Raw genomic sequence first — 57,671 nt, 5'->3', positions numbered from 1 at the left:
TCTCAGGAAAGTCTGAGCCGTACGAAACTGCCATTGGGGTATCTGCATAAAAGCGAAATCAGGGAAATGGCTAAGGAAAGGGGGTTCATTGACCTGGTGAATAAATCAGAGAGCTATGAAATCTGCTTTGTACCTGATAATGATTACCGCGGATTCCTTAAAAGACGAATTCCTGGATTGGAAGCCGAGGTTGCAGGAGGGAATTTTGTGCATCAGGATGGCACGGTTCTGGGTCAGCACGAGGGTTATCCATTCTATACAGTAGGCCAGCGCAAAGGGTTAGGTATTGCTCTGGGTCGCCCGGTGTTTGTGACCGAGATACGCAAGGACACAAATGAAGTGGTACTTGGGGACCTGCCAGACCTCTACCGCGACGGAATGGTAGTAGGCAAACTCAATCTTCAAAAGTACCCTAATCTCGACAATCCACTCGAGACTGTGACCAAAGTACGCTACAAGCACGAAGGCACCCCGGCCACTGTGGCACAGGAAGCTCCTGACCGAATCCGTGTGAACTTTCATGATGGAGTAAACGGCATTGCGCCCGGCCAGGCAGCAGTATTTTATGAGGGTGACGATGTGATAGGCGGAGGTTGGATCATGAAAAGCTTCAGGCAGTAGTACAGCGCATCTGTATTACAAGAAAAGCGAAGTTTTAGCGCCCTCCACCACTTCAAATATCAAGATCAATGTCAAATACCACCCTGACTATAGAATATTGCCCAAAGTGTGGTTGGCTGTTCCGCGCCACCTGGATGGCCCAGGAGCTTTTAACCACCTTTTCAGAAGAGAGGTTAGGCGTCCTTATCAGACCCGCTGAGCTGGCGGGTCGCTTTTCAGTTACTTTGGGTGAAGAAGTATTGTGGGATCGAAAACGTGAAGGTCGTTTCCCGGAACCGAAGGAAATCAAACAACTCGTAAGGGATAAGGTTGCTCCTTCAAAATCACTTGGACACAGCGACCGAAGGCATTGATTCACATCTTGTGGGCAATTTGTCCCTGGTACTGTGGATTGTTCGCCACTTGCTTTATACTTTACCGATTGACCTTAAAAATTGCCCAATGTTTTCTAAATACTTGTACATTAGACATTTGAATTAAAGAAAGTATACAAGTGCCACTATTGCTGAGTGATATATTTGAATCGGACTAATTATTTAAACAGTTAGAGCAACAGTATCAATTTGGTACTTAACTGAATCTTTAACTTAAAAATCACTAATTATGTCTGATAAGCTGAAAAACCTACAAGACCTGCTGGAACATCAAATAAAAGATCTGTACAGTGCGGAATCTCAAATCATAGCGGCGCTGCCTAAAATGGTCAATAAAGCCACTAATCAGAAACTAAAAGATGCCTTCAACACGCACCTTAAAGAAACTGAGGAGCAAAAGTCGCGACTCGAAGAAATATGCAGTAAGTTGGGAATTAAGCCCGGCGGAGAAAAATGCAAAGCAATGGAGGGGATTATAAAAGAAGCCGCTTCATTCATGGACGAAAAAGCTGAGGAGGCGGTTATGGATGCCGGCCTCATCGCCGAAGCTCAACGCGTTGAGCATTATGAGATAACGGGTTATGGTACAGCACACCGTTATGCTGATCAACTCGGACACAAGGAAGTTGCTGATCTTCTGGCCAAAACATTGGAAGAGGAAAAGGACACCGATGAGATACTGAATGATCTGGCAATCGAGACCATCAATGTGCAAGCCGAAAAAGCTTGATTTAAGAAATTAAGAAAAATAAAAATGGCCGGAACCGATTTGGTTCTGGCCATTTTTATTTTTCAAACAATGGCAGATATCTACTCGTCATAATATTCTGATGATGAATTGCATGACCTACAATTACAAAACCGAGGGCACCTGCTGAGATGTTTATGTTGGAAGCCGTACCCATCCTCTTCAAAGTGTCCTCGTCCCAATGGTAAAATTGGGCCAGAGTTGAAGCACGAACTAGGTCAAACTCATCCAGCAAATCTTCCAAAGTCCGTTCGCTTACATCCGCAACATCCGCATAGGCATCCTGTTCAAATCCCGCTAGTTCAGTTTGATCATTTCGGGCAAATCGCAATGCCCGATAACCCATGATTCGTTCCGTATCAATGCAATGCTGAATGATTTGTTTAATGGTCCACTTTCCAGGTTCATAAACTTGATCACCCAATGCTTCAAGTTCAACCTGATTAGAAAAGAGATTTTCGGGAGAAAATTTTTCAAGGGCATCGATCAAATCGATGTCTTCCACCAGTTTGATGTACCGGTCGAAGAACGGTGGTTTGGGATTGATTTTGCTTGCTTTCATAGTTTTTAAATCAGAATGCCGAAATTAGCGATTTTTCCGGCAGATTGCCGGACGAATCCCGCCAATTCACTTCATGAAACTCCTACTTTTCGATACCGTCCTGGACGGTCACCATACCGATTACTTAACCTATCTGATCGAGTATTGGCATGAGCACAAAATCGAAGGCGAGCTATTGGTGGTAACTCCCCGAGGGCTGTCGGGGCAGTTCCCTAACGAAATTAGCTGTTCCACTCAAATACAATTCATTGAAATAGCTGAACGGGAAATTGCTGAATTCAAAGAATCCTCAATCGTTGGCCGCTCTTTCGCAGGTTGGAATCTGTTCACCAGGTATGCCAAACAATACCGGCCCGACCACGCAATTCTGATGTACTTTGATCTTTTTCAATTAGGCCTGGGGTTGGGTAAGAAATCGCCTTGCCCGGTTTCAGGCATTTACTTCCGGCCCAATTTTCATCAACACGTCAGCCGTTCCGGGAAAGAAAAATGGATGACGAAGATCAAGAAACTGATCCTAAGCCGGGCATTGGCCAATCCGGCTTTCGTTAACCTCTATTGCCTTGATAAGACAGCTGTGCCTACTATCCAGGCTATTACTGGAAAAGACCGAGTATTACCGCTAAGTGATCCAGTTAGGGAGTATGCAGTAACAAATGAACAGACCGAAAACCTGAGAATGACTCTCGGCATTGAGGAATCACGAAAAGTTTTTCTGCTTTTCGGATATCTGGACGACCGTAAAGGAATTGAGCCCATTCTGGATTCAATTGCCTTGCTGAATCCAATTGAATCCAAACAGATGGCCTTAATTCTGGCAGGACCTATCAGTGATCAATACCGCACTGTTATTGAGGAAAAGATTGAATCACTAAATACTGACATTCAGATACTCTGTCATTTTCAGACACTAAAAGGGGCAGCAATTCAGACGCTTTTTTCGCTGTCCGACTTTGTTTTAACCCTGTATCAAAAGCACGTGGGAATGAGCTCAATTGTGGTAAGGGCAGCCTTATCGCAAAAGCCACTCATTTCTTCCGATTTTGGCTACCTGGGCAACCTTGTCAGTTCGCAGCAATTAGGAACTACTGTGGACTCATCTTCGCCTGCCGCTATCTGCGCAGCGTTTCAGCGGGCTTTGCGAGGAACAACTCAATTTGATCGAGCTGCTGCCGAGAAGTTAGCGAAGGAAAACACGGCTCAAGCTTTTGCTGAACAAATCTTATCAGAGATTCTGGAAAAGAACTAGTGCAGCAGAAGTACCTCTTTACTCCTCCACATAGTCAAGATCCTTGGTGAAAGTTTCTTCGATGAAAGCCAATGATAACAAAGCTATAACTGCGACGGCGATGCCAAGTACCAGGCCGGCTTGAATTACACCCATCGAACCCTTCAACCAAACAAACAGCGAGGCAAAAGGAATTGTCGCCCCCCGCACAAAGTTGGGAATGGTAGTAGCTACCGTCGCGCGAATGTTGGTTCCAAATAGCTCGGCGGCAATGGTGATGAAGAGAGTCCAATAGCCATTGCAAAAACCCAGGAAAGCGCAAAGCATATAGAAAGAAAAGGCTTCGGAAACAGGCAGCAATAAATAGAGTGTCATCATTACTACCGACAGAACAATAAATAAGCCGATAACCTGTTTTCGACTTTTGAGGTACTGGCTAAGCAGGCCACTGAATATATCGCCAAACACTTGCCCGGTGAAGGCCAGCATGACCGCCTTTCCCGCATTGATTCCCTCGATCCCCTTGGCAGCACCAAATTCTGGAGAAAAAGTAATCAGAATCCCTACCACAAACCAGATGGGAAGGCCAACCACGATGGCCATAAAGTACTTCCTGAGACGAGTAGGGTCGGTAAAAATGCTCAATATATCACCTCTGTTTACAGCTTTCTCCTTCAAGTGCTGGAACATCCCGGATTCAAAAACATTGAACCTGAGAATCAACAGCGTCAATCCTAATCCACCACCAACGAAATAAGAAACACGCCATTGGAACAAATCGGCGACAAAATAAGCCAGTATGGCTCCCAGAACTCCCAGCGTTGCCACAAGTGTGGTTCCGTAGCCACGGATCTCCTTCGGAAGCACCTCTGTTACCAGAGTTATACCGGCTCCCAATTCTCCTGCCAATCCAACTCCGGCGATAAACCGTAAAACGGCGTACATTTCCAGACTATTAACGAACCCGTTACCGATGTTGGCTAGGGAATACATCACGATTGAGCCAAACAACACTGAAAGTCGCCCCCGCTTATCACCTAAAACTCCCCAAAGAACGCCTCCAATTAATAGCCCGGCCATTTGCCAGTTGAGCAGGATTATGCCTTCTGGCAGCAGTTGATCACCGCTTACGCCCAATTCCTGTAGGCTTGGCACCCGCACGACGCTAAAAAGAAACAGATCGTACATATCCACCATGTATCCCAGTGCCGCTACCAGCACGGGGATTCTGAGCAGTTGGGAAATGACGGAGGGATTTTCGGTTTGTTGGGCAGACATGGATTTTTGAAATTAATGAGTTAATGGGTGCATGAGTTCAGGAATTCGATAGTCGTAGAGTTTTCAAAAATGAAGACTCATAAACGCACTAGCTCCTGCACCCAAAAACTCCCTTACAATCGATCGATCAGCATACCGCCATCGACGTGAATAACTTGGCCGGTTGAATAGGGAAAATCGCCGCGCACGAGGGAAGCAACGGCTTTGCCAACGTCCTCAGGTGTGCCCCACCTCGGTTGCAGGGCCATCCCTCCTTCAAACAACTGGTCATATTTGCCCTGCACTTTTGAGGTCATGTCGGTGGCAATCACCCCGGGCCGCACCTCATACACCGGGATACCGACTTCGGCCATTTTCACTGCGAAAAGTGAGGCAGTCATAGCCAGTCCGGCTTTGGAGATGCAATACTCGCCACGGTTGACAGAGGCAACTGTGGCGGAAATGGATGTCACGAATACGATGGTACCTTCAAAATCAGGATTACTTTCCCTGGCTTCAATCATACGGTTCGAGATGGCCTGGGTCAGAAAGAACGGGCCTTCCAGATTTGTATCCAGAAGATCCCGAAAACTTTCAGGGGTAGTGTTCAGCAGGTCGAGTCGCTGCTTGGGCGCAATTCCTGCGTTGTTTACCAAGACATTGAGTCCACCCAATTTTTCGTAGGCTTCCTCCACAATGCGCGCCCGATCATCGGCTGAGGCAATGCTTCCCTGGCAGTATTCCACTTTCACACCCAATTCGCGTAGGTCGTTCAGCGTTTCCATGACCAGTTCCTCGGCTCGCACTCCGTTGATGGCGATGTCATATCCTTCCCGGGCTAAGCTCTGGGCGATTCCAAGGCCGATCCCGCGGCTTCCACCCGTAATTAATGCTGTTTTCATAATTCTTCTACGTCAACCCAGCATCGTTTTTCCCAACTCTCTATGCCTTTCTCGGCCAACTGGACGCCTTTGGCTCCTTCCTTCAAATCCCAGGGAAACGGCGTGTCGATGACAATATGTTTCAGGAACAGCTCCCACTGCGCTTTAAAAGCATTGTCGAACAACTCCTGCTCGGGTACTTTAGCCCAGCCATCAAAGAAATCGATCGGTTGCGCAATATCGGGGTTCCAAACAGGCTTGGGCGTGTTGCCATAGTGTTGGGTGACACACTCCCGGAGTCCTGCCACGGCAGACCCTTTGGTACCGTCCACGTGCAGGGTAAGGAGGTCGTCACGTCGAACACGGGTAGTCCAGGAAGAATTGAACTGAGCGATTATACCTCCTTCCAGCTCAAAAGTAGCGTAGCACGCATCGTCTGCGGTAGCTTTGTAGGGTTTGCCCTGCTCATCAATCCGCTCCTCGATATGGGTTGCGCCCAGGCAGGATACGGCTTTTACCTTACCAAAAAGATGATCAAGTACGTAGCGCCAATGGCAAAGCATATCGACGATTATACCTCCGTCATCCTCTTTACGGTAGTTCCAGGAAGGACGCTGGGCCGGAACGCTATGGCCTTCAAACACCCAGTAACCAAATTCTCCGCGCACTGAAAGTATTTCCCCGAAGAAATCGTTTTCCATCAGGCGTTTCAGTTTTAGCATTCCTGGTAGCCATAACTTATCCTGCACCACTCCGTTTTTAAGTCCGGCTTTTGTACAGATTTCATACAACTCCAATGCCTCCTCAGTGGAGGTTCCGGTAGGCTTTTCACAGTAAATGTTTTTTCCGGCCTCTATGGCTTTTTTCACTGCGGCCGCACGGCGGCCCGTAACCTGGGAGTCAAAATAGATTTGGTAGTGCGGATCGTTGATGACCGAATCGAGGTCGGTTGTATATTTTTCAACACCTGAACGCTCGCACAGATCCTTTAATTTGGCCTCATTACGACCTACCAGAATCGGGTCGGGCATGATAACCTCGTCCGCAGAAAGCTTTACCCCCCCCTGCTCACGAATCGCTTTGATCGACCGAAGCAAATGCTGGTTGGTTCCCATGCGCCCTGTGACGCCATTCATTATAATTCCTATGGTATGCGTTTTCATTCAATTGAAAGTTGACGGTTAATTTTTCTTTGGTTGTAATTATACCTTTTCTTGAAAAGCCTGGGTGATTTTATTTAAAAAATGCTGCTGATCCTCCTGCCAGTAAATGTTGGAGAAAATTTCAACTTCTACGTACCCATCGAAGCCTGTGTCATCCACCCACCGGCTGATTTTCTTGATATCGATGCAGCCCTCTCCCATCAGTCCGCGGTCGTTGAGCATATCTATCGTATTGACCTTCCAATCGCAAACATGATAAGCCAACAGGTGCCCGTTTTTACCGCAACGCTTAATCTCTGCCTCCAGATTAGGCTCCCACCAGAGATGATACACGTCAACCGCCACGCCTACTGAGGGCGAACCGATGGATTCAGATAAGTCATTGGCCTGAGCCAGTGTATTGATCGCCGAGCGGTCGGCTGCGTACATTGGGTGCAGCGGTTCGATAGCCAGTTTGACATTCATCTGCTGGGCCAAAGGCAGTATCGCCTCAATGCCAGCCTGAATTTGTTCACGCGAAGTTTCCAGTGGCTGGTCCGGCGACGCGCCGCAGACAAGCACGATGAGCGGTGCCCCCAGCGCAGCAGCTTCTTCGATCAGTTTTTTGTTATGATCGATGGCTTTCTCTCGCTCCTGCTGACTGGTATGCGGAAAAAATCCGCCCCGGACGTAGGACACTACATCCAGCCCACTTCTGCGTATTAACTCACCCGCCTGAGCGTGGGACATGCCTTCGACAGCGTTCTGCCACACGCTTATACCCTTTACACCAGCGGCCGCGTAGCGTTCTACTGATTCGGACAATGACCAGGGTTTGGTAGTTATTGTGTGAATGCAGCAACGGTCAAGATTCATATTCGGAAATTCAGATTTTTAATGATGCTTATTTATAAGCCAATCCTCGATATTCACTGATTATCCCCGATAATCAGAGTAGCCAGCTTTGGTGCAACAGAAATGATAGGCAAAACGCCAGACAATCATCTGCCCCGTAAAACCAAACTATTTCACAGCTCCCAAATATTGATAGTAGCGGTCGCCTCTGATTACACGCTGCAGGTAGAGTGCAACTTCGCGGGCGTGGTAATCGCCCCACATGCTCGACTCGCCACAGGGTACTTTTTGGCCTTCGGGAATGTGGTCCCAGCCATTCGGCTGGTGATATACCGAATGCAGTATCAGACCTTCGTGTTCAGGGTCGGTGGACAAATATGGCTCGTCAAAAAGCGTGTCGAGCGTAGTGAGACCGGCTTGCCAGTACCGATTGCCGTCCTCGGTTTGGCCCTTATCCTGCAAGTATTTCCCCAATCGCAGTAAGCCCTGTGCACCAATGGCAGCGGCCGAGCTATCGATAGGCTCAAAGGCATTGAAGGGATCGGACTTTTCTTGGGTATAATCGCCCAGCTTGTAAAGCTGCGGTGAGCCCGTATCCCAGTATGGAATTCCATCGGCCGCAGTGTTGGCGATAAAGAAGTCATTTGTAGCGCGAGCAGCTTTCAGGTATATCTGCTCGACTGCCTCACGGCCACCAAAAGGCGCAAGATCCTCGTCAGAGAAATAAGCCAGCGTTTCGAGTTGTTCAGGAAAACCCACCATCGCCCAGGCCAGACCGCGCGTCCAGGTTGTAAATCCTGAAAAGCCCTGCTGGGTATTTGGACAACGGTAATTGCCATCGTTGACGTTGAAGATGGATTCGTGGGCTGATCTTCCCCACTCATCGTAGATATCACGACCTTCACCGTAGTAGATTGCGTATTTCGCCGTAGCCAGAGCGTGGTTTATCCCGCGTTCGAGCAGGCTGGTTTTCAGGTCATTCTCCCCCATCAGGCTGTGACCTAGTAAATGGGATACCATTACGGCCCGCACGGAGCGAATGGTGTCGACAAACAGGGAGTGAGGACCGTTGAAAGAATAAATGTACCCACCGCCGTCCTTGATCGGGGTCCAGCGTTTGGCCTGTACCGCTCCCGAAAGCTTGAGCGCTATTTCATAAAAATTTCGCTCCCATTCGTTTTCCTCGATCCGGCCTTCGTTCATTAACCGAACCAGGTTCCCGTAGGTACTTACGTTGTTAAATCCATGGTCATGGACCCCGAAATGCCCTACGTGCGAAGCCATTTGCCTCACCGTGTGCTCTTTGGCCATTTTCAGGAATGAGTCATCACCCGTTGCATCATATTGAAGTACCTCAGCCCCATACCGGAAGCCCTCGGTCCATTCAGTCCAGCCACGGGTAGTGTACTGGCCCTTTACGGTAAATACTGGTGAACCCTTCGCAGGATCGTAATTCTTGTTGAGGAGGTTGATTTTTTCACCGGACAATTGCCACAGCCGGTCAAGTTTAGGTTGGAGGTCAGAAGCCGCCAGGCTTGCTTTTATTTGCATTGAAAGTTATTTGAATTCTGAACTAGTACAAGTGCGAGTCTATTCATAAAGCAACGGACGACCGTTTGCTAATGCCTCCCTGACAGTTTTTTCTTTAAAAAAACGCAGAATTTGCGTAAACTCGTGGATTCCAGAAAATAATAAAGGCGACAAGAAATAAATCTTGTCGCCTTTTTAACGGAGTGAAATATATGTTACTCGTTGTCGCTCACATGCTGAGTCTGGGTTCGCTCGGTTTCTTTGTCACGCTCTTCCCAACCTTTGCTCTGATTGCGCTGCTCCTGTTGATCGCCATCACTGTTCTTTTGCGTTTGTTGGCCACTCCCGCTTTGGCGCTGCTCTTGCTGGCCTCCGCTGCTGCTCTGTGATTGCGAACGTCCGCCGCCGCTTTGCTGCTGGCTCTGATTGGGTTTATTTTTATCCTGATTTTGACTTTGTGAATTTTCCATGATCAAGGTAGTTTAAGTGTTTAGAAATAAAATGATTTACTCATATTCTATTTCTACTCGGTTAAAAAACTATTCCATTTACCGGTATTCTACAACGGAACAAGTGTCTATTACAAAAACCATCAAATAAGCCTCTCACTAACAGAAATTTAAGTGTTCACTTCTAGGTTTTCCTTTACAATCGCTGGATTTCAATTAGTAAATTTGTTGAGAATAATCCTCATCTCGCCCTCCTTTTCCACAAAAATTTACCACAATTTTCATAATTTAATTTTCTACCAATTGGGCAATTTTTAAAGGTAGTATGGGGCAGCATGTAGCTGCGGATGGATGTATTATTGGCAAAAACACAGGTCTCTATCAAGCGTAACGTAAATCATCAGCTTACTGCCAGTGAAAATCCGGACATTAGACTAAAAAATCCGACGTTTGATTCATTTGTCGGACTTTGTAATTTTTGATCAGACACCGAATGCTCATTACGTATTTTGTGATGGTTTTGATTCCTCCCATTCAGTGCCCACCAGTATATTTGCCAAATGGAACTCCCCGTTATAAAAGTTGGTGTGGTACAGGCAACGCCTGCCATTTTTGATTTGGAAAAAAGCATCGCCATAGCAGTCGACTGGATCGAAAAAGGAGCGGCGGCGGGCTGTGAGCTCTTACTCTTTCCGGAATCATTCCTTCCGGGCTACCCACGCGGACTTCGCTTCGACGCAATCGTGGGCAAGCGCACCGAGGCGGGCCGAAACTCCTGGCTTGATTACTGGCAGAATAGTGTGGACGTGAGATCGGATGCACTCAAGCCTATTCAGGGTGCAATAAAAAGAGCGGGGATCTATGTAGCGCTGGGTGTAACAGAACGCGAGGCCACGGGTGGGTCGCTCTATTGTTCCCTGCTTTATTTTTCGCGTGAGGGACATCTGCTCGGCACGCACCGGAAACTCAAACCGACCGGACTCGAAAGGTACATTTGGGCTGAGGGTGATGGTAGTTCGTTGCATTCGTTTAGCACCCCGATTGGAAAAATTGGCGGCCTTATTTGCTGGGAAAACTACATGCCCTTGGCCCGCATGGGACTTTTTCAGAAGGGCGTTGACATTTATCTTGCCCCCACTGCCGACGCTCGGCCATCCTGGCAAGCGAGCATGCAGCATATTGCCCTTGAAGGCCGGTGCTTTGTCCTGGCGGCTAATCAGTACGTTTGTAAAAGCGACTACCCCGAACTTTACCAGAAAGAAATAAAAGATGAACCGGAAGTGATGTCGGCGGGTGGTAGTGTTATTTATTCACCGATGGGTGAATTACTGGCAGGACCGCTTTGGAACGAAGAAGGACTTCTGGTCGCCGACCTGGACTTCTCGGTACTTGCCAAGAGTAAACTTGATTTCGATGTAGTTGGCCATTATGCCAGGAGCGACGTTTTCAAGTTGCAGGTACCTGAACAGCCGGAAATTAAAATAATTGATTGATCAAAGATTTATGTCTTCTGGTGCTGATTTCCGCGATCGTGCAGTTCTGGAATAAAAATGGCTTCAAGAAATTACCCAACTTGGTAGGGTGGCCTTTTTTTTGGCGATTGGCTTTTTGCCCATGTTCTACATCTATGATTATTACACCGATGATTTAAAATTCCCAAAAAACAGATGACTTGAACGGCCGATGGCTATGAATGCTGATAAGTCAATAGGTACTGATCACTAGATTCCACAATAGATGCTCATTCCAAGTTGTATAGATTTAGGCTCGGCAATCACAGCCAGACAGGAAAGTATAAATACTTCGCCCGGATCAAACTTAAAAGGTCGGGCACCATTTATATGGAAGTCTTCGAGATTACTTATAGAGATCCCCTATCACCAGAATCATTGAAGTGGCATACCTCATCCGGATTTTCGGGTTAAATACTCAGCAAGCATGGTGAAATCTTTGAACAAAAAACTTCATTACCCGCCTATCTTTGCCCTCTTCCAGAAAGCTTCAAATAACACCTTCTTTTCATGATAATTGATCTCCGCTCCGATACCATAACCCAACCTACTACTGCCATGCGGGATGCCATGTGGTCGGCCTCCCTCGGCGACGACGTACTGGGCGACGACCCGACCGTGAATGCCCTCGAAGAAAAAGCTGCCTCACTTTTCGGGAAGGAGGCCGCATTATTCAGCGCCTCCGGCACAATGACCAACCAACTTGCGATCCGGGTTCATACCCAGCCTGGTAGCGACGTAGTTTGCGACAAACTTTCCCATATCTACCTCTACGAAGGAGGGGGCATTATGCTCAACTCATTTTCTTCGGTAAAATTATTGGACGGCGATCGTGGTCGACTCAGTGCTGAGCAAGTCGCTGAGGCCATCAGCCCCGACGATATTCATGCCACTGTGACGCGGTTGGTATCTCTTGAAAACACCATGAATAAAGGCGGTGGATGTTATTACGATTTCTCAGAGATTCAGGCAATCCGGCAAGTCTGCGATGAAAACGGAATCCCCCTCCACCTTGACGGAGCCCGGCTTTTCAACGCGCTGGTCGCGACAGGCGAAACCCCTGCCCAACACGGGGCGGTATTTGATTCCATCAGTGTCTGTTTATCAAAAGGGTTGGGTTGTCCGGTAGGATCACTATTGCTGGGTTCCAAAGATTTTATAAAACAAGCCCGTCGCTTTCGTAAGGTAATGGGCGGAGGATGGCGACAAGCCGGTTTTCTGGCCGCCGCCGGGATGTATGCCCTGGACAATCATGTAGACCGATTAGCGGACGACCATGCCCGCGCCCTGACCATTGGCGAAATTGTCAGCCGTAGTCCGGAAATAGTAGACATTTACCCAATCGACACGAATATTGTCATTTTCCAACTGCCGGTGACGATTTTAGCAACAGACTACGTGCGCAGATTGGAGATGCTGCGTATACGGGCTATTGCCTTTGGAAAACACCTGGTTCGCATTGTCACACATCTGGATTTCACAGATGACCATTTGGCAGAATTTGAGAAAAGGTTTCAGCGTATGTAATCCGCTTTTTTACCAACCCATCGTGTGCTATTGGATCCAGGCTGGAATCCCAACCTGGAATTCCTTTGTCTATTGTATATTCTAAGCACATATTATAAATATTATTTTTACCTACTTTTGAAAAACAATATTCTTAAATTAACACGACTTATATGAAGAAAATTTTCCAAAGTACTTTATTTTCCTTTTTATTAATTTTTGTTTCCGCCGGCAAGACCGTAGCCCAGCCTCTCCCCATCGGGCTGTTCAAGGCCATGAAAGTTCGCAGCATTGGTCCGGCAGTTATGTCAGGGCGGATCACCACGGTAGAAGCCGTAGAAGAAAACCCTGATATCATCTACGCAGGAGCGGCTTCTGGTGGTGTGTGGAAAACTGAAAACGTGGGCGGCACCTGGATGCCGATTTTCGACGACCAGCCCACGCTTAACATCGGATCTCTGGCGATTCAGCAGTCCAACCCCAGCGTGATTTGGGTGGGGACCGGCGAAGGTAATCCGCGTAACTCAATCAGTCTGGGTGAAGGAATTTACAAGTCGCTGGACGCCGGCAAAACCTGGAAAAGGGTGGGGCTCGAAAAGACGCGTAATATTCACCGTATTTTTATCGACCCCATGAATCCCGAGGTAGTTTATGCGGGTGCCATTGGAAACCCCTATGCCGAACATAGCGAACGGGGCGTATTCAAAACGATAGACGGTGGACAGACCTGGGAGAAAATACTGTTCACTAATGAAAAATCCGGCGTGGGCGATATGATCATGGACCCAACGAACCCCCGGAAACTCCTTGTCGCTATGTGGCAACACCGCCGCACGCCTTACGATTTCCAGTCGGGCGGGCCTGGTTCTGGGCTGTATCTGACTTTCGATGGGGGCAGATCATGGAAAAAACTGGGCAAAGCTGAGGGATTGCCTGAAGGGGACTACGGCCGCTGCGGCGTGACGATCAGTCGCGCTAACCCCGACCGGATGTACGCGATGGTCGAGGCCAAGAAAAACGGACTCTACACCAGCACCGACGGCGGCTTTCATTGGTCGCTCGTGACCGACGACCCCGATATTGCCACCAACCGTCCATTCTACTTTAACGACATCATTGCCGACCCGATCAACGAAAACAAGCTGTACGCGCTTTGGCAGACAGTGAATGTGAGCATAGATGGGGGCAAATCCTTCAAGACGGTGGCCGATTTCAATCAGGCCCATGCCGACCACCATGCGCTGTGGATTCATCCAAAAAATCCGAGATTGCTTATCAACGGCAACGATGGCGGTGTCTCCATTTCTCGCGACGGAGGCAAAAAATGGATTTTCTCCACGGGCATTCCCATCGGGCAGTTTTACCATGTGGCGGTGGACAACGAAATTCCTTACAATGTTTATGGTGGCTTACAGGACAACGGCTCGTGGCGTGGCCCGGCCTACACCTGGATGAGCGAAGGAATCCGCAACTACCTATGGCAAAGTGTATGGGGTGGTGATGGCTTCGAGGTAATGCCCGACGCCGAAAACGCCCGCTATGGCTACGCCATGTCGCAGGGTGGCGGGCTGGGCCGATTCGATGTTGAAACCGGACAGAGCTACGGCATCAAACCTCCTGCTCCCGACCTCAAAACGAGGCTGCGTTTTAACTGGAATGCCGCGCTGGCGCAGGATCCGTTCGACCCCAGCACTATTTATTATGGCAGTCAATTTGTGCATAAAAGTACCGACAAAGGAAAAATCTGGACGATTATTTCGCCCGACCTGACCACCAACGACACCCTCAAACAGAAGCAGGATGAAAGCGGCGGCCTGTCGCTGGATGTTACATCAGCGGAGAATAACACTACGATACTGGCTATTTCCCCTTCTTATAAGGAAAAGGGTGTGATATGGGTCACGACCGACGACGGCAACGTGCAACTTACCCGCGATGGTGGCGCAACATGGGACAAGATCACTATTAAAGGCCTACCCAAAGAAGCCTGGATTCCGCAAGTGAAAGTGTCAAAGCTGAATCCTGCCGAGGCTTACGTAGTGGCCAACCAATACCGCATGGGTGATTTTTCGCCCTACATTTTCCGCACCCGCGACTACGGAAAGACCTGGGACAACGTGGTTGCGGATAAAGGCTTGCGCGGATACGCGCTGAGCGTGTTGCCCGACTCAGAAGTACCCAATCTGCTTTTTGCCGGGACAGAACACGGTCTGTGGGTGAGCATTGACGACGGAAACAACTGGCAGCAGTGGACACACGGCATCCCGAACACCAGCGTCATGGACCTGGCCATTCAGGAACGGGAGGGCGATTTGGTAATTGGCACCTTCGGGCGCTCGCTTTACATACTGGACGACATCCGGCCACTGCGGAAAATTGCCTCGGCAAAGCAACTACCCGACCAAAGATTGGTAGCCTACGCCGCCCCCGACGCTTATTTGGCTGAAACAAAAGATAGTCCCGGGTATGGCTCTGGTGGCGATGGCTTATGGGAGGCCCCTAACCGAATCCGTCAGGCGCGGTTGACCTACTACTTCAATCCCAAAGGTACCCTCATTGCCCCTCCCCCGCCGCCTGTGGAGAGCGCAATGAATCAACGGAAACGTCGAAATATGGTTAACCCCGAAACACAGGTACTGTCAGGAATGAAAGGCGACACCATCACCACCTCGAATATCGATTCTGAAAGATCGGCCATGAAGGACACGGTACACATCCGGGTATACGACGGCGGCGGAAAATTGGTAAGGACCTTTACCGACCAACCCGATACGGCAGGGATTCAGCGCACCACCTGGGACTTGCGAGAACGAGGATTCCGTCAGCCCGGCAGTCGTAAACCCAAGCCCAATGCCCCTGAACCCACAGGTCTACCCGTTTTACCTGGTACTTACAAGGTAGTTTTCCAGTACAAAGACCTCAAAGACTCCACCATGGTTGAGGTGCTGGCCGATCCTCGGTTGCCCTACAATCGCACGGCTATTCTGGCTCGACGTGCCATGGCTGATCGTCTTGAAAGGACAGCCGAAAAATTAACCGCAGCCATAGATCAACTCAATGATGCCGACAACACTGTGAAGCAACTCATGGAGCAGGTAAAAACCGCCGATGATGAGGCATGGATAGGCTGGAACAAGAAGTTGAAGGCAATGCAGGACACGCTCAAAATCAAGCGCGAACTCCTAGAACCCAAACCACTTGGCAAACAAGGCTACGGTCGCCCTTACCGGCAGACGGCCCTCACGGTATGGCGTGATGCATTTTACACCGTAGCGGGTACTCCCTGGACCGGCAGTAAACCTTTTGATCCTAACGCGGAGGATGAAGCGATGATCAAAGATGCCGAAGCGATGGCCGAAACTGCATTGGCGCAGGTAAATGATTTCTTCACTACACAATGGGCTAAATTTAAACAAGAGGTTGAAGCCCAGCCCTCCTTATTGTTCAAATAGAAACGGAAGCTGAAGACCAGTTGTCAGGCAAAGCTAGCGATCGGTATGTCTCGCTTTTCTAACCGAACACTGGAAATTTCAAATTCTTCCTAAAAAGTATCTAGCCCTGAAAGCGACGTCACATCGACGCTATTGGGGCTTTTTTTGTAAATGAATGCTGTAGAATCCACCTAAATCATTGCGGACTCGCTCAGATGCAAGTTAGTAAGGCACTTTTATCTCAACGGGATTAGTATAGACGTGTGTTTGTAATCAAAAGGTAGCTTCGGGATAAACACGAATGTGCCTGATTTCAAAAAACGCGTCAACATGGTTTACACAAAATGAGGGATTTCCTTCACTCAACAAACCCAAACTCTCCCCATTTTGCCCACTTTGTCCTCAAAATTTCAAATTGATTTGCCGAGGCATGTATGGTATGTTTTTTTGAACAGGTAAATCGGTAACTACCGTTAGCGTGTTATTCTTCTGAAATCCTGAACAATTACGCTAAACACAGTCTTTACCGGAAAATCTACTTTTAATCAAAACAAACTACGTAAAATGGAAACCACAGAACAGATAAAAGACAAAGCAAACGACGTAAAAGACGACGTAAAAGACAAAGTCAAAAATTTCAACCCAGAACATAAAGAAGGTCCGGTGGCGGCTGCAATAGAAGACTACACCGCCAGGATTCCATCTGATATCTTTCTATGGGCCTCATTGGGGTCGATGGCTGCCTCGGCTACCCTGAAAATTCTGGGCCGGGACAGAGACGCCCTTTTCGTCGGCCAATGGGCCCCGTCCTTCCTGATGCTCGGCTTGTACAACAAGCTCGTGAAAATGGAAGGCTACGGAAAAGACAAGTAGTCATACTTTCCGTTAGAACATAAAATGCCCCTCCCAATCCGGAAGCCAAGGCTTTTTTATTGAGAGGGGCATTTTTCCGGCTTGATCTCACGACAACCATTAAATCAGGTCCTTTCACACACCCTGGCAACTGGTGGAACAAGTCCTCTTCTATTGTGGGTAATTGCAAGATTAACAATAAATTAAGTACTACCTTTGGCTACTATTATTTCTCACTTTCACCTAACTAGATCACCAAATGAAATCATTTACCAAACTACTTCCCCTGCTGGCATTGGCGGGCTTGCTTCTGGGCTGCAAAGACCACGATCTGGGCAATAATGTCATTGAGCAAAACGGCCTCTCCCTGAGTCCTGCTCAGGAGACTATCCTTGTCAATAGTGCAGCAACCGGCTCAGCTGAGGTTTCGTACGACAAAAACACCAAGAAGCTATCTTACACGGTTACTTTCAATAATTTGTCCGGTATTCCCACTGCGGGTCACATTCACGGAAGTTCACCGCGCGGCGCCAATTCAGGGGTACTTTTCCCGTTTACCGGGATCCCGAATGCCACCTCCGGGGTAGTTATTGGTTCGGCTACCCTGACAATGGCTCAGGAGCAGGATTTGCTTAATGGCCTGTTCTATTTCAATTTCCATACAGCGGCCTATCCCTCAGGAGAACTTCGCGGACAGATCGAGTTTTACGATCAAAGCTTTATTGTAAGTAAAAAGGCATTACCGCTTTCAGGTGCGCAGGAAGTACCCGCGAAATCGGTAGCGGCCAGTGGAAGCGGCGATGTGTCGTATAACAAAAACACGAAGACCCTTAGCTATTTTGTCACTTTCACCAATATGTCAAGTGCTCCATCAATGGGTCACATTCACGGCAGTGCACCACGTGGGGCCAATGCAGGCGTATTGTTTCCCTTTGCTGTCATACCACCATCAACTTCGGGGGCGGTCAGCGGTTCGGCTGTTCTCACGGCAACCCAGGAAGCTGATTTGTTGAACGGCTTGTTCTATTTCAATCTACACACGGCGGCTAATCCTGGTGGAGAAATTCGCGGACAGATCGAATTCTGATCGCAGATAATTTCAGGTACTTACCTAAAGGGCGGACAACACATTAAGTGTGTCTGCCCTTTTCAATGATTTCCAATTGGGTTTAATTTTTCTATGAGGTTAGACTGCTTTGAAATTCCAGAAAGTCAGGGCTTGCATTTTTTTCCTGTTTAATTACTTTTCTACTCTAACTCACAAGCAAGTTATGAAACCAATCAGCAAGTACTTTCTGCCTCTGTTACTATTCACTTTCCTGAATGGTTGTAAAGACCATGAATTGGGTGAAGACAACATGACAAAGCAAAACGGTCTGGCAATCAGTGCCGAACAAGCGGGTTTTTATAGCAACCCTACTGCTTCAAAAGGTACTATGGATATGTCCTACAACAAAAACACGAAAAAACTTGAGTACACGATTACCTATGAAAACTTGCCTTCTCCTTTGTATAATGCCAACATTCGCATCGCTCCCCGGGGTCAGAGTGGGCCTATTTTTCACTCATTCACTGGACAGGCGTTAGTAGATCTAAGCAAAAGTGGCACCACAACGGGTTATTTAGACATTCCGGCAGAGAGGGAGGAGGAGCTCTTAAATGGTTTGTTTTATGTCTATCTCAATACCGAACCTAATTTCAGAATCGCAATTCGCGGCCAAATCGAGTTTTACAACCTGGACCGGAATGTGGTTAAAAGGGGGATTGTCTTGACGAGCCAGCAAGAGGTACCTTCTCTCAACACAGGGGCTAAGGGCAGCGCCGACGTGCTGTACAATAAAAACACAAAACTCCTTAGCTATTTCATTTCTTGGGAAAACCTGGCTGAACTTCCAACAGGTGCGCACATTCATGGCGTGGCAGATCGTGGCATGAATGCGATCGTGCAGCATTCTTTCATTGACCTGATCCCGAAAGATCGTTCAGGCTCCTTTTCAAATTCGGTCGTCGTAGACGGCGTAAAAATCAAAGAAGCTGAGTTGCTGAACGGAAAGTACTACTTCAATATTCACAATTCTATCTACCCCACTGGCGAGATTCGGGGCCAGATTGAATTCTGATCGGCCCTGTTGCCAAAACTTTGAAATGCGTACAATGCCACTTTACCCAGACCGCCCCCGAATTTGCCATTCCGGGGCGGTTTCTGTATTTTTGTAAAAAGCAGAATAATTCAACCCGACCTTCCCTTGGGTTGAATTATTTTTTATACCCACCCGAAATAATCATATGAAAATAATAAATAGAGAACTTGTTGAGGAGGACTATGCCGACTTGAAAGAGGCCATGATCGAAGCCTATCAGGGCATCGGTGGCGAGTACTGGCGCAAATCGAAAATCGACCTGTTGCTGGGTAAATTTCCCGAAGGTCAGATTTGTGTCGAGGTCGACGGAAAAGTAGTGGCTGTGGCGCTTTCGATCATCATCACCTACGAGAAATTTGGCGATGAGCACACCTATGCGGAAGTGACGGGCAACTACACTTTCAAAACCCATGATCCCAAGGGCGATGTGTTGTACGGAATTGAGGTATTCGTGCACCCCGAGTACCGCGACATGCGGCTTGGCCGGCGTCTTTACGATGCCCGGAAAGAACTCTGTGAGCGATTGAACCTCCGTAGTATCGTGGCCGGGGGGCGCATCCCAAACTACAATACGTACGCCAAGGAACTGACTCCGAAGCAGTACATTGATAAGGTAAAGCGCCGTGAACTCTACGACCCGACCCTGACATTCCAGTTGGCTAATGATTTTCACGTCAGGAAGGTACTTAGCAGCTACCTCCCCGGCGACACCGAGTCCAAAGACTACGCAACGTTACTGGAATGGAACAATATCTATTTTCAGCCCGCCAATAAACGCACCAACCCTTCGGACTCGATTATTCGAATCGGGGTGGTTCAATGGCAGATGCGGCTTTTTAAAGATGTCAATGCCTTTTTTGAGCAGGTGGAGTTTTTTGTGGATGCGGTAAGTTCCTATAAAGCCGACTTCATTCAATTCCCCGAATTCTTCAATATGCCGCTGCTGGCCCAGTTCAATGACATGCCCGAACCGCAGGCTGTCCGTAAACTGGCAGACTACACTGACGTGGTGCGAAAGAAGATGCAGGAATTTGCCATTTCTTACAATGTAAACATCGTAGGAGGCTCGATGCCGTTGGTAGAGGACGGCAAATTGTACAATGCTGCCTATCTCTATCGCCGCGACGGTACCAGCGAGGAATTCCGGAAAATTCATATTACGCCCAACGAGGTTCGCCACTACGGCATGGTGGGAGGTGACGAGGTCAGGGTATTCGACACCGATTGCGGGAAAATCGGCATTGTGATTTGCTACGATATCGAATTCCCCGAACTGAGTCGTCTGCTGGCAAGGCAGGGTATGGAAATTCTTTTCGTCCCCTTCCTTACCGATACCCAGAATGGTTATATGCGGGTTAGAAACTGCGCTATGGCAAGAGCTATTGAGAACGAGTGTTACGTGGCCATATCGGGTTGCGTTGGGAATCTACCCCGCGTAGAGAACATGGACATTCACTACGCTCAATCGGCAGTATTCACTCCTTCTGACTTCCAGTTCCCCACAAATACAATCAAAGCAGAGGCTACCGCCAATACCGAAATCATGCTTATAGTAGATGTGGATTTGCTACAGTTGAAGGAATTGCACGAGCACGGTTCGGTGCAGATCATGAAAGACCGCCGCACCGACCTTTATGACGTGGTGATGCGGAAAAAGTCCAAGTCGAAACCCAAAGGTGTGTTATTATCTGATGGTACTATGTAGTTAGTGGCAACCAACTTATTGTAAAAAAGGAGAGAAACATTTCTCTCCTTTTTTTGTATCTTGGTAGGCCGCTTAACAAACCCATTCAGCCATGAGATCAGCCACTTACCTTTCTGTACTTTTACTTTTCTCAATCACAACGGCTTTCGGACAGCAGGAGATCTCCTACGACTCAACCACCGATGTCCACCGTTTCACCTTCCGGGGGCAGCAGTACGACTATCGTACCGATAACCAGAACAACAGCTACCGCACTGTGGGGATAAAGGGTTCACCCTTTCTGTTTGCTGACTGGCAATCGGGCACTTTACCGACTCATAAAGGCAATGCGCTGCGATTCCCCCTCAATTACAATATGGTGGAAGACTATGTGGTAGTGAGTGTGGATTCCGTTGAAAAAATCATATATCCCGAGTCTTTCAGAATCGGGGACCGATTGTTCGTGCGTTTGAAAAACCAGTACTATGAAGCGCTTTATTCGGGAATAAGCACGAAGCTCCTACGCCGCTACAATGCCCGGCTTGATAAGGTGGAGCGCAATGGCTACAACGAGAATGTGAGTTACGACTACGAGTATTTCAAAAGTGAAGACCTATTCCTGCAAGAGCCCGAAGGAAGCATCATTTCGGTGAAACTCAATGAGCGAAACCTGCTTTCCAAACTTCCTGATGCCAAAATTGCCAGTGAGATCATTAAAAATCACAACCTCAATCTTCGTTCCGAACAAGATGTGGTGGCTCTGCTGACAAAGCTAGAAATGTGAAACCCCACCCTGTAATGCAGCCTATGGTCTATAGGCTGAGCTATTGATATCGTAGCTTTCATCGATTTTCCTTTCCTCCCTGAAAAATACCGCCTATGTACTTTGTTATACATAGTACCTTCCAATACCCCATCTTTGTAGAGTCAACAACGACAAACATTAGCCAAAACCAAAAACTACAAAGCCATGAAAAAGTCCATCAAAACCCTGATCTGCGCTCTGGCGCTCGGTACAACAGTAGCATTCGCCGGTCCTGGTGACAATGCCAAAAAGCCTACTACCTTCGGCGCAGTCATCTACAAGAACATCGACGGCGGAGTAAACGTCAACGTTGAGAAATCAGTCGCCAATTATGTTGCGGTTCTCGTCACGAATGCAAACGGCGATTTGCTGGCCCGCCAGAGTATTGGTAAAAAGGAGAAGAAAGCCTGCATAAAGTTCAACCTGCAGGGACTCCAAGACGGAGCATACAAAATCTCGGTGGTAGGGAAAGGTGAAAAAATGGAGAAAGAATTCACCATCACCAGCCAGGAAACGGTAGTTGAGCGAATGCTCACCTTTGAATAAACAGATTTTTGAAGAGTGTATTGAGGAATCGGGAGTGGCATATGCTACTCCCGATTTTTTTGGTTGATAAATACGCAAAAAAGCGGCGGTACACATGTGTACCGCCGCTCTGGTGGAGAATATCGGATTCGAACCGATGACCTCTTGCATGCCATGCAAGCGCTCTAGCCAACTGAGCTAATCCCCCGCTTGTGTCTTCCGATCCCTCATTCCGAATCGGAGTGCAAATATGCAGGTCAGAAATCATTTACGCAAGCATCAACACCACTTTTTTAAAAAATAAGTAGAATCGATACGATCCGGCATTTTGAAACATATTAGAAGCCGGTTCGTTATGTTCGTTATATGCCTGTATCTTCAATATTCCTAGTTTCTCTTCCGAGACCTTTTCATCCGCAGTCTCTCAGGGCTCAATTTATAAATCTTTACGTTTTCCCATCCGCTGGGTCCTAAATACATATCTTTCCGTTACTTTTGAACGATACACTAAGCCTAAAATCAATTACATTTGCGATTAAGTCTGCTTCCAGCGCCTTTACCGTTCGGTAAAAACAATCTCCATGAAACAAAAACCAAGGATACGCTTTGTCAATAAAGACAAAAACAAATTTTTCCCCACTTTAAAAAACAGAGTTGACGCTTATTTCACTGAAAATAATCTTTGCCGCCATGCCAACAGCACAATGATCTTAAAGACGGTCGTGTTGTTGAGTGCCTACATTTTGCCCTTTATATTCATTTTGGTGTTTAACCCTCCCCTGTGGCTTAGTCTGACTTTGTGGCTGTTGATGGGCCTGGGCATTGGTGGTATAGGGATGAGCATAATGCATGATGCCAACCATGGAGCTTACTCAGCAAACGAAACGGTAAACAAGTGGATGGGATATTCGCTCAACCTTGCGGGTGGTGGCGTACTTAACTGGAAGCTACAGCATAACACACTTCACCACATGTTTACCAATGTGGTGCCGATGGACGAAGACATTCAGGACAGACTCATCGTACGGCTCTCACCACATACTGAGGTGAAGGGCATCCACCGGTTTCAATGGATATACGCCTTTTTCTTTTATGGTATACTGACGCTTTACTGGGTAGTTGCCAAAGACTTTGTCCAGCATGTTTCCTTTACCAAATCAGGGGTAAACACCCAGACCAGGAAGGAGAATACAGTAACACTCATCAAATTGATTTTGATGAAAGCCATTTATTTCGGGATCTTTTTCCTGGTCCCGATCTACCTGTTTGGCATACCCTTTGGTGAGATATTAGGCGGCTTTTTGCTTATGCACTTTACCGCCGGCCTGATTCTGACAGTGATTTTTCAGCTCGCGCATACCGTGGAAGGAACGGATCATCCTCAACCTAACGAAAAAGGCATTATCGAAAACGACTGGGCTATTCACCAATTACAAACTACCGTTAATTTCTCCCGTCGCAATAAATGGCTTTCCTGGTATGTAGGTGGGCTGAACTTTCAGGTGGAGCACCACCTCTTTCCCCGCATCTGCCATGTACATTATCCATCAATCGCCCCGATCGTAAAAGAGACCGCCGAGGAGTTCGGACTCGTGTACTTGGAAAATGAAACTTTCAATGAAGCTTTACTCTCCCACGTGTCAACCCTTCGGCGGTTTGGCAACCTACCTGATTGGAATGAGGCTATTGGATGATGGATTCCCTTATTTGCCGCCGCCAAATAATCGGGAAATTCCGTAGATAACTACACCGATCACAACAAAGACCAGTATCACGCCCGTCCAGACGCCGCCTTCGAAAATATCTCCCGCCAGTTCGCAGCTGACAAGTGTAATAGCTATTAAAAAGATTACGAGGTAGTTGATGGAGTTGGCCAGGGCTTTCATGTTATCTGCAATTTATGGTGAAGTTTGATGCAGATATGCCTATCAAAACTGTGCCATCAGCAATTCCGGCCTTAGAATTTAGTCCACTGGAATCAGCGCCGAAGTGTCTGCCCTGAGTAACATTTCAAACAGCCTCACCGTAGCGGCCGCATCGCCCGCCGCACGGTGGCGATCCTTAATTTGAATTTCAAGACTCTGGCATAAATTCCCTAAACTGTACGATCTGTAGCCAGGGAAGATTTTTCGACTCAAACGCACTGTACAAAGCTTATCCCGCTCAAAGTATTCGTCGAGCATCTGAAACTCCTTCCTGATAAAATTGAAGTCAAAGCTCACATTATGAGCTACAAACCAGGCATCAAGCGTCAGGGCGCGGACAGAATCAGCTATTTCCTCAAAGGTGGGAGCGTCTTTCACCATATGGTTATCGATCCCGGTGAGCCTCGTGATAAACGGGGGAATGAACGTCTGCGGATTTACAAGCGATTGGAAAGAGTCCACGATCTGATGGCCGTCATGGCGGAATATGGCAATTTCAGTGATCCGGCCTTTTCCGGCAACACCACCTGTAGTTTCAATATCAACTATGGAGTACAATTATTCTTGTGCGTAAGTAAAAGGAAGGTTGTTGAGGAAAGGGCGTTACCCTTTCCCAAAACTAGGAAATCCCTGCCATATGGCAGGGATTTCCTTCAAAAATAAAATAGCCCATTCGTATCAGTCCTGGTGACCATACACTCGAAATGCAGATCCTTACTCCAATTGAAAGGCAATGGGCAGCGTGAACCGAACGCGCACGGGCACTCCCGATTGCTTGCCGGGAAGCCAATCGGGCATCATGTTGACCACTCGGATGGCCTCTTCGTCGCAGCCAAATCCGATGCCCTTGATAGTTTTTGCCTTTTCGATTTTGCCGTCGGTGCTTACAGTGAACTCGACGAATACCTTTCCCTGGATTCCAGCCTGAGCGGCAGCGCGCGGGTACTTTAAGTTTTTTTGCAGAAAATTGGCAAACGCCTGACTTCCCCCAAAAAATTGTGGTTGCTGTTCGGCAAAAAGGAGCGTTTTTTCCTCCTCGGGTTTCACCTCAATTACATCCCCTTTGCCGGTTCCCGCCGCCTCGGCGGGCGGAACCACAAATTCCATGAATGATTCTCCATCCACATTTGCCTGCCCGGTCTGTGCGTTCTCCAGCATTTCAACTGTGGGCGGTGGCATTTCGATAGGGACTTGTTCGTCAGGCATGACTTCATAGGGCCGGGAGCGAACTGTCTTTGCTGTGGGTGGCGTTGGTTCAACCACAGGCGGCGCAATCGGCGTAATTTTCTCTGGGGTTATCTTAATGGTTTTGGCCTCTACCATGAACGCAATGTCCTTTTCATCGGTAGTTTTAAGTCGGGCGTACAACTCCGGCAGCAGAAACATCAATAGAAAAATCCCAACGCCAATAATGGTGGCGCGCTGAACGTTGCCGCCGTAGTCACGGCGCAGGGCATAGGCTCCGTAGAGCTTGTTGCGATTCTCGAAAACGATGTCGTTCAATGATTCATTCATGGCTAACAGATGTTTATGGTTAAGACTCAAATCCAATAATACATCGGGGTCTACCTCTTTCCTCAATGACTCGATCACTTCCTCCAGCGGTTTACCAGCCCAAAGTCGTTCCTCTGCTTCACACGCCAGATGATCGAGAAGTTCGGGCATTAGGGCATCACTAAGGCCGCTTGTTTCCAGATAGCGATTCAATTCTGCAAGGCGGAAATCGGTCAGACGTTTCATATCGATTGAGGTAAAGCTCTATAAGGGCAAAGTGATTTGATTCATGGGTAGCCTAATTTCCTTTCGGAACCAGACTCGGGGTAGCTTCGCCGGGAGGCGAGAGCAGCAGCTTCATGGCTTCCATGAAGCGTTCGAGGTCACTCGTTTTGGTGCGGGCAGTTTCGGTTCCCTGGGTGGTGAGCGAATAGTACTTACGCATCCGGCCATCCACTGCTTCTGATTCAGTAACCAGCAATCCTTCCTGTTCTAATTTATGAAGTACCGGATACAGAGCGCCGAAAGTCAGGTTAATTTCACCAGCTGTGCGTTCGGTCACTTGTTGTGTAATCTCATAGCCGTACATTCGGTCACAGTCTGAAAGTAAGTTCAAAACGATTGTCTTCAAGGTTCCGCGTACGTACTCGTTACTTGTGCTTTTTTCCATTTGTTATGTTTGGCCTCCGCGGCAGCGATTGCTTGGTTTGAATGATTATTTTAATAAACTACCCTAAACAAGGGTGCATGTACAAATATATATAAGTTTTTTATATATAGAAAAAACTTTGGAAAATAATTTTCAATCTTCCTCAAGCGGGATAGACCGATTGATACGCTCTTCAAGCGAAATAATCGTTTCGGTACGCTGAATCCCCTTGACTTTCTGTATTTTATCATGAAGTACTTCGCGCAAATGCCCGGTGTCACGGCAGACTATCTTTGCAAAAAGACTGTACACACCAGTCGTATAGTGAATATTTACAACCTCGGGAATTTTCTCTAAATCAGCCGCTACATTTTCGTAGAGCGAGCTTTTGTCAAGGTACACACCCAGAAAAGCACTGATGTCCCAACCCAATTTTGCGGGATCGATGATCAATTGCGAGCCCTTGACGATGCCCAATTGCTCCATTTTCTTCATTCTGACGTGCACTGTCCCGCCAGATACGTGTACGCGCTTTCCGATTTCGGTATAAGCTAGTCCGGCATTTTCCATCAATAGCGACAAAATCCGCAAATCGGTATTATCAATTTCTAAATTTTTACTCATTATTCACTCGATAGTTCAAAAAAATTCAATAAATAGGGTAAATAAATGCGATACATCTAAATTTTAAGACTTTTTTATAAAAATATTTTAAAATTAAATTTTAGTCCCTTACCTTTGCAAGGTCAATATAAAGAAACAGATTTCCTTTTCGGCCATGTTGACAACGTTTTTTGACTATACTGTAGGATGATGAAACTGGCAGCCATGCCCTCCTGTCTCGGGGGTGGTGATTCCGGGATAAACACGATATAATGCCGACTTGTCGACTGGGGTTGACCACCAAGTATTTGTATCGCGGCTAACCGCACCGTGGGTGGTTCGACTCCCCCTCCTACAGCTTGATTTAATTTGGGATTGAGAGGATGATTAGGTACTTATCCTCTCAATTTTTCAATGCTAAATTCTCCCATTTGGTTTTTAGTTTGTTGATGAAGTGTAATCTGACACGCGGGTTCGTCTTGAAACCTGCGTGTTTTTTTTGGATGATCCGCCGGGCAATTTTTGCCCTTTTTTTATGTTTTTTTGTGAAAATAAGCGAGCAAAAATCTGCTTGTCTTTCTCTCCCGCAAAAATATGATTCAAAACGACGCCGTAGTACTGGGGTTACTGATGCTCACGCTCGGCCTGATATTCTACACCGCCTCACTCCCTCAAAAAGGCTGGACGAAGTTTTACGGCGTAGTACCCCCACTTTTGCTCTGCTATTTTATTCCCGGTATCTATAATTCCGTAGGGTTGGTCGATGGTGCCAACTCACAGCTGTACCCTGTAGTGTCCCGGTACCTTTTACCCGCCTGCCTGGTCTTTTTTACTTTGGGAATGGACTGGAAATCGTTGGCAAAACTAGGCCCTCAGGCCGTGACCATGATGCTGGCAGGTACTATAGGGGTGATGGTCGGTGGCCCGTTGGCCCTGTGGGTAGTCGGGAGCCTAAGCCCCGAAACCGTTCAGGGCGAAGGCCCGGATGCTGTTTGGCGTGGACTTGCGACCATTGCCGGGAGTTGGATTGGCGGTGGGGCAAACCAGACTGCATTGAAGGAGGTCTTTCAACCCAGTGATCGTCTTTTCTCTCAAATTGTAGCGGTAGATGTGCTCGTAGCCGAACTCTGGATGGCGGTACTTATCTATGGCGCGGGTTACGCGGCGCGCATTGACGCCCGCCTCAGGGCCGATAGTAGCCGGATCATCGATGTGCAGGAGCGTTTGGAAGGAATTCAACTTGCCCACCAGCGCATTCCCGCCATGCGTGATTTGCTTTTCCTGGCCGCAGTTGGATTCGGGGCCACAGGATTAGCCCACTTTTTGGCCGATAGCATTACGCCATATCTTAGTGAAAACTATCCGGGACTCGGTCGATATAGTCTGACATCTTCATTCTTTTGGATAATTGCTTTAGTAACCTTGATGGGCCTTTCGTTTTCACTTACGCCCATTCGTAAGCTGGAATACGTAGGCGCCTCACGCATGGGAAGTGTTTTCCTATATATATTGGTCGCAACCATCGGGATGCAGATGGATTTGCGCGCGGTCGCGGACAATCCCGGTCTATTTGCAATCGGGCTGGTGTGGATGCTGGTTCACGCGGTCGTAGTTATGGGCGCGGCCCGTCTGTTCAAAATCCCGTTTTTCTTCGCCGCAGTGGGTAGCCAGGCCAATGTCGGTGGATCAGCCTCAGCACCCGTGGTAGCAGCTGCATTCCACCCTTCGCTGGCGACCGTTGGCGTACTGCTTTCCATATTGGGATATGCGCTGGGGTCCTACGCAGGCTACCTCACCGCCCTCATGATGCAGTGGGTTAGCGTGGGGCTTTAATCTTGCGTAATAAATAGGCTGGTAAGCTGTATCTTTGCAAAAACATCAGGTTCGGCGTCAAACAACGAACTTTTGAATTAGCAGCCTGTTACATTACAACAAACAATTTTCAAGCACTGAGCAACCGTTGATTGCTCACTCCCATTTCATGAAGAACATCCGCAACTTTTGCATAATTGCCCACATCGATCACGGGAAAAGTACCCTGGCTGATCGGCTTCTGGAATATACCAATACCGTCACTAATCGCGAAATGCAGGCCCAATTGCTCGACAACATGGATCTGGAACGCGAACGCGGCATTACCATCAAGAGTCACGCCATTCAGATGGATTATATTCTTGCCGGGGAAAAATACACCCTCAACCTGATCGACACACCAGGCCACGTGGATTTTTCCTATGAAGTGTCCAGGTCAATTGCTGCATGCGAAGGAGCGCTGTTACTTATTGACGCTTCGCAGGGCATTGAAGCTCAGACGATATCCAACTTGTACCTGGCTATCAACCACGACCTCATAATTATTCCGGTACTCAATAAAATTGACCTTCCCGGTGCCATGCCCGAGGAGGTTAAGGACCAGATTGTTGACCTTATTGGCTGCGACCGGGATGAAATCATCCACGCGAGTGGCAAAGAAGGAATTGGTGTACCTGATATTTTGGAAGCCATCGTTCACCGTATCCCTGCTCCCAAAGGGGATCCGGATGCGCCTTTACAAGCCCTGATCTTTGACTCGGTATTCAACTCCTACCGGGGAATCGAAGTAATTTTCCGCATCAAGAATGGTAGCGTGCGTAAAGGGGATAAGGTCAAATTCATGGCTACGGGCCGTGAATACCAGGCGGACGAAATCGGTACTTTACGCCTGCAACAACAGCCTAAGGATGTTGTGGAATGCGGAGATGTGGGCTACCTCATTTCCGGTATCAAAGTAGCACGGGAAGTAAAAGTGGGCGACACATTCACCCATACCAACCGGCCTTCCACCGCTATGATTCGGGGATTTGAGGAAGTGAAGCCGATGGTTTTCGCAGGCATTTATCCGGTCGATACCAGCGAGTACGAAGAACTTCGGGAGGCTATGGAAAAGCTGCAGCTCAACGATGCTTCGCTGGTGTGGGAACCCGAAACCTCCGCGGCTCTCGGCTTCGGTTTCCGTTGCGGCTTCCTCGGAATGCTACACATGGAGATCATTCAAGAGCGCCTGGAACGCGAGTTCGATATGACGGTGATCACCACCGTACCTTCGGTACAGTTCAGGGTTACGACTACGCGCGGCGAAAACCTCAAAGTGAGTGCTCCTTCTGAAATGCCTGAACCCAACTTTATCAGCGTGATTGAAGAACCTTTCATCAACGCGCAGATTATTTCCAAGTCAGAGTACGTAGGGGCCATCATGACACTGTGCATGGAAAAGCGGGGAATGCTCAAAAACCAGATTTACCTGACTTCTGACCGGGTGGAGCTGCAATTTTCCATGCCGTTGGCTGAGGTAGTTTTTGATTTTTTCGATCGGCTGAAAACCATCTCGCGCGGTTATGCGTCGCTCGACTACGAGCTCACAGGATACGAAGCGTCCGATATGGTAAAGCTCGACGTGATGCTTAACGGCGACCGCGTGGACGCGCTCTCGGCCATTGTTCACCGCACAAAAGCGTACGAATGGGGGAAGAAACTTTGCGAGAAACTACGGGAACTGATCCCGCGCCAGATGTTCGAGATTGCGATACAAGCGGCAATCGGCCAGAAAATCATAGCCCGCGAAACGGTGAAGGCCATGCGAAAAGACGTACTTGCCAAATGCTACGGCGGCGATATTTCCCGGAAGCGAAAACTACTCGAGAAGCAGAAAAAAGGTAAAAAGCGGATGCGGCAGGTCGGCAATGTCGAGATTCCGCAGGAAGCGTTTATGGCAGTTTTAAAGATAAGCTAAGCTGGATTTGCCTTAGGTTGTCTTTCATTAAAAGAGTTAGAGCATTTTCTCTAACTCTTTTTCGTTCTGATTATCAACGCTATATAAAATCCCTTCAATCCTAAACCTTTAACCCTTTATCCTTTTATACCGTTTTATTGTATTTTTGGCTAACTGAATAAAATCCCTGAATCTGAAAACTTATATCTTATAAAATGGCAGAAGTAATAAGAATGCCCAAAATGAGCGACACTATGGAAGAGGGTGTCATTGCGGAATGGCACAAAAAAGTGGGCGACGAGGTAAAATCCGGCGACATTCTGGCCGAGGTGGAAACCGATAAGGCCACTATGGACATGGAAGCTTACCAGGAAGGTACCTTATTATACATCGGAGTCGAGAAGGGCGACGCCGTCCCCGTGAATGGCGTAATGGCCGTTATCGGAGAAAAAGGCGAGGATTACGAAGGATTGCTGGAAGGGAATTCCAACGGCAAGGCAGAAGAAGGCGCCAGCGCGTCCTCCAATGGAGCTAAGAAACCAGCGCCCGCAGAGGAGAAAGCGGCTCCCGCGAAGGCGGCATCCAAAGCCACAAAACCAGCACCTTCCAATGAAAAAATCAACGCTACTTTGGTCAGGATGCCAAAGATGAGTGATACCATGGAAGAGGGCGTTTTGGTTTCCTGGCAGAAAAAAGTCGGTGACAAAATAGCTTCCGGGGATATTCTGGCCGAAGTTGAGACGGATAAGGCCACTATGGATCTGGAAGCCTACGAAGAAGGAACTTTGCTTTTCGCCGGAATCAAGGAAGGCGATGCTGTACCTGTCAATGCCATCATCGCCGTTATCGGTGAGGAGGGGGCAAATTTCCAGGCGCTCATCGACCGTGAGGAACGTGGTAGTGAAGAATCTGAAAATGAAGAAGACGAGCAGGTTGAAGCTCCTTCGGCTACTGCCGACGCAAAAGGAGCAGCATCAGAATCAAGCGTTGCCGCTACCGATTCCGGTGATCGCATTAAGGCTTCTCCCCTGGCTCGCCGTCTTGCCGAGGAAAAGGGGATCGACCTCCACGAGGTTTCCGGCTCCGGGGACAATGGCCGCATTATCAAACGTGACGTGGACGAGTTCAAGCCTGCCGCCAAGCCGGCGCAAGCTGCCGAGCCCGCTAAGATTGGTAAAGTGGAACCTGCTGTCGCCAGCTCCGAACCGGTGGGCAACTACGAGGACATTCCCGTTTCGCAGATGCGCAAAACTATCTCGCGTCGTCTGAGCGAGAGCATGTTCACGGCGCCGCACTTCTACCTTACCATGGAAATCAACATGGACAAGGCAATGGCCCTCCGCCCGACGCTAAATGAAGTGGCTACTTCAAAGATTTCTTTCAATGATTTTGTCGTCAAAGCCTGCGCGCTGGCACTCAAAAAACATCCGGCGGTTAACTCTGCCTGGCTTGGAGACAAAATCCGCAAATACGACTACGTAAACATCGGCGTGGCCGTCGCGGTGGATGAAGGCTTACTCGTACCTGTCGTTCGCGACGCCGATAAGAAAACTCTTTCGGTTATTTCTGGTGAGGTGAAAACGTTCGCTGGCAAAGCCAAGGACAAAAAACTCCAACCGAAAGACTGGGAAGGCAACACTTTCTCGATTTCAAATCTGGGGATGTTCGGCATTGATGAATTCACTGCCATTATCAATCCACCTGATGCCTGTATTTTGGCCATCGGTTCGATCAAGCAAACCGCAGCGTTTAAGGAGGATGGCACGGTTTATCCCACAAATGTTATGAAGGTAACGCTCTCCTGCGACCACCGTGTAGTCGATGGGGTTACCGGCTCTGAGTTCTTGCTTACCGTGAAGAAGTTCCTGGAAGAGCCGATGAGCATGCTGGTGTAAGGTTTATAGATTTTGGTTAAAAAGGAGAATCAAATTCGTTTGGTTCTCCTTTCTTTTTGTGGGTACTTTAAAGTATCAACCACGAATATTCAGATGAACCGCCTCGACCGCCTGACTGCCATCCTCATCCAGTTGCAATCCAAGCGTATCCTCCGGTCTCAGGAGATAGCCGAGCGATTTGATATAAGCCTGCGGACAGTATACCGCGACATGCGGACGCTCGAACTGGCCGGGGTTCCGATTGTGGGTGAGGCCGGAGTGGGTTATTCGATAGTGCAGGGTTATCGGCTGCCCCCGGTGCAGTTTACGCGCGAGGAAGCTATGGCTTTCCTGACGGCGGAAAAGCTGGTAAACCAATGGACCGATGCGACATCGCGGGCATCGTATCAATCGGCCCTTTTTAAAATAAAAGCCGTCCTGCGCACGCCGGATAAAGAATTGCTCGATGACCTCAGCAACCGTATTGCTGTGGTGCAAAGTCCTTACCTGCCCAAGAACCGTCCTCAAAATCTTCCCATCGAAACGATTTTGAACTGCATCGCGGAGAAAAAGGTAGTTCGGCTCGTGTATGAATCTACGACCAGTAGCGGCACTTCGGAGCGTGACGTGGAGCCAGTGGGAATTTATTCGGGCGGACCGAACTGGTACCTCATTGCTTACTGCCGGTTGAGGAGCGGCTACCGGAATTTTCGTACTGACCGGGTACAGGCCCTGGAAGTACTTAATGAACGCTTTTCGACCCTTCATCCCGCCTTGCAAAGTTTTATCGAGCGCACCCGGCAAGAGAGAACGCTGCATAAAGTGATCGTCCGCCTGGACAGGCCAGCCTTGCGCTTTCTGGGTGATCAGCATTACTACCATGGTTTCGTCTCGCAAACCGACGCCGGCGAACAAATCGAAATGACTTTTCTGACTGACTCCTTAGCCGGAATGGCGCATTGGTGTCTGATTTTCGGGGAGGTAGTTGACATCATTGAACCCGAGATGCTCAGAGGGATGGTCTCTCAAAAACTCGATACGGTCAGACAACGGTTGGCTCTGAAGATTTCTGAACCCTGCTGACATAGGGCTGTCACCGGTCACGTCGATATTTGTTCCATCAACCAAACAAATAAACGACCATGATCACATTCATTGAAGCTTTCCAGAAAGAACTCGCTACCGAAGCCCCCGAAACCCGTAAAATGCTGGCGCTTGTTCCTGCCGACAAAATGAACTGGCAGCCTCATCCCAAGAGCATGACGCTCAAAGCTCTGGCTACGCATCTGGCTGATATACCCTCATGGATCGGAGCCATACTCGAAATGGATGACTGGGACATAGCCCAGGAAGTACCCGAAGAGCATGCAGACGCCGAGGCCTTGCTGGCGACATTTGATAAAAATGTTCAGAAATCTCAGGATACGCTCAGCCGAATGACAGATGACATCTTGCTAGATCGGTGGGTACTACGGGGAGGCGATCAGGTGTATATGGATATGCCTAAGTGGGAGGCCGTTCGTCATGCCTTTGGACAAAACGCCCACCATCGCGCTCAGTTAGGGGTTTTTCTACGATTGCTGGATATCCCTATTTCCGGTCCCTACGGTCCGAGTGCAGATGAAATGGAAATGATGATGGCGAACGAAACCAATTGATCTCAAACTTGAAACAAACGCCTTGCGGCGATACCGGTAGTTCGCTACTGATATCGCCGCATTTTTTTTGGAATGAAATTCGCATGTTTGCCCCTCATCGCTTCACTTGTATAAACAAGCAACAATATGTAGAGATGAAACTTTCCTAAGCGGAAGAAACCTTTTTGGGCTACCTAAGGACAATAGACACAACTTCTGTAGAAGATTTGCTGGATAGTCATTATTGAAACTGAGCTGACCCCTACGTCGGTAGCTACGCTTTTAAGTCAAACAAACTACTCCCTTCTTGCTTATTTGGCCCGGAGTTTCGTCCTAATTCTCATTTCTTGAACTATCTCAGGGGGCTTTAGTTATATATTTGAGTCTTTACATATAAAAAAAGCAATTCATGACCGCTACCTGGAATAACCAAACCATCGCCGAAAGCGACGACACCATCGTCGTTGAGAACAATCACTACTTTCCCGTAGAAACCGTAAAGAGTGAGTACCTGCAGGAGTCCGATACACATACCGTTTGTCCGTGGAAGGGAACGGCCTCTTATTATAGCCTCAATGTGGATGGGAAAATAAATAAAGACGCCGCCTGGTACTATCCCAACGCCAAGGATGCAGCCAAAAATATCGAGGGCTATGTCGCTTTCTGGAAAGGCGTGACGGTAAAGTAGCTACCTTCGCCGGATGAAGCAGCTACGCCCATTTGTCTTTTGGCCGCCTTTTCTCGTTCTGATCGGAGTCTGTATTTTTAGCCTGATCGACCCACAGGAAATGATTTCGGTCATCGCTGCGCTTAATTCCGGCATGATGGGTTCGTTGGGATGGCTGTTTTCGGTGGGGGCGCTGGCGTTTTTCCTGCTTTGCCTGATGGTGTACTTTTCACCATTGGGCAAAATCAAAATCGGCGGACCGCTGGCCCTTCCTTTGCTCAATCGCTGGCGGTGGTTTTCCATTACGCTTTGCACTACCATCGCCACGGGCATTCTCTTCTGGGGAACCGCCGAGCCGCTGTTTCACCTGCATGCTCCCCCGCCGAGCCTTGGACTTACGCCTAACAGCCGGGAAGCAGCGACCTTCGCCGTTTCGACCATGTATATGCACTGGTCGCTCATTCCCTACGGAATATATACGTTGGGCGGATTAATGTTTGCCCTTTGCTACTACAACCTCAATCAGCCCTTTAGCCTGGGCTCGATGCTTTACCCAATTTTGGGCAACCGCGTCCATCGCTCCTTGGGTACCTGGATCGACGCGCTTTGCCTGTTTTGCCTGGTGGCAGGTATGGCGGCTTCACTTGGAGCAGGAATTCTCATCATTTCGGGCGGCCTTGAACATATGGCGGGAATTCCCGCCAGCATCTTTGTAATGGGCATGGTGGCGCTTGCCATCGTACTTTCTTTTGTAGCGTCGGCGGCCAGCGGCTTGTTGCGGGGAATCCGCATTTTGTCCGAAATCAACGTCAGCATTTTTATAGTGCTTGGTGTTTTTATGCTGCTGGCCGGACCAACGCTCTTTTTAGTCTCTTTCGGTCTGGAATCCTTTGGTGAGTATTTGACAAACTTTTTCACCAGAAGCCTGATCGGCACCATTACGCCCGATGTAGAATGGGCCAAGAGCTGGACAATATTCAACTGGACCAACTGGCTGGCCTGGACTCCTATTACAGCTTTGTTTTTGGGTAGAATTGCCCTCGGCTATACCGTCCGGCAGTTCATCGTGTTCAATTTGTTCCTGCCTGCGCTGTTCGCCTGCGTCTGGATTATGATATTCAGCGTCAGTGCCATACATTACGATTTTCAATCACCCGGCTCGTCGCTTTACGCGGTACTTAATCAGGAAGGCGGAGCCAGTCGGGTCATTTTTTCCATTTTGGAAAAACTACCCTTTGCCCAAATCACAAGCGTGGTTTTCTTTGTCACGGCCTTCCTATCCTACGTAACTGCGGCCGATTCCAATACCACGGCCATGAGTGGAATCAGCGTCACCAAGCCCGATTCCGGTAGCGACGAGCCTCCCTTGTATGTCAAGATCGCATGGGGTAGTTTGATTGGACTGATTGCCTGGATCATGGTATCCTTTGCCGGAGAAGGGAAAGACAAGGGCTTGGATGGGGTGAAAATCCTTTCCAACCTGGGAGGGTTTCCCGCCCTGATCCTGATGCTTTTCGTGGCCTGGGGAATGGTCAAACTAATGCTTAATCCTCAAAAATTTAGGTAGTCATTAATTTGATTGCTCACGTCAACGGGACTGAACTCAAAATCACTTCCCTCCCACCCTCGCGGGTTTTACCAACGCTCTAAACTACATCCGATCAAAGAGAAAATGTCTGTGTGGCTCGCTTCAAATCCTCCTGGTGGGCATCAATGGCATTATGCACGTTTGGTGACTGCTTCTCCAGGCATTGCTCCATTACTATGTGCGGCGCAATGCCCATCTTTCTGAGTTCATCGGCCACCTGATGATAGTTAACATCACCATTTTCAGCAAACACCTCCGTCCAGATACCATCCTTGGATTGCCGGATGTGCATTTCGGTGATCCGCTGGCCGTATAATTTCAACACGTCGAACACCGCCAGTTGGGAGTTGCCTGACCCACGATAAATCCAATGGACATCCATACAGAAAGTAACGTTCGCCGGGTCGGTGTTGAGCATCATGTGGTGAAACTCCCGCGCGCCGGCCCGCATTTCCATGTCGTGGGTGTGGTAGGCAAGTGTCATACCCATTTTGCGTAATTCCAGTCCCAGTTGGTTAAGGTTTTTGGCTTGCTCTTCAAGTTGTGGATCGTTTTTATTTTCCGAACCATTCCAGTTGATCGGGCTGGGATTGGTCACGATTATCGTGGTACCGAGCAGTTTTTGAGCGATTTCGGCAATAGTCAGTACTTGCCCTATTGATTTTTTGCCTGCATCAATCTCGTGGAGCAAACTATTAACATAGAAAGAAGGAACGGCGATGCCATGTTTTTTTACGATTGGAGCCAGCTTTTCAACCTCCCCGACGGACTCAAAACTTGGCTCGAATGCCTGGAATCCTGATTGCGCATACTCACTCATCGAAACATCAAGATCGGCCTTCCAGTCGCGGCCTTCACGACGAAAGAATGTAAACCACGAGTACTGATTGCAAGAAATTGGAAATGGGAGCTTCGTATTCTCGGCTTGTGGATCAGGAACTCCAAAAGAAACTGCAGTGGCAAGGCCAATGGAGCTTTGCAGGAAATGCCGGCGATTTAGAGGCATAGTACATTGATTTGTTTCATCGTTTACAAATAAAAACGGTGAAACAAGCCTTTTCTACTAGACGCCCAGGCTACCAATGTAGGTTTTATCCTTTAATAATATTTTTTTCGAAAGGCCTCTTTCTGCTGCTGGTACTCTGGGTGAGCGCGGCAGCGATCCCAATAGCTCTTGAACACTGCCGCGGCTTTGGCTTTTTCGCTGATGGCGGCATCTTTTGCGCGGGGAAGTACCTCATTACCTTTCCGCGGACTACCTGACGAGTATGGATAAGCCTTTTGCTCGTGATCAGGGTCATCTCCCGCGGCGTACTTTCGACCACTCGGGTGGTTGGCGTAGCGGCGCGCGCGGGTAAAGCCCATTTGAATGTACTTGCGTGCCATATCTGCCCCGACAAAATCTTTATTGTTCAAGTACTCTTCGAATTTTTCGTACAGCTGCTCAGCGGAATGAGTGGCAATCTCTTCCGTTTTGAAACGCCAGAGCGGCAGCAATTCACTTTTGTAGGGTTCAACCAAAAGTACCCCCTGCTCGCCGACCCCAATCCGATACAATTCGGGATGATCGCGAAAGTCAACAGCATCGAAATCCAGATCGTAATTGAATTTATTACTCAAAATATCAGGCGTAGGATGAAAGGAGTTTGGTAACACGCTGCTCGGAGTCAGAAAGCAGAGAATCCTCCGTGGTGGCAGCTTTGATATATTTCTGAATGCGTCCATCGGCATACGCATTTGTTACTGACGGATGCACATAGTACTTCTTACAAACAGCCCGCGTGTTGCCCAGGTGTTCGGCCACGGCGTCGAAACAGGCATTCAATTTCCGCTTAAGATCCGTTTCGCTTGTGGGTGGCTCCTGCAGCTTGAGGTACTCAAAGGCCGTCACCGTCCCCATCCAGGTACGGAAGTCTTTGGCGGTGAAGTTGCCACAGGTATGTTCCCGGATGTATTCATTAACGTGCCGGGCCTGAAGCGAATGTCGCTTTCCATGTTCATCGACGTACTGAAACAGACGTCTGCCTTTCATTTCTTTAAAATGTTTCACGAGCCTGGCCAATGATCGGTCGCGAAGCGTAATGTCATGCTTAATACCCTTCTTACCCTTGAATTTCAGCCGTATTGTACTCCCCTTTACCTCTACATGGCGGGCATCCAGGGTAGTTAATCCCGAAGTACCATTCAGCACCCGATACCGCTGATTACCTACCCGGATGCAGGTTTTTTCCATAAGCCTTACCGCCAGCGCGGTAGCTTTCTCACAACTGTCGCCGTGGGTGCGAAGGTCGTGCTGGATCTGCTCGCGCAAGTCGGGCAGAGCGTTGGCAAACCTGAGAAGTTTGAAGTATTTGGTGTGATTGCGGATCTGGGTCCAATGCTCGTGGTAGCGATACTGCTTCCTGCCCGCCTCATCGATACCCGTTGCCTGCAAGTGCGCCTTGGGATCTTTGCTAATCCAGACATCGTCCCAAGCCGGAGGAAGCACCAGGGCATTCATTCGTTTGATCTTTCGCTGGTCTTTGCAACGGACCCCGTTTTCATTGACGTAATAAAATCCTTTACCCGCTCGCTTTCGGGAAAAGCCAGGGGCGACTTTACAATCGATGTAATGAAGGCCAACGACCTCCGCTGTTTTTTCGGGGTCCTTACGGATTCTTTTTAGTTCTCGGGGGGGCAGATTCGGGAGAATCGAAGCGCCAATGGGCATGGTCATATACTTGTGGAAATGGGGTGGTAGGAATTGGATTATCTTTGCTTTAAAATATAATACCACCTGCGAGGGCTTTCGGTTAGATTTTTTATTAAAATTTCAGATTCAATCCATGCACCAGTTTTTCTTACTCTCCATATTATTCGCTATGTCCATTCCAATCCATACCCCCAAAGACTCCTCGCTCATCAAAGAAGGCGCTACCCTGAAAAAAATATCGGGCGAATTCGCCTTCACAGAAGGCCCTTCCGCCGACGCCGAGGGCAATGTTTACTTTACCGACCAGCCCAATGACCGCATTATGAAATGGGGCGTTGACGGGCAACTAAGTACCTACATGCAGCCTTCCGGCCGATCGAACGGGATGTTCTTCGACAAAAAGGACCGCCTTTGGTCCTGCGCCGATGCCAATAATGAACTATGGATTATTGATAAAAGTAAAAAAAAGGAAACGGTAGTTGTCGGCGAATACCAGGGCCAGCGGCTGAACGGGCCCAATGATGTGTGGGTGGCTCCCAACGGGACAGCGTATTTTACCGACCCGTTTTACAAGCGCGATTGGTGGAAACATAGTGAACAGCAGATTGAAATACAGGGGGTCTATTTTTTGAGCAAAGACCATAAAACGCTCACGCGGGTTATCGACGATTTCAAGAAGCCCAACGGGATCGTAGGTACGCCTGACGGTAAAAAGCTATATATGACTGACATTGGTGATAGCAAAATCTACCACTACAAAATAAATAAGGATGGCTCCTTGAGCGACAAAACGTTGCTTTGCGAGGAACGCTCCGACGGTATCACGCTTGATGAAAAGGGCAACCTGTATATTACCAACAGCAACGGAGTAACGGCATATAGCCCGGAAGGGAAAAAGCTCCTCAATATTCCGACTGGCGAAGGCTGGACAGCCAATGTGTGTTTTGGTGGAAAGGACCATACTACCCTTTTTATCACGGCCAGCAAGGGTTTTTATTCCATGGAGATGAATGTGAAAGGTGTAAAGCCCTGATTCATTTTTCCTCAATTCGAAAAGTTCGTTTTATCCCTTGTTTGTCCAGCCGCGAAATTCTCCTTACTGCTTAATTTTTAATGAAAAAGTCTACACAACTTTTCTTTTCCGTCGGGAAAATTCGCCCCGCCGCCGCTGCGTTGTTTTTCTTTTTTTTCTTTTCTCTTAAATCCTTTGCCCAAAAAGGTGAGGTTCGCGGCCAAATTGTAGACACCCAAACTACCGATCCATTGCCCTTCGCCAGCATCCGTATTTATCAGGCCGGCAATAAAAGTGAGTTGGCAACGGGCAACGTAGCTGACGATGAAGGGAAGTTTACCGTGGCTGTCAAGTCGGGTACTTACTACGCATTAATAGAATTCATGGGATACCAGGCCTTTAAAACGGCCGAATTCACTATCTCAAAAGAAAACTCAGCACATGAATTCGGGACGCTGAAATTAGCGTCGAATACCAACACGCTGGATGAAGTGGTGGTACAGGCCGAGAAAAGCTCAATGGAGCTATCGCTCGATAAACGAATTTTTAATGTAGGCAAAGACCTGGCCAATGCGGGGGGGACAGCTACCGATATATTGAGCAACATCCCCTCGGTGTCTGTAGACCCCGAAGGCGGCGTAAAACTGCGTGGCAGCGGTAATGTCCGCATATTGGTGGATGGAAAACCTTCTGGTCTGGTAAGCTTCAAAGGAGGGAGCGGTCTGCAACAATTACAGGGAAGCCTGATTGAGCGCGTCGAAATTATCACTAATCCATCGGCCCGCTATGAGGCGGAGGGCATGGCAGGAATCATCAATATTGTCCTGAAAAAAGAGCGTAAAGAAGGGTTCAACGGTTCTTTCGAATTGATTACCGGGCAGCCTGTCAACTACGGTGGAGCTGCCAACTTAAACTACCGTCACCGTAAGGTCAATTTCTTCATCAACTATGGCATTGCCTACCGCAAATCGCCCTGGCGAAGTAACCTCGATCAGGAGGTATACCGTAACGATTCGACTTTTATCACCCGGCAAAATGTAACGGGCAATGTCTTTGGCTTCAATCAGAACATTCGCGGGGGCCTGGATTTCTTCTTCACGGAGACCAGCATACTCACTGCCTCCTACCTTTTCCGCCGAAGCGATGCGGGACGCGAAACGGATATTACCTACCGTGACTTTGTCAACTCGCCGAAAAATCCGGTAGGAACTACCTACCGCAGGCAAGAGGAACGAGAGAAAGAGCCCAATTCGGAATATGTGCTAAGCTGGCGGAAACAGTTTCTTCGGAAAGACCACGAACTGACTACCGAAGTACGGTTTCTGGATAACTGGGAAAGTTCAGACCAGACTTTTACCCAGCGCGCTGTCCGGCTCGATGGCCAGCCAGACCCGGCTGGCAACCAATTGCAAAAATCCCTGAATGATGAGTTTGAAAAGCAGTTGCTTTTCCAGGTGGATTACATTCAGCCAATTGGAAAAGAAGGCAAGTTTGAGGCCGGGTTACGTACAAGCTTCCGGGACATGGTCAACGATTTTGTGGTGAATGAAAAAAATGAGCAAGGCGAGTTTATTCCTTTACCCGATTTAAAGAATTACTTCATTTACAACGAAAACATCCATGCTGCCTACGGCATTTTGGGTAATAAGGTTCGCCGTTTTTCCTACCAGATAGGCGTACGGGGCGAATACACTGACGTGGAAACTACCCTGCGCGAAACCAACGTGGTAAATCCGCGTCGCTATGCCAATCTGTTTCCAAGTGCTCACTTCACGTACAATCTGCCCAAAGACAACGCCTTACAATTGAGTTTTAGCCGGCGCATCCGGCGTCCGGTTTACAATGATTTGAGTCCGTTTATGACCTTTGCAGACAGCCGTAATTTTTTTAGCGGGAACCCTAACCTCAATCCGGAATTTAGCAACGTTTTTGAACTTGGCCACATCAACTATTTTGACAAAGGTTCATTTACCTCCTCGGTTTACTACCGCATGACTGACGGTAAAATAGAGCGCATCCGGCAGGTAAATGCCGATGGGTTCTCGGTAACGCGTCCCGAAAACCTGTTGTCCGAAAATTCTTACGGCGTAGAATTCACGAGTTCGTTGCAACCGGCAAAATGGTGGAAAAACGATTTTAACTTCAATTTTTTCCACGCCAACATTGACGGCAGCAATATTTTGGATTCTTACAAAACCCAAACATACAGTTGGTTCGTACGCCAAACATCGCGCTTCACTTTAACCAACGGAATCGATACCCAGCTCCGTGCCAATTACGAGGCTCCACAAAAAACTGCGCAAGGAACGCGCCAGGGCTTATTCTACCTTGATCTTTCGGCAAGCAAGGATGTCTTGCAGGGTAAGGGAACGTTTAACCTCAGTGTGCTGGACGTCTTTAACTCGCGGCGCTACCGAAGCATCACCGAGGGGCCAAACTTCTATACATTCAGCAACACCCAACGGCGGATGCGGCAAGTCAACCTTACCTTCAACTACCGCATCAATCAGAAAAAATCAACCCAACCGAAGAAGGGAGAAGAGTATTGACAGCGAATCTGGGCCAGGACGACAAACTGATGTATTTTCCACAATGTAATCAAATGCGACAGACATGTATCGTACTTCAATTCATACACGATGCTGCCGCTAAACTACCTCCACAGTAGAATCTTTTCCTTCCCAGTTCTTCGATTCCATCCACAAGAAAGTGAAGTCAACCTTACCTTTTTCATTTTATGGATTGGTCAAAACGCCAGGCCACCAGCCTGGATACCGTTTTTTTTCTGACGTATCTGTAATAGGCAGGAATCAACATGTCGAAAACATGCTTATCCTTTAAAACCAGCACAGCTTCACGTCATGGACCCGGGAAACCGCTTTGACTCGTGTATTCTTAAAACAGCCGCACCGATGCGAAACAATTCCCCAACCTTTTCTTCCGAAAAGTCGAGATAAACAAGCGATTGCTGCTAATCATGCCATTCCTTCACGTACCGTTTCTGAACTACCTCCAAACCATCTGTCGTGCTGGCGTAAGCGCGGTGACCGGCCTCGGTAGGATTTCTTCCAAAACCCTATACCAAAGTATTACCCTCCTCAGCATTCGTCAAGTCAATTTCGGCAGTAAGCGCTACGTTGCCATTTGGGGTAGTTGCCTATTCTGATGTCAGAAGTTTATGGCGCTGCAGGTCCTACCAGCCATCCGATTTGCCCAAGTACCCTGCCGAACGTTTTTTCCAATCCACCGAGCAAGCGAGCGCCAGACACAGGCTGTCCCGCTGGGCATATTAAGGGTACCTTTGTAGTCGCCGAGCCATGCGTAGTTTCCCGAGCCACGGTTGCCAAGGTGTGTGGCAAGGAATACATACGGATGGTAGTCAGACCTTTTTTTTCTAATGAGAAAACTTCACTTGCTGCAATAGAGTATCGCGCAAGGGGTCGCTCACGATGTGCTTAGTAATCGAATAGCGGCCTTCCTGACAAGTAATTGGTCAAAATGTAAGCCGGAACGCCATCTTTAACCATATTAACGTTATGCCGGTGTGGCGTTTCGCTTCTGAAAAAAAATCTTTTCCAACGGTTATAATCAGCCCCATATCCCGGATGCAGGCCGAGTTTTCGCGTGGAAAGTACACTTCAATGACAATGCCATGGCTGAGCTTGAAACAGACTTCGGAGGCCGCATCAATGGACGATCCAATCCCATACTTGGCACTGGATGTCCAGCGGGCAGGAATACCGGGGCACCGGGGGCAACGTTGGAATTGGGCATGTGAGAAAATTAAGATGTTTTAATAGAGGCCACGCATTGAATAGATCAAATCCAAGCGGATAAGGTAGTACGGATACCTGTTAAATGAGGGTTTCTGCTTTACTTTGTATTTTAGATTTTCAATTTACATTTATGTCCGCTTCATTGAAAAAAGCCCTTTTTATCGACCGCGATGGTACGATCATCGTCGAACCTATTTCCGATCAACAAGTCGATTCTCTGGAAAAACTGGAATTTTTGCCAAAGGCTATCTCCAATCTTCGCCGACTGGCCGAAGAAACCGATTTCGAACTTGTCATGGTCACTAATCAGGATGGATTAGGTACCAGTTCTTTTCCGGAGGCTACATTCTGGCCAGCTCATAATAGAATGATGAATACATTGAAAGGCGAAAATGTTTTTTTCGCCGATGTGCTCATTGACAAAACCTTTCCATCTGAAAACGCGCCTACCCGAAAACCAGGTACCGGTCTGCTTACCGAATATCTTAATGGCGGGTATGACCTTGCAAACAGCTTTGTGATCGGCGACCGGCTCACAGACGTTCAATTGGCCGTAAATCTGGGCGCAAAAGCGGTACTTTTTGCTCAGGAACTTCCCGGCGAAGGTATATCGTCAGAAATGAAATCGGCCATTACACTCGTCAGCGATGATTGGGACGCACTATTTGAAAAAATAAAACTACCAGATCGCATTGCTACAGTCCAACGGAATACGAAGGAGACTGAAATTTCCATTACCCTGAATCTTGACGGCAGCGGCAACTCTGCAATCCATACAGGTCTTGGTTTTTACGATCATATGCTCGACCAACTCGCCAAGCATTCGGGATCAGACCTTGAAATCACGGTCAAAGGCGATTTACACATAGACGAACACCACACTATTGAGGACACTGCTCTGGCGCTGGGTGAAGCGTACCGGATAGCCCTGGGCGACAAGCGCGGCACCAACCGGTATGGTTTCCTGCTTCCGATGGACGAGGCGCTTGCCCAGGTAGCCATCGACTTTTCTGGCCGCCCGTGGCTTGTATGGGAGGCTGATTTTCGCCGGGAGCGAATCGGGGAAATGCCCACTGAAATGTTTCATCATTTCTTTAAGTCTTTTTCCGATACTTCCCTCTGTAATTTGAACATTAAGGTTGAAGGCCAAAACGAACATCATAAGATCGAGGCCATTTTCAAGGCATTTGCCAAAGCGATAAAAATGGCAGTGGCGCGAGATCACAAGGCAATGGACAGCATGCCCTCAACTAAGGGTGTGCTATAATTATTTTGTCAAAGATTCGCCATCCTTGAATTCTGTACGTATTTTTGCAGAAAATGAATGTTTTCAAAAAATCGCGCTTATTATGTTCATGAATATTGTTGCCCTCGTGTTTTATACCCTTTTATTAGGTGCTTCGTTTATTGTGGGACGTTGGTTGGAAAGACACGAGAAAGATTATGATCGCTACAAGCGGTCAAACTAAGCAACGTTTTTTGCACTTTTCGTGTTAGCAGGTCTTCTACTCCACAAAACCTTTGATGAAAGCAGGACTTTTCATATTCCTTTGCAGCATTTGTCTCATTGGCACTATTGTCAATGGCAAAAAGTTTGTGCAGGAAAATGAAACGATTCAGTGGCACGATTGCGAGCCTGTCGATACTGATGAATCGAAAGTTACCATGTCCCTTTTCACCGTTCTCTTATCCGGGAGAACGGTTTTGAACTCCCCCTTGTCAAGTAAGGCACGATTTGCCTACACTTTGTTTGCCATTAAGAAAATCGCTCTGGACAGTTTTTCTCCTCCGCCGGATTTTCTTTCTTATTGAGTCGCTTCCCCTTCACGCACTTTTTGTATCCTGTTTTTAGGAATGAGCCAGTAGTTGTTTAAATAAAATGACCATGGCTTTCGTGCACCCCCACGACTCAATACCTTGATTACCTTCTATTTACAGTAGAGTACTTGCCTTTTTCAATGAAATAAGGGAGGTACATAATTTTATTACATCCGTTAACTTTTCACTAAATTCTTAAAAGAAATTACTATGCCTAAGTCGTATTCCGAATTATTCGATAACAACCGCAAATGGGTCGCTGATATGAATCAGGAAGATTCCACATTCTTCAGCACACTTGCGCAAGGCCAAACCCCTCAGTTTTTATGGATTGGTTGCTCCGACAGCCGGGTACCAGCCAACCAGATAACCGGTATGCGGCCCGGGGATGTTTTTGTTCACCGCAACATTGCCAACATGGTCGTGCATACCGACATAAGCATGCTGAGTGTTTTGGATTATGCGGTCAACGTACTTGAAGTCAAACACATCATTGTGTGCGGTCACTACGGCTGTGGCGGGGTAAACGCTGCCATGGGAAACAAGTCAGTGGGACTGATTGACAACTGGTTGCGACACATCAAAGACGTTTATCGCTTGCACAAGGACGAGCTGGATGCCATCGAGGATATGTCAAAGCGCAGCGACCGGATGGTAGAGTTGAACGTTCAGGAACAGGTTCTGGATCTGGCGAAAACGTCTATCGTTCAGATGGCATGGGCGCAGGATCGATTCCTGGAAATTCATGGATTGGTTTACGACATCGCAAACGGTTTATTGAAAGACCTTAATGTGATGACTGACAGCACCAAAGACATGGAGGAGTTCTATGCGCTGGCTCCTAATAAAAAAGGGTAACCCATTCAGGGTTACCCACTAAAATTCTTGAAATAATTAACATAGAATATGGCAGTTGATAAAAAGAATATATTTGCCCATTTAAAATCCGACTTTCCGGCGGGCCTGGTTGTCTACCTTGTGGCGCTACCATTGTGTCTGGGTGTGGCGCTTGCCTCAACAGGCGACCCCAACCGCCTTTTTTCCGGTATCATAGCCGGAATGGTGGGTGGTATCGTCGTTGGGGCCCTGAGTGGCTCTGCGCTTGGAGTCGCAGGTCCCGCGGCAGGCCTTGTGGTTATTATTTTAGGTGCTCTCGACACCCTGGGAAGCTTTGAAGCCTTATTGCTGGCCGTTGTGCTGTGTGGGATCATTCAACTGATTGCGGGCTTCCTTAATGCGGGAATCATTGGGTACTATTTCCCGTCTTCCGTAATTAAAGGCATGCTTGCTGCCATTGGTATTACACTTATTCTGAAAGAAATTCCTCACGCATTTGGCTATGACAAGGATTTCTTCGGTGACGAGTCTTTTACCCAACCCGACGGACACAACACGTTCAGCGAATTATATTATTCAGTTCGTTACAGTAGTACAGGGGCTATAATCATCTCGCTCATTTCCATAGCTGTGCTCATCCTCTTTGAGAGGCCCTTCATGAAGAAAATACAGCTCTTCCGTTTTTTACCAGGAGCGTTGTTTGTGGTAATTCTGGGCACAATCATTAACATGACGTTTGCGGCAGTAAAGCCTGAATGGGCCATGGCTGGCGATCACCTGGTGAAACTTCCCGTGGCCAATACAGCGCAAGAGTTCATCAGTTTTTTCAGTATGCCCGATTTTTCTATGATCTCAAATCCTGACATATACACCGTGGCATTTACGCTCGCAATTGTGGCCAGCCTTGAGACATTGCTTTCGGTGGAAGCAACGGATAAGCTGGACCCTTACAAGCGGAGCACTCCCACCAATCGGGAGTTGAAGGCACAGGGTGTGGGTAACATCGTATCAGGTTTGATTGGGGGGTTACCGGTCACGCAGGTTATCATTCGTAGCTCGGCCAACATCGACTCAGGCGGCAAAACCAAGATGGCTACTATCATTCATGGTACTTTGCTGCTGGTGTCGGCCATTTTCATTCCTTATTTTCTCAATATGATCCCCCTGGCGGCGCTTGCAGCTATTCTTCTTCTGGTGGGATACAAATTATCGAAAGTGTCGCTCTATAAAAAGATGTACGAGCTGGGCTGGGATCAATTCATCCCGTTCGTTGTCACGATAGCAGCCATTTTGGTGACTGACCTCCTTAAAGGGATTGCCATAGGAATGGTAGTTGCGATCTACTTTATCCTGAGAAAGAATTACAAGCATTCCTACCATTATAAGAAGGAGGAGCATAAAGAAGGTGAGGTCATAACTCTGCAACTCTCTCAGGAGGTAACTTTCCTGAATAAGGGAAGTATCAACCACACCCTGAGCATGTTGCCGCGTGATTGTACGGTTATTATTGACGGTACCAAGTCGCTCAACATTGATTACGATGTATTGGAAATCATTGAGGACTTCAAGAACCATACGGCACCTACCAGGAATATCACTGTAAAGACAGTAGGAATTAAAGGAGTATCCGTGATGGGTCATTGATATTGTTTCAGGAGATTATTTACTTTTACTTCCTGACCTTTCCCATCACACCCAAACCTTATTTATAATGCAAAAACTTAGACGAGTATCTGTCTACCTGGCGATTCTGGCAATCGGCTTTTCAAGTACTCATTGCACTCCGGAAGATGAAGTGGTACCTATTTGCTATTATGGTGTCACGCAGATGGTTAGTCCCAAAATCGCAAAGCGATACGTTAAGATTGGCGCAACGATGGGCATTTGTGGCTCAGAGCCAGTTGGGTTAGCCAACTGAAAATCTCAAAACTAAAAAACAGCCCACGCCATATTGGCGTGGGCTGTTTTTTTAAAGCCGTACTTACCCTTGACTTATAGTCTCAAATATATTCATTTCGCTCATAGATCTGAAGCCTGTTCCTAGCTGATTGCAGTTCATCTTGCAGAACGCTTACTTTATTTAGAAGATTGAATACTACATCGATAGCTTCAAGATTTAAGTTTAGATCCTGTTGCAGCCTAATAATTTTCTCAATTTCACCAATGCTTTCAGACGGGATGAATTTAGTTTCCTCAATCGATTCAAGATTGATTAGCCCTACCTCCTCAAGGCTGTAAAAAAAGGACATTTCAATCTTGTAGTGCATGCAAAGGACAGTCACTGGAACCAGGTCGTTGGTATTCATGATGCGCTCAGTTTAGCTAATTCAGTAAATAACTCTTTTTGTTTCTCTGTCAATTCGGTGGGGATGCTTATCTGATAAGTGAGGTATAAATCGCCGAATGCTCCCTCTTTTTTGTAGATCGGAAACCCCTTACCCTTCAATTTAATTTTTGTACCATTTTGGGTGCCGGGTGGAACGTTGAGTTTAACTTTTCCATCGAAGGTATCAACTGTCAGATCCCCACCCAATACGGCCTTGTAGAGGTCAATACTGACCGAGGCATAAAGGTTTGCGCCATCGCGCTGGAAGGAGGTCAGATTCTCAATTGAAAAAGTGATGTATAAATCGCCTTTGGGTCCTCCGTTCGTCCCTTCGCCCCCGTACCCCTTAATCTTTATGACCTGACCATCGGCAACGCCTGCCGGGATGGTGAGGCGAATATTCTTTCCATTTATTGTGATTGTACGCTTATGTGTTTCAAACACGTCGCGCAATTCAAGGTGAAGTTCTGCCTGGTAATCCTGCCCTTTAAATTTGGTCCCCGCTCCCCAGGATCCCGATGATGCGCCACCAAATGAAGAAGCTCCACCTCCGAACATGGACTCGAAGAAGTCCGAAAAATCGCCACCTGAAAAATTGCCGCCTCCCTCAAAACCTCCTCCCTGGCTCGAACGGCTATACTGCCTTTGCTGACCCGCCTTTTCAAATTCCTCGGCATGCTTCCAGTCTTTGCCGTATTTATCGTACTTCTTGCGATTTTCAGGATCACTCAATACCTGATTTGCTTCGTTTATTTGTTGAAATTTTTTCTCAGCATTCTTATCATCAGGATTGATATCTGGGTGATGCTTGCGAGCCAGCTTTCGGTAGGCCTTCTTGATTTCAGCGTCAGTAGCGTCTTTATTTACGCCCAGCACTTTATAATAATCGATATACTCCATTATGATATTATCCGGGTTTTAAAACTAAAATTGATATCGCATTTTTGAGTTATAAACATCATACCCAACTAAATGTACCGATCGGTATGGGTATTTTTTCTTGCCAAATGTACTAATCTTTCAAACAAAATCACGGTGTGAAAAGCATGATAAATATCATTCATTTCATTGCTGATGTGGGTGCTAATTCAACAATTAAATACCCAGGCCTCTTAGGTTCTCACTTGATTTTTTGATATATAAAAAAAAATAATGCAATATTTGCAAAACATAAAACCAAAATATTTCCCAGCATGAAAGCAAAAGAAATCCGTTTCTTTTCTCCAGAAGAGAACGTCGCCCCTAAGAAAAATTCAGAAGTAGCATCCAAGTCTTACACTACGGGCTACATTACCTCAACCGGAAAAGTAATTATTCCGCAGAAGTCAGCCGAAGAAGTCGGTATTGACCCTAAGAGTTCGGCATTTATGATTGGAATGCCTGAAAACAAACGAAAACTAAAATCCCTGTTTCTGGTGCCTGCCCCCCGTGAGACCGAAGGCGTATTTGAAATGGAGGAAAGTGGTCGCAACTTCTATTTCCCGCTGGGGGTGATTTTAGAAAAGGGAGGCCTGGATGTGCAAAACAATAAATACACTTTCAATATCAAATCTTTTGAATACGACGGTTCAACTGCCTTTGAATTAAAGTTGGATCCCCCTACCCCTAAGACAAAACGTCCGGGTCGTAAGCCTAAGAACCAAGATTAATAGTAATGTTTTTTTTATCAAAGTGCTGTCGATTTGAACAAATGCAAATCGATAGCACTTTTTCATGTTTATGGCTAGGAACCAGGATTCCAGAGCCACTTGAAACCCTGTAAACATTTTGTTCTGTATTTGTCAGATCGATTGTTCTGTTTACAGTACGAATGGATCATCCTCCACAATTGCATAATGGTAGTTATCTTTCCATTCACCTCTTATGGGCAGAATTCTCCTGTGCAGTCCTTCGCGGGTCATCCCCGCTTTTTCCAATACCCGGATAGAGCGATGATTCTCCGTCGCCACGCCAGCGTGAACACGGTGCAATTTTAATTCCTTGAACCCAAAGGATATAATGCGCTTAACTAGTTCAGTCCCGTACCCTTTTTCCCAATGAGCAGGCAAAAGGCTATAATGTATTTCACCTTGCTGAAACCGGTCGCCAGATAACGATATCCCCGCTTCACCCAGAAAATCCTCTTTTCCAGCTGCCCAAACCGTCCATGCAAATTGAGTTCGATTTTTCGATTCCCGATCTTCAACGGCAGAGAGAATTACCTCAATAGTGTCACCCTTATGTCTTGGAATCCCGATTGTATTAAACTGTTCGACCTCTGAGGTACAATGCAGATGATGAATAAGATCCACATCGTCCAGAGTCATTTCTTTCAAAAACAAGCGTTTGGTGCTTAATTCCATGCAAGCATTAAACAAGTAAAGTTAAACATTCACATCCGAAAGGTAGTCGGAATCATATGATTCCCGATAGTCACTTTAAAAACATCATTCGGCAATGTAGATAAATAGAATTAAATTGAAAGTCAAAGTTTGGACAATACGATGATAGAACCCTCAATCAGTCGCCGCGAATTTATAAGAACAGGAGTTGCCTTGCTGGCCGTCAATTCACCTTTTCGAGTCGAACCTCAAATCAAGGTTTATCATATCGGTTTGCAGTTGTACTCGGTTCGGGAAGCAATGCAAAAAAATCCGGAGTTGACATTGGAGTCTGTTGCCAAAATCGGATTCAAGGAAATTGAGCACGCAAACTACATTGATGAGAAATTTTATGGATTCAGGGCAACAGAATTCAGTGAAATTCTGAAAAACTGTGGTTTGGTTATGCCTACCTCTCATACCCAGTTTCGTAAAGACCACTGGCTTGAGTCAAAAAACGATGTAAGCGATGCTTGGAAAAAAACGATTGAGGATGCCCTAGTTGTCGGTCAGGAATATCTTATTTCTCCCTCATTTGCCTGGGATCTCACCCAACCTGATGAGATGATGCGGGGAACAGCTGCTTATAATCGTTGCGGGGAAGTTTGCCGGGAGGCCGGACTCCGCTTTGGCTTTCACAACCACCTGGTGGAGTTTGAGACCAAATACGAAGGAGAGCCGGTCTACGAATATTTATTACGCAATTGGGACCTGGCCTATGTTTGCCAGCAACTTGACCTATGCAACATGGCAATCGCCGGTGCCGATCCCATGCATTGGTTGCGCCGGTATCCACACCAGTTTGAGTCGATGCACGTCAAAGATAAAGCTTCGGGTAAAGCCGAGAGTACGCTACTTGGCACCGGTGTGCTCGACTTGGAGACAATTCTGGCATTCGCGAAAAAACATACGCCAATAAAGTACTGGATCATTGAGCAGGAGTCATTTGGCAACAGGACTCCACTGGAATCCGTGGGCTATGATTTAAAAAAATTCAAGGAGTTTGGATTTATTTGAATTTCGCTGCGTGGCTGTTCATTCCGCTTTTATTGGCATTCACGCCACCTAAAAGTGAGTTCGTCCTAAATGGAAGGTCTGTGAGAAACGAAGACCCTACTTTTGTCACAATCACCTACCCCTCATAACTTCAAAACACTAAGCTCATGGAGAACGAACGGAACGAAAATCTGTGGAGGATCGCCAAACTCCGCGTAAGATTCAAGCAAAGCGCAATTGCTTATTTGGCTGTCAACACACTTCTGGTGGGTATCTGGTATTTTTCAAGTGGCCTTCATAGTTTTTTCTGGCCAGGTTTTCCAATAGTGTTCTGGGGCCTCGGTTTGGGCACTGAATATTACCGTGCCTATGTAGACAAAGGAGATTCAGTTTTGAGAGAATATGAGAAAATGAGGCAGGGAAACTAAAACCAGGTCGTAAGCCTTCAAACTTCATCCAACTACCCAAGTGAATGCCTTCCCGCGGAAAAAATAGCACAACCAGCTAGCGAGGTACTTTTCAAACTGGCTTATTAAAATAAACTTTTACACTACTCACTCCCTTTTAATCATGACAAATCAACGAGACGAATACCTCTGGAAAAAAGCCCAAAGTCGGGTCGCTTTCAAGCGCCATGTCATCACCTATATCCTTGTTAACTCAGGTTTCTGGATTCTGTTTTTCGTCATGCGCAGCCAGCCCTGGGGTGAACGAATCCACCCATGGCCCATCTGGCCTATGCTTGGCTGGGGCATTGGTCTGGCATCCCACTATTTCGGCGCTTATGGAGATGGGAATCAACATAAAAAGGTGGAAGATGAATACAAGAAACTAATGGAAGGCAGGTAGTTTTTTGGCAGGAAACCCTACACACTCCAACGATGACAGTTTAATAGTACGCCGAGTTAGTACATTGATAGAATGTCTTACACAGCTACAGGCGCTTTTATTGCGGGCCACGGATCGTAATCTTCAAGCGTAAAATCCTCGTACTTAAAATCCAGGACCTTTTTAATTTCGGGGTTCAGCCGCATGGTTGGTAACGGCAAAATAGCCCTGCCAAGTTGCTGCTCAACCTGTTGCAGGTGGTTAATGTAAAGATGCGTATCCCCTCCTGTCCAGATAAAATCACCAAGCCCAAGATCGCATTCCTGCGCCACCATCATTGTCAATAGCGCGTAGCTGGCAATGTTGAAAGGTACTCCCAGGAACACATCGGCACTTCGCTGGTACAGTTGGCAGGATAGTTTTCCATCGGCCACATAAAATTGAAACAGCGCGTGGCAGGGTTGCAAGGCCATTTGGGGCAAGTCCGCCGGATTCCAGGCCGAAACAATGATACGCCTTGAATCAGGGTTAGTTTTCAACTGGTCGAGAACCTGTTGCAACTGGTCTATTTTTCGGCCGTCTGGTGCAGTCCAGCTTCGCCATTGGTGGCCATAAACCGGCCCTAAATCCCCATTATCGTCGGCCCATTCATCCCAAATCTTCACTCCGTGTTCTTTCAAGTACCCAATATTGGTATCGCCTTTTAAGAACCACAAAAGTTCATGAATAATGGATTTGGTATGTACTTTCTTGGTAGTAAGGAGCGGAAAACCCGCCGTCAGGTCGAAACGCATTTGGTAGCCAAATACACTTATGGTACCTGTACCGGTGCGGTCGGATTTCCGTGTACCGTGGTCGAGAATATGCTGGAGAAGATCGTGATATTGCTGCAAGGTTGTTGTGTTATTTGAGTGCTCGGATTGGCAAGACGGTCGTAAAGCTCGTTCGAATTGATTACAGGATAACTTTATTCCTACGATTCAATAGATACACTGTGTGTAATCGTGGCAGTGCTCTCAAACTGGGCGGTGGCGGAGCAGTACTTTTCCATCGATAGCTGAATGGCCCGGTCTACTTTATCGGCATCAAGGTTCTCGCCTTTAAGGATAAAGTTCAGATTGATAGTTCGATAAGGCTTTCGCAAAGTACCTTCTTCTTTCTCCCGGTCGCCTTCGGCTACGATGCGAAACTCAGTAACCTCCTGCCGCTGCTTTTTTAGGATCATTACGATGTCAATAGCACTGCAACTTGCCAAACCCATCAACAGCAGCTCCATAGGTCGGACGCCGGCATTGTGCCCACCGATTTCGGGAGAGCCATCCACATGGATGGTCGCATCTGACGAACCACTGCCTTCAAAGTGAAACGCGTCGTCTACTCGCACTAATTCGATTTTCATAGCTTAAAATTTTCGCCTACCTTGTAAACCACAAAAGTCGCATTTGTTTCTGAAAGTGGCAAAGTTCCACGACAAGAGATTGAATATGACTTCACTGGTATCAGATGGGCAATCTTGAGCACCAATGGTTTCCTACAATTCATAGCGCAAACTACCCCGCTAACACAACTTCTAAAGAACTACCTCATTGCAAACTTCCCTCGCAGACCTTCGCCTGGCCGTCCTGATCGATGCAGATAATGTACCATCGGCCAATATCAAATCCATGCTGGAGGAGATCGCCAAGTACGGTACTCCTACTTTTAAACGAATCTATGGTGACTGGACCAATCCTCGGGTCACGAGCTGGAAAACGGTGTTGCTTGATAACGCAATCACTCCGATCCAGCAATACAGTTATACTCAAGGCAAAAACGCCACCGATTCTGCCATGATTATTGACGCAATGGACATCCTGTACACCGGGCGTGTCGATGGCTTTTGCCTTGTTTCCAGCGACAGCGATTTCACCCGCCTGGCCATCAGACTACGGGAGGCGGGCATGAAAGTCTTTGGCATGGGCGAACAAAAAACCCCATCAGCCTTTACCTCTGCCTGCGACCGGTTTATTTATATCGAAATCTTAGCAAAAAAGGAAGAGAAAAAACCAGCCAGCAAAACCCGGTCTGCTTCAACAAAGAAAGCCAGTGATGGAAAAGTTGATGATGATAAAGTCGACCCCAAGTTACTGGCACTTCTTACTGACAGCGTGGATGACCTGGCGGACGAAGACGGCTGGACGTTCCTGGGTGAGTTAGGTAATTTACTGATCAAAAAACAACCGAGTTTCGATGCGCGTAATTACGGTTTTGATAAATTGCTTCCGCTGATAAAGAGCTTTCGCCAATTTGAGGTGGATGAGCGACCTACGGCCAATGGAAAAATTCGCCATGTTTTTGTACGCAATAAGTAGCCCGGAAATCAGATTTTGAGTATAAAATAAAATATTCACCTAGTCCAATTATGCTTAAATCATCACTGCCGTTGTATTTGCTATTCTCCCTTTTGGCTTTCGCAGCTGCACCGGGTCATTCCCAATCCAACTTTCCGGGTTCAAAAGTCAGTTTGGTATCAGAAGAGTTTGTCTATGAGACTGCGCCATTTCCATCCTGTCATGCATCTACCTTAGTGGAGGTCGCCCCCGGGCAGTGGCTGTCTTCCTGGTTCGGCGGGACCGACGAAGGCAATAAGGATGTGGGAATCTGGCTGTCACAAAATAAAAACGGCAAATGGACTCCACCGAAGTTGATGGCGGAGGGAGTAATCGATGCAAACACCCGTTATCCCTGCTGGAATCCTGTATTATTCAAATCCCAGGAAGGCAAAGTATTTTTATTTTACAAAGTGGGCCCCTCACCCCGAGAGTGGTGGGGCATGCTCCGAACCTCCACCGATAACGGCAACACCTGGAGCCAACCTGAGCGCCTTCCGGAAGGTGTGCTCGGTCCTATTAAGAACAAGCCGGTTCAATTAGCTGATGGTACCATTTTGAGTCCTTCAAGTACCGAAACCAGGGAGAGCTGGAAGGCGCACATTGAACGCTCTGTGGATTCCGGCAAAACATGGGAGATCCTTGCCATCGACCCGAAAACTGAGTATGATGTGATTCAGGGTAGTGTATTGACCTACCCAAATCAAAAATTGCAGATGCTGTGCCGCACCAAGCAGGATCGTATTGCCGCAGTCTGGTCGGAAGACAATGGTAAAACCTGGGGTGACTTCACGTTGACCAACCTGCCCAATCCCAACTCTGGAACAGATGCCGTAACGCTAAGCAATGGCTGGCAAATGTTGGTCCACAATCCGGTTACCCGAGGCAAGCAATCGGACAACGGGCGCCAGAAGCTGGTAGTTTCTTTGTCAGAAGACGGTAAAAAGTGGAAGGAAATGTACGTTCTGGAAGACCAGTACCGGGGTGAATTCAGCTATCCTGCGATCGTTCAGGCAGCCGACGGAACAGCGCACATCACCTATACCTGGAATCGCAAAAAAATCCGGCATGTGGTACTGAAATTAGAAAAATAAAAAATACCGAACGATCAGGGGCTGTTGGTAGTTTTGCCAAAATACAATCCAACATCCTATGAAGTATTCCAAAACGGTCCTGTTGATTTCGGCCTTCCTTTTGACTTTTTGTAAAAACAAATCGGACAGCCCTCTGGTCGATGCCCCGAATATTGACGTTGAGGGTACTTATGTAGGTTATCGCTCCCAGCAACAGGGCCAGCGGGTGGCCGCGGACTCAACTGAGATTACGCTGCAAGTCACCCGAATCAGCGCCAATCAGGTCCAGATTTTACAGACCTCCCCCAATGAATTCAGATACACGGTGACAACCAACAGTAGGCAATTCACCTACGACCGGGGAATAATTGAAGCACCCTGTGGAGTGGCCAGCATCAAAGGCGAAGGTAGTTTCAATGAGAATTCACTTTATCTGGAGGAAACCCTGAAGTGCACTAAAAACACGACTATCCCGGATAGCTTCATTCGGTTGCGGGCCACAAAAAAATAGCGTTACTTGCCCTTATTAAAGATGAAATTTAGCCGTCATTGCTGACTTGCTATTTTCGTGGCACTTCTCTTTTACCATTTATACAATTTAAACCTACAAACACTACGATGTGGACTGAAATAGACAATAAGCTTTGCCGCAGTTTTACATTCAGCGATTTCAGAGCTGCCTTCCTGTTTATGACACAAGTGGCCGAAGTCGCAGAGTCGCAAAATCATCATCCCTGGTGGTCCAATATATACAATGAAGTAAATTTCAAGCTTTCCACCCACGACGCTGGCGACACCGTGACCGAAAAGGACAGGAAATTGGCCGCTGCAATTGATCTCCTCTGGGAAAATAAAGCGGACTAATGAAGCTTTATTTAGTCCCTACGCCAATCGGCAACCTGGAAGACATCACCCTACGGGCGATTAATGTGTTGAAAAGTGTGGATGTGGTGCTGGCGGAGGATACCCGAACCTCCGGGCACCTGCTGAAACACCTGGGGATCGGAAAGCCGATGCAGAGCTACCACATTCACAACGAACACCAGACCATCGCGAGGCTCACAGAGAGACTCCTGAAAGGTGAAACAATGGCGCTCATTTCCGATGCTGGGACACCTGCCATTTCCGATCCTGGATTCTTGCTCGTGCGGGAGTGCATCAAACTGGGTATCGCGGTGGAGTGCCTTCCCGGACCGACAGCCTTTGTCCCAGCCCTGGTCAATTCTGGCCTTCCTGCCGATCGATTCACATTCGAAGGATTTCTACCCCATAAAAAAGGGCGGCAAACCCGGTTGAA

At 47.6% G+C, this 57,671-nt stretch carries 57 protein-coding genes, 1 tRNA gene and 1 pseudogene (2 of these 59 running past the window's edge); 37 read left to right on the top strand and 22 right to left on the bottom strand.

Annotation, left to right across the window (positions count from 1 at the left end):
* From mnmA to IE117_RS19840, 3 genes are all read left to right on the top strand, one after another.
* Positions 1-621 carry the 3' portion of a tRNA 2-thiouridine(34) synthase MnmA gene (gene mnmA / locus IE117_RS19850; RefSeq protein WP_189566388.1) on the top strand. Its footprint begins 498 nt before the window's first position, so only the last 621 of its 1,119 coding nucleotides appear in the window; its start codon lies beyond the left edge, outside the window; the stop codon is at positions 619-621.
* A 68-nt stretch (positions 622-689) separates the two neighbouring features.
* Positions 690-974: an Rdx family protein gene (locus tag IE117_RS19845; protein WP_189566386.1), complete on the top strand. Its 285-nt coding sequence runs from the start codon at positions 690-692 to the stop codon at positions 972-974.
* A gap of 250 nt (positions 975-1,224) precedes the next feature.
* Complete coding sequence (locus IE117_RS19840) at positions 1,225-1,725, top strand: YciE/YciF ferroxidase family protein (RefSeq protein WP_229581184.1); 501 nt, start codon at positions 1,225-1,227, stop codon at positions 1,723-1,725.
* Positions 1,726-1,780: 55 nt separating this feature from the next.
* Here the strand turns inward: IE117_RS19840 and IE117_RS19835 are convergent, their stop codons facing one another.
* Complete coding sequence (locus IE117_RS19835; protein WP_189566384.1) at positions 1,781-2,305, bottom strand: DinB family protein; 525 nt, start codon at positions 2,303-2,305, stop codon at positions 1,781-1,783.
* A 73-nt stretch (positions 2,306-2,378) separates the two neighbouring features.
* Between IE117_RS19835 and IE117_RS19830 the strand changes: the two genes are divergently transcribed.
* Positions 2,379-3,554: a glycosyltransferase gene (locus IE117_RS19830; RefSeq protein WP_189566382.1), complete on the top strand. Its 1,176-nt coding sequence runs from the start codon at positions 2,379-2,381 to the stop codon at positions 3,552-3,554.
* 18 nt (positions 3,555-3,572) lie between these two features.
* On the opposite strand, the gene IE117_RS19825 is transcribed toward IE117_RS19830, so the two are convergent.
* The 6 genes from IE117_RS19825 to IE117_RS19800 all read right to left on the bottom strand — a co-directional run bounded on the left by IE117_RS19825 (position 3,573) and on the right by IE117_RS19800 (position 9,668).
* Positions 3,573-4,811 carry an MFS transporter gene (locus IE117_RS19825; protein ID WP_189566380.1) on the bottom strand — a complete coding sequence of 413 codons (1,239 nt, stop codon included), beginning with the start codon at positions 4,809-4,811 and terminating at the stop codon, positions 3,573-3,575.
* Positions 4,812-4,924: 113 nt separating this feature from the next.
* Entirely contained in the window at positions 4,925-5,695 is a 771-nt protein-coding gene (locus IE117_RS19820; RefSeq protein WP_189566987.1) for a 3-ketoacyl-ACP reductase, read from the bottom strand.
* Complete coding sequence (locus tag IE117_RS19815; protein WP_189566378.1) at positions 5,689-6,834, bottom strand: Gfo/Idh/MocA family protein; 1,146 nt, start codon at positions 6,832-6,834, stop codon at positions 5,689-5,691. Before IE117_RS19815 ends, IE117_RS19820 begins: the two co-directional genes overlap by 7 nt.
* A 39-nt stretch (positions 6,835-6,873) precedes the next feature.
* Positions 6,874-7,638, bottom strand: a complete 765-nt coding sequence (locus tag IE117_RS19810; RefSeq protein WP_229581182.1) for a sugar phosphate isomerase/epimerase family protein — start codon at positions 7,636-7,638, stop codon at positions 6,874-6,876.
* A gap of 198 nt (positions 7,639-7,836) precedes the next feature.
* Entirely contained in the window at positions 7,837-9,219 is a 1,383-nt protein-coding gene (locus tag IE117_RS19805) for a glycoside hydrolase family 88 protein (RefSeq protein ID WP_189566374.1), read from the bottom strand.
* Positions 9,220-9,413: 194 nt separating this feature from the next.
* Positions 9,414-9,668: a hypothetical protein gene (locus tag IE117_RS19800; RefSeq protein WP_189566372.1), complete on the bottom strand. Its 255-nt coding sequence runs from the start codon at positions 9,666-9,668 to the stop codon at positions 9,414-9,416.
* A 539-nt stretch (positions 9,669-10,207) separates the two neighbouring features.
* Between IE117_RS19800 and IE117_RS19795 the strand changes: the two genes are divergently transcribed.
* From IE117_RS19795 to IE117_RS19755, 9 genes are all read left to right on the top strand, one after another.
* Positions 10,208-11,140: a carbon-nitrogen hydrolase family protein gene (locus IE117_RS19795; RefSeq protein WP_189566370.1), complete on the top strand. Its 933-nt coding sequence runs from the start codon at positions 10,208-10,210 to the stop codon at positions 11,138-11,140.
* A gap of 528 nt (positions 11,141-11,668) precedes the next feature.
* Positions 11,669-12,685 (top strand): threonine aldolase family protein, encoded by a 1,017-nt coding sequence (locus IE117_RS19790; protein ID WP_189566368.1) that lies wholly within the window; start codon positions 11,669-11,671, stop codon positions 12,683-12,685.
* Between the two features lie 152 nt (positions 12,686-12,837).
* Positions 12,838-16,116 (top strand): VPS10 domain-containing protein, encoded by a 3,279-nt coding sequence (locus IE117_RS19785; protein WP_189566366.1) that lies wholly within the window; start codon positions 12,838-12,840, stop codon positions 16,114-16,116.
* 543 nt (positions 16,117-16,659) lie between these two features.
* Positions 16,660-16,968 (top strand): hypothetical protein, encoded by a 309-nt coding sequence (locus IE117_RS19780; RefSeq protein ID WP_229581180.1) that lies wholly within the window; start codon positions 16,660-16,662, stop codon positions 16,966-16,968.
* Positions 16,969-17,206: 238 nt separating this feature from the next.
* A complete protein-coding gene (locus tag IE117_RS19775) occupies positions 17,207-18,034 on the top strand; it encodes a CHRD domain-containing protein (RefSeq protein ID WP_189566365.1) in 828 nt (275 codons plus the stop codon).
* 184 nt (positions 18,035-18,218) lie between these two features.
* A complete protein-coding gene (locus IE117_RS19770; RefSeq protein WP_189566363.1) occupies positions 18,219-19,067 on the top strand; it encodes a CHRD domain-containing protein in 849 nt (282 codons plus the stop codon).
* Positions 19,068-19,233: 166 nt separating this feature from the next.
* Positions 19,234-20,793, top strand: coding sequence for a bifunctional GNAT family N-acetyltransferase/carbon-nitrogen hydrolase family protein (locus tag IE117_RS19765; RefSeq protein WP_189566361.1), 1,560 nt, complete (start codon positions 19,234-19,236; stop codon positions 20,791-20,793).
* Positions 20,794-20,884: 91 nt separating this feature from the next.
* Positions 20,885-21,556 (top strand): hypothetical protein, encoded by a 672-nt coding sequence (locus tag IE117_RS19760; protein ID WP_189566359.1) that lies wholly within the window; start codon positions 20,885-20,887, stop codon positions 21,554-21,556.
* A gap of 186 nt (positions 21,557-21,742) precedes the next feature.
* The gene (locus IE117_RS19755) at positions 21,743-22,123 is read left to right on the top strand and encodes a T9SS type A sorting domain-containing protein (RefSeq protein ID WP_189566357.1); all 381 of its coding nucleotides are present in this window, start codon (positions 21,743-21,745) and stop codon (positions 22,121-22,123) included.
* Positions 22,124-22,233: 110 nt separating this feature from the next.
* Here the strand turns inward: IE117_RS19755 and IE117_RS19750 are convergent.
* Positions 22,234-22,310: transfer RNA gene (locus IE117_RS19750), tRNA-Ala, on the bottom strand.
* 373 nt (positions 22,311-22,683) lie between these two features.
* On the opposite strand from IE117_RS19750, the gene IE117_RS19745 reads away from it, so the two are divergent.
* Positions 22,684-23,796, top strand: coding sequence for a fatty acid desaturase family protein (locus tag IE117_RS19745; RefSeq protein ID WP_189566355.1), 1,113 nt, complete (start codon positions 22,684-22,686; stop codon positions 23,794-23,796).
* 9 nt (positions 23,797-23,805) lie between these two features.
* Here IE117_RS19745 and IE117_RS19740 read toward each other — a convergent pair whose 3' ends face one another.
* The 5 genes from IE117_RS19740 to IE117_RS19720 form a co-directional block, all read right to left on the bottom strand.
* Complete coding sequence (locus tag IE117_RS19740) at positions 23,806-23,988, bottom strand: hypothetical protein (RefSeq protein WP_189566353.1); 183 nt, start codon at positions 23,986-23,988, stop codon at positions 23,806-23,808.
* A gap of 78 nt (positions 23,989-24,066) precedes the next feature.
* A complete protein-coding gene (locus tag IE117_RS19735; RefSeq protein ID WP_189566352.1) occupies positions 24,067-24,585 on the bottom strand; it encodes a 3'-5' exonuclease in 519 nt (172 codons plus the stop codon).
* Between the two features lie 156 nt (positions 24,586-24,741).
* A complete protein-coding gene (locus IE117_RS19730) occupies positions 24,742-25,767 on the bottom strand; it encodes an energy transducer TonB (protein WP_189566351.1) in 1,026 nt (341 codons plus the stop codon).
* Positions 25,768-25,819: 52 nt separating this feature from the next.
* Positions 25,820-26,191: a PadR family transcriptional regulator gene (locus IE117_RS19725; RefSeq protein WP_189566350.1), complete on the bottom strand. Its 372-nt coding sequence runs from the start codon at positions 26,189-26,191 to the stop codon at positions 25,820-25,822.
* A 132-nt stretch (positions 26,192-26,323) separates the two neighbouring features.
* Complete coding sequence (locus tag IE117_RS19720; protein ID WP_189566349.1) at positions 26,324-26,794, bottom strand: Lrp/AsnC ligand binding domain-containing protein; 471 nt, start codon at positions 26,792-26,794, stop codon at positions 26,324-26,326.
* Between the two features lie 573 nt (positions 26,795-27,367).
* Here IE117_RS19720 and IE117_RS19715 point away from each other — a divergent pair.
* The 7 genes from IE117_RS19715 (at position 27,368) to IE117_RS19685 (ending at position 36,266) form a co-directional block, all read left to right on the top strand.
* Positions 27,368-28,606 carry a DUF819 family protein gene (locus tag IE117_RS19715; RefSeq protein ID WP_189566348.1) on the top strand — a complete coding sequence of 413 codons (1,239 nt, stop codon included), beginning with the start codon at positions 27,368-27,370 and terminating at the stop codon, positions 28,604-28,606.
* Positions 28,607-28,754: 148 nt separating this feature from the next.
* Entirely contained in the window at positions 28,755-30,542 is a 1,788-nt protein-coding gene (gene lepA / locus IE117_RS19710; RefSeq protein ID WP_189566347.1) for a translation elongation factor 4, read from the top strand.
* 194 nt (positions 30,543-30,736) lie between these two features.
* A complete protein-coding gene (locus IE117_RS19705) occupies positions 30,737-32,416 on the top strand; it encodes a pyruvate dehydrogenase complex dihydrolipoamide acetyltransferase (RefSeq protein ID WP_189566346.1) in 1,680 nt (559 codons plus the stop codon).
* A 93-nt stretch (positions 32,417-32,509) separates the two neighbouring features.
* The gene (locus IE117_RS19700) at positions 32,510-33,478 is read left to right on the top strand and encodes a helix-turn-helix transcriptional regulator (protein WP_189566344.1); all 969 of its coding nucleotides are present in this window, start codon (positions 32,510-32,512) and stop codon (positions 33,476-33,478) included.
* Between the two features lie 59 nt (positions 33,479-33,537).
* Entirely contained in the window at positions 33,538-34,053 is a 516-nt protein-coding gene (locus tag IE117_RS19695; protein ID WP_229581178.1) for a DinB family protein, read from the top strand.
* Positions 34,054-34,441: 388 nt separating this feature from the next.
* Positions 34,442-34,720 (top strand): DUF427 domain-containing protein, encoded by a 279-nt coding sequence (locus IE117_RS19690; RefSeq protein WP_189566342.1) that lies wholly within the window; start codon positions 34,442-34,444, stop codon positions 34,718-34,720.
* A 13-nt stretch (positions 34,721-34,733) separates the two neighbouring features.
* Positions 34,734-36,266, top strand: coding sequence for a BCCT family transporter (locus tag IE117_RS19685; protein ID WP_189566340.1), 1,533 nt, complete (start codon positions 34,734-34,736; stop codon positions 36,264-36,266).
* A 94-nt stretch (positions 36,267-36,360) separates the two neighbouring features.
* On the opposite strand, the gene IE117_RS19680 is transcribed toward IE117_RS19685, so the two are convergent.
* From IE117_RS19680 to IE117_RS19670, 3 genes are all read right to left on the bottom strand, one after another.
* Positions 36,361-37,293, bottom strand: coding sequence for a sugar phosphate isomerase/epimerase family protein (locus IE117_RS19680; RefSeq protein WP_189566338.1), 933 nt, complete (start codon positions 37,291-37,293; stop codon positions 36,361-36,363).
* A 92-nt stretch (positions 37,294-37,385) separates the two neighbouring features.
* Positions 37,386-37,907 carry a DUF4385 domain-containing protein gene (locus IE117_RS19675; protein WP_229581176.1) on the bottom strand — a complete coding sequence of 174 codons (522 nt, stop codon included), beginning with the start codon at positions 37,905-37,907 and terminating at the stop codon, positions 37,386-37,388.
* A gap of 4 nt (positions 37,908-37,911) precedes the next feature.
* On the bottom strand, positions 37,912-39,003 hold the full coding sequence (locus IE117_RS19670; RefSeq protein ID WP_189566334.1) for a DNA topoisomerase IB: 1,092 nt from the start codon (positions 39,001-39,003) through the stop codon (positions 37,912-37,914).
* A 145-nt stretch (positions 39,004-39,148) separates the two neighbouring features.
* Here IE117_RS19670 and IE117_RS19665 point away from each other — a divergent pair, with 145 nt between their 5' ends.
* Positions 39,149-40,012 (top strand): SMP-30/gluconolactonase/LRE family protein, encoded by an 864-nt coding sequence (locus IE117_RS19665; protein ID WP_229581174.1) that lies wholly within the window; start codon positions 39,149-39,151, stop codon positions 40,010-40,012.
* Between the two features lie 80 nt (positions 40,013-40,092).
* On the top strand, positions 40,093-42,540 hold the full coding sequence (locus tag IE117_RS19660; protein ID WP_189566329.1) for a TonB-dependent receptor: 2,448 nt from the start codon (positions 40,093-40,095) through the stop codon (positions 42,538-42,540).
* Positions 42,541-43,184: 644 nt separating this feature from the next.
* Here IE117_RS19660 and IE117_RS26595 read toward each other — a convergent pair.
* Positions 43,185-43,694, bottom strand: a pseudogene (locus IE117_RS26595) (hypothetical protein).
* On the opposite strand from IE117_RS26595, the gene IE117_RS26435 reads away from it, so the two are divergent.
* The 5 genes from IE117_RS26435 to IE117_RS19625 all read left to right on the top strand — a co-directional run bounded on the left by IE117_RS26435 (position 43,644) and on the right by IE117_RS19625 (position 48,066).
* Positions 43,644-43,769 carry a hypothetical protein gene (locus IE117_RS26435; RefSeq protein ID WP_262893115.1) on the top strand — a complete coding sequence of 42 codons (126 nt, stop codon included), beginning with the start codon at positions 43,644-43,646 and terminating at the stop codon, positions 43,767-43,769. The pseudogene IE117_RS26595 and the gene IE117_RS26435 overlap by 51 nt on opposite strands.
* A gap of 140 nt (positions 43,770-43,909) precedes the next feature.
* Positions 43,910-45,034, top strand: coding sequence for a bifunctional histidinol-phosphatase/imidazoleglycerol-phosphate dehydratase HisB (hisB, locus tag IE117_RS19640; protein ID WP_189566975.1), 1,125 nt, complete (start codon positions 43,910-43,912; stop codon positions 45,032-45,034).
* Positions 45,035-45,291: 257 nt separating this feature from the next.
* The gene (locus IE117_RS19635; protein WP_189566327.1) at positions 45,292-45,579 is read left to right on the top strand and encodes a hypothetical protein; all 288 of its coding nucleotides are present in this window, start codon (positions 45,292-45,294) and stop codon (positions 45,577-45,579) included.
* A gap of 216 nt (positions 45,580-45,795) precedes the next feature.
* The gene (can, locus tag IE117_RS19630) at positions 45,796-46,443 is read left to right on the top strand and encodes a carbonate dehydratase (protein WP_189566325.1); all 648 of its coding nucleotides are present in this window, start codon (positions 45,796-45,798) and stop codon (positions 46,441-46,443) included.
* Between the two features lie 48 nt (positions 46,444-46,491).
* Positions 46,492-48,066 (top strand): SulP family inorganic anion transporter, encoded by a 1,575-nt coding sequence (locus IE117_RS19625; RefSeq protein ID WP_189566323.1) that lies wholly within the window; start codon positions 46,492-46,494, stop codon positions 48,064-48,066.
* 356 nt (positions 48,067-48,422) lie between these two features.
* On the opposite strand, the gene IE117_RS19620 is transcribed toward IE117_RS19625, so the two are convergent.
* On the bottom strand, positions 48,423-48,728 hold the full coding sequence (locus tag IE117_RS19620; protein ID WP_189566322.1) for a chaperone modulator CbpM: 306 nt from the start codon (positions 48,726-48,728) through the stop codon (positions 48,423-48,425).
* Entirely contained in the window at positions 48,725-49,648 is a 924-nt protein-coding gene (locus tag IE117_RS19615; RefSeq protein WP_189566320.1) for a DnaJ C-terminal domain-containing protein, read from the bottom strand. The genes IE117_RS19620 and IE117_RS19615 overlap by 4 nt, the downstream gene beginning before the upstream one ends.
* A gap of 293 nt (positions 49,649-49,941) precedes the next feature.
* Here IE117_RS19615 and IE117_RS19610 point away from each other — a divergent pair, with 293 nt between their 5' ends.
* Positions 49,942-50,397 carry a hypothetical protein gene (locus IE117_RS19610; RefSeq protein WP_189566318.1) on the top strand — a complete coding sequence of 152 codons (456 nt, stop codon included), beginning with the start codon at positions 49,942-49,944 and terminating at the stop codon, positions 50,395-50,397.
* A 150-nt stretch (positions 50,398-50,547) separates the two neighbouring features.
* Here the strand turns inward: IE117_RS19610 and IE117_RS19605 are convergent, their stop codons facing one another.
* Entirely contained in the window at positions 50,548-51,090 is a 543-nt protein-coding gene (locus tag IE117_RS19605; RefSeq protein WP_189566316.1) for a GNAT family N-acetyltransferase, read from the bottom strand.
* Between the two features lie 129 nt (positions 51,091-51,219).
* On the opposite strand from IE117_RS19605, the gene IE117_RS19600 reads away from it, so the two are divergent.
* The 3 genes from IE117_RS19600 (at position 51,220) to IE117_RS19590 (ending at position 52,953) form a co-directional block, all read left to right on the top strand.
* Positions 51,220-52,125 carry a sugar phosphate isomerase/epimerase family protein gene (locus IE117_RS19600; RefSeq protein ID WP_189566314.1) on the top strand — a complete coding sequence of 302 codons (906 nt, stop codon included), beginning with the start codon at positions 51,220-51,222 and terminating at the stop codon, positions 52,123-52,125.
* A gap of 146 nt (positions 52,126-52,271) precedes the next feature.
* Positions 52,272-52,532 carry a 2TM domain-containing protein gene (locus IE117_RS19595; RefSeq protein ID WP_189566312.1) on the top strand — a complete coding sequence of 87 codons (261 nt, stop codon included), beginning with the start codon at positions 52,272-52,274 and terminating at the stop codon, positions 52,530-52,532.
* Positions 52,533-52,674: 142 nt separating this feature from the next.
* Positions 52,675-52,953: a 2TM domain-containing protein gene (locus IE117_RS19590; protein ID WP_189566310.1), complete on the top strand. Its 279-nt coding sequence runs from the start codon at positions 52,675-52,677 to the stop codon at positions 52,951-52,953.
* Between the two features lie 77 nt (positions 52,954-53,030).
* Here IE117_RS19590 and IE117_RS19585 read toward each other — a convergent pair whose 3' ends face one another.
* Complete coding sequence (locus tag IE117_RS19585) at positions 53,031-53,825, bottom strand: thymidylate synthase (RefSeq protein ID WP_189566308.1); 795 nt, start codon at positions 53,823-53,825, stop codon at positions 53,031-53,033.
* Between the two features lie 80 nt (positions 53,826-53,905).
* Entirely contained in the window at positions 53,906-54,331 is a 426-nt protein-coding gene (locus IE117_RS19580; protein WP_189566306.1) for an OsmC family protein, read from the bottom strand.
* Positions 54,332-54,518: 187 nt separating this feature from the next.
* Between IE117_RS19580 and IE117_RS19575 the strand changes: the two genes are divergently transcribed.
* The 5 genes from IE117_RS19575 to rsmI all read left to right on the top strand — a co-directional run.
* Entirely contained in the window at positions 54,519-55,283 is a 765-nt protein-coding gene (locus IE117_RS19575) for an NYN domain-containing protein (RefSeq protein WP_189566305.1), read from the top strand.
* Between the two features lie 50 nt (positions 55,284-55,333).
* Positions 55,334-56,395 (top strand): sialidase family protein, encoded by a 1,062-nt coding sequence (locus IE117_RS19570; protein WP_189566303.1) that lies wholly within the window; start codon positions 55,334-55,336, stop codon positions 56,393-56,395.
* A 58-nt stretch (positions 56,396-56,453) separates the two neighbouring features.
* Positions 56,454-56,885, top strand: a complete 432-nt coding sequence (locus IE117_RS19565; protein WP_189566301.1) for a hypothetical protein — start codon at positions 56,454-56,456, stop codon at positions 56,883-56,885.
* A 107-nt stretch (positions 56,886-56,992) separates the two neighbouring features.
* Positions 56,993-57,238, top strand: a complete 246-nt coding sequence (locus tag IE117_RS19560; protein ID WP_189566299.1) for a 4a-hydroxytetrahydrobiopterin dehydratase — start codon at positions 56,993-56,995, stop codon at positions 57,236-57,238.
* Positions 57,238-57,671 carry the 5' portion of a 16S rRNA (cytidine(1402)-2'-O)-methyltransferase gene (gene rsmI, locus IE117_RS19555; protein ID WP_189566297.1) on the top strand. The gene runs 238 nt beyond the window's last position, so 434 of the gene's 672 nt are visible here — the first part of the coding sequence; its start codon is at positions 57,238-57,240; its stop codon lies beyond the right edge, outside the window. The genes IE117_RS19560 and rsmI overlap by 1 nt, the downstream gene beginning before the upstream one ends.

The sequence above is a fragment of the Persicitalea jodogahamensis genome (assembly GCF_014651615.1).
GTDB lineage: Bacteria > Bacteroidota > Bacteroidia > Cytophagales > Spirosomataceae > Persicitalea > Persicitalea jodogahamensis.
Note: the sequence above shows the minus strand (reverse complement) of the source record. Positions and strands in the feature narration are given on the sequence as shown.

What these genes read in the sequence shown, in the direction of transcription:
- IE117_RS19605 (WP_189566316.1), bottom strand. Translation starts at nt 51,090, where the DNA reads ATGGAATTAAGCACCAAACGCTTGTTTTTGAAAGAAATGACTCTGGAC.
- IE117_RS19785 (WP_189566366.1), top strand. Translation starts at nt 12,838, where the DNA reads ATGAAGAAAATTTTCCAAAGTACTTTATTTTCCTTTTTATTAATTTTT.
- IE117_RS19845 (WP_189566386.1), top strand. Translation starts at nt 690, where the DNA reads ATGTCAAATACCACCCTGACTATAGAATATTGCCCAAAGTGTGGTTGG.
- IE117_RS19610 (WP_189566318.1), top strand. Translation starts at nt 49,942, where the DNA reads ATGAAAGCAAAAGAAATCCGTTTCTTTTCTCCAGAAGAGAACGTCGCC.
- IE117_RS19660 (WP_189566329.1), top strand. Translation starts at nt 40,093, where the DNA reads ATGAAAAAGTCTACACAACTTTTCTTTTCCGTCGGGAAAATTCGCCCC.
- IE117_RS19635 (WP_189566327.1), top strand. Translation starts at nt 45,292, where the DNA reads ATGAAAGCAGGACTTTTCATATTCCTTTGCAGCATTTGTCTCATTGGC.
- IE117_RS19805 (WP_189566374.1), bottom strand. Translation starts at nt 9,219, where the DNA reads ATGCAAATAAAAGCAAGCCTGGCGGCTTCTGACCTCCAACCTAAACTT.
- IE117_RS19830 (WP_189566382.1), top strand. Translation starts at nt 2,379, where the DNA reads ATGAAACTCCTACTTTTCGATACCGTCCTGGACGGTCACCATACCGAT.
- IE117_RS19780 (WP_229581180.1), top strand. Translation starts at nt 16,660, where the DNA reads ATGGAAACCACAGAACAGATAAAAGACAAAGCAAACGACGTAAAAGAC.
- IE117_RS19570 (WP_189566303.1), top strand. Translation starts at nt 55,334, where the DNA reads ATGCTTAAATCATCACTGCCGTTGTATTTGCTATTCTCCCTTTTGGCT.
- IE117_RS19595 (WP_189566312.1), top strand. Translation starts at nt 52,272, where the DNA reads ATGGAGAACGAACGGAACGAAAATCTGTGGAGGATCGCCAAACTCCGC.
- IE117_RS19840 (WP_229581184.1), top strand. Translation starts at nt 1,225, where the DNA reads ATGTCTGATAAGCTGAAAAACCTACAAGACCTGCTGGAACATCAAATA.
- IE117_RS19815 (WP_189566378.1), bottom strand. Translation starts at nt 6,834, where the DNA reads ATGAAAACGCATACCATAGGAATTATAATGAATGGCGTCACAGGGCGC.
- IE117_RS19835 (WP_189566384.1), bottom strand. Translation starts at nt 2,305, where the DNA reads ATGAAAGCAAGCAAAATCAATCCCAAACCACCGTTCTTCGACCGGTAC.
- IE117_RS19700 (WP_189566344.1), top strand. Translation starts at nt 32,510, where the DNA reads ATGAACCGCCTCGACCGCCTGACTGCCATCCTCATCCAGTTGCAATCC.
- lepA (WP_189566347.1), top strand. Translation starts at nt 28,755, where the DNA reads ATGAAGAACATCCGCAACTTTTGCATAATTGCCCACATCGATCACGGG.
- IE117_RS19725 (WP_189566350.1), bottom strand. Translation starts at nt 26,191, where the DNA reads ATGGAAAAAAGCACAAGTAACGAGTACGTACGCGGAACCTTGAAGACA.
- IE117_RS19620 (WP_189566322.1), bottom strand. Translation starts at nt 48,728, where the DNA reads ATGAATACCAACGACCTGGTTCCAGTGACTGTCCTTTGCATGCACTAC.
- IE117_RS19705 (WP_189566346.1), top strand. Translation starts at nt 30,737, where the DNA reads ATGGCAGAAGTAATAAGAATGCCCAAAATGAGCGACACTATGGAAGAG.
- IE117_RS19625 (WP_189566323.1), top strand. Translation starts at nt 46,492, where the DNA reads ATGGCAGTTGATAAAAAGAATATATTTGCCCATTTAAAATCCGACTTT.
- IE117_RS19665 (WP_229581174.1), top strand. Translation starts at nt 39,149, where the DNA reads ATGTCCATTCCAATCCATACCCCCAAAGACTCCTCGCTCATCAAAGAA.
- IE117_RS19670 (WP_189566334.1), bottom strand. Translation starts at nt 39,003, where the DNA reads ATGACCATGCCCATTGGCGCTTCGATTCTCCCGAATCTGCCCCCCCGA.
- IE117_RS19745 (WP_189566355.1), top strand. Translation starts at nt 22,684, where the DNA reads ATGAAACAAAAACCAAGGATACGCTTTGTCAATAAAGACAAAAACAAA.
- IE117_RS19755 (WP_189566357.1), top strand. Translation starts at nt 21,743, where the DNA reads ATGAAAAAGTCCATCAAAACCCTGATCTGCGCTCTGGCGCTCGGTACA.
- IE117_RS19580 (WP_189566306.1), bottom strand. Translation starts at nt 54,331, where the DNA reads ATGAAAATCGAATTAGTGCGAGTAGACGACGCGTTTCACTTTGAAGGC.
- IE117_RS19590 (WP_189566310.1), top strand. Translation starts at nt 52,675, where the DNA reads ATGACAAATCAACGAGACGAATACCTCTGGAAAAAAGCCCAAAGTCGG.
- IE117_RS19690 (WP_189566342.1), top strand. Translation starts at nt 34,442, where the DNA reads ATGACCGCTACCTGGAATAACCAAACCATCGCCGAAAGCGACGACACC.
- IE117_RS19615 (WP_189566320.1), bottom strand. Translation starts at nt 49,648, where the DNA reads ATGGAGTATATCGATTATTATAAAGTGCTGGGCGTAAATAAAGACGCT.
- IE117_RS19730 (WP_189566351.1), bottom strand. Translation starts at nt 25,767, where the DNA reads ATGAAACGTCTGACCGATTTCCGCCTTGCAGAATTGAATCGCTATCTG.
- IE117_RS19565 (WP_189566301.1), top strand. Translation starts at nt 56,454, where the DNA reads ATGAAGTATTCCAAAACGGTCCTGTTGATTTCGGCCTTCCTTTTGACT.
- IE117_RS19770 (WP_189566363.1), top strand. Translation starts at nt 18,219, where the DNA reads ATGAAACCAATCAGCAAGTACTTTCTGCCTCTGTTACTATTCACTTTC.
- IE117_RS19680 (WP_189566338.1), bottom strand. Translation starts at nt 37,293, where the DNA reads ATGCCTCTAAATCGCCGGCATTTCCTGCAAAGCTCCATTGGCCTTGCC.
- IE117_RS19790 (WP_189566368.1), top strand. Translation starts at nt 11,669, where the DNA reads ATGATAATTGATCTCCGCTCCGATACCATAACCCAACCTACTACTGCC.
- IE117_RS19825 (WP_189566380.1), bottom strand. Translation starts at nt 4,811, where the DNA reads ATGTCTGCCCAACAAACCGAAAATCCCTCCGTCATTTCCCAACTGCTC.
- IE117_RS19740 (WP_189566353.1), bottom strand. Translation starts at nt 23,988, where the DNA reads ATGAAAGCCCTGGCCAACTCCATCAACTACCTCGTAATCTTTTTAATA.
- IE117_RS19765 (WP_189566361.1), top strand. Translation starts at nt 19,234, where the DNA reads ATGAAAATAATAAATAGAGAACTTGTTGAGGAGGACTATGCCGACTTG.
- IE117_RS19560 (WP_189566299.1), top strand. Translation starts at nt 56,993, where the DNA reads ATGTGGACTGAAATAGACAATAAGCTTTGCCGCAGTTTTACATTCAGC.
- IE117_RS19760 (WP_189566359.1), top strand. Translation starts at nt 20,885, where the DNA reads ATGAGATCAGCCACTTACCTTTCTGTACTTTTACTTTTCTCAATCACA.
- can (WP_189566325.1), top strand. Translation starts at nt 45,796, where the DNA reads ATGCCTAAGTCGTATTCCGAATTATTCGATAACAACCGCAAATGGGTC.
- IE117_RS19720 (WP_189566349.1), bottom strand. Translation starts at nt 26,794, where the DNA reads ATGAGTAAAAATTTAGAAATTGATAATACCGATTTGCGGATTTTGTCG.
- IE117_RS19795 (WP_189566370.1), top strand. Translation starts at nt 10,208, where the DNA reads ATGGAACTCCCCGTTATAAAAGTTGGTGTGGTACAGGCAACGCCTGCC.
- IE117_RS19715 (WP_189566348.1), top strand. Translation starts at nt 27,368, where the DNA reads ATGATTCAAAACGACGCCGTAGTACTGGGGTTACTGATGCTCACGCTC.
- IE117_RS19775 (WP_189566365.1), top strand. Translation starts at nt 17,207, where the DNA reads ATGAAATCATTTACCAAACTACTTCCCCTGCTGGCATTGGCGGGCTTG.
- IE117_RS19695 (WP_229581178.1), top strand. Translation starts at nt 33,538, where the DNA reads ATGATCACATTCATTGAAGCTTTCCAGAAAGAACTCGCTACCGAAGCC.
- IE117_RS19800 (WP_189566372.1), bottom strand. Translation starts at nt 9,668, where the DNA reads ATGGAAAATTCACAAAGTCAAAATCAGGATAAAAATAAACCCAATCAG.
- IE117_RS26435 (WP_262893115.1), top strand. Translation starts at nt 43,644, where the DNA reads ATGGCTGAGCTTGAAACAGACTTCGGAGGCCGCATCAATGGACGATCC.
- IE117_RS19685 (WP_189566340.1), top strand. Translation starts at nt 34,734, where the DNA reads ATGAAGCAGCTACGCCCATTTGTCTTTTGGCCGCCTTTTCTCGTTCTG.